Origin of the sequence: Mucilaginibacter sp. (assembly GCF_041660805.1) — a bacterium.
In the GTDB taxonomy this organism is placed as follows: domain Bacteria; phylum Bacteroidota; class Bacteroidia; order Sphingobacteriales; family Sphingobacteriaceae; genus Mucilaginibacter.
This window is the reverse complement of sequence record NZ_JBAZVP010000025.1, coordinates 1-57,671: the sequence shown is the minus strand read 5'-3', so window position 1 is coordinate 57,671 and position 57,671 is coordinate 1. Positions and strand designations below refer to the sequence as shown.

Here is a 57,671-nt window from a genome sequence, read left to right as displayed (position 1 = left end):
GCAGCCATAACCGGGATAAAGTTCCACTGCTTCAGTTGCTCTTCGAGGATCTCGCGGTTGGTTAAATTATCATCAACAACAAGTATGCGTTTATCTATAATTTCGGCCAGGTTAAGGTGTACATAGTTGCGCTGTGCTTTTACACCCTGTTTAGCAGTTATGGTAAACGAAAACGTGGTACCCTTGCCAATATCGCTTTTTACGGATATTTCGCCACCCATTAAGTTAACCAGTTTTTCGCTGATGGCCAAACCAAGGCCCGTGCCGCCATATTTACGCGTGGTGCTTGAATCTACCTGAGAAAATGCTTTAAACAACCTGTTTAACTTATTTGGCGGTATGCCAATGCCGGTGTCGCGTATTTCAAACAATAGTTCAAAAACTTTATTGCTGTTGCTTTTTAGCTTTACACAAATAAATATCTCGCCCTTGCTGGTAAACTTAACTGCATTGCCAACAAGGTTAATTAGTATTTGCTTTAACCTAAAGGCATCGGCAATGATCTGTGCAGGTACATTATGCTCTACCTGGTAAACCAGATCGAGGTTTGAGCGGGCAGCCCGCTCTGCAAAAACATCCAAAACGGTTTCAATGCAATCGCGCAGGTTAAAATCCTGTTCTTCTAACTCCATATTGCCCGATTCTATTTTGGAAAAATCCAATATATCGTTAATTACGTTCAGCAATGTATCGCCGCAGCTTTTTATGGTTTCGGTATACTCTTTTTGCTCATCATTTAGCGGTGTACTGGCTAACAAGGTGGCCATACCCATTACACCGTTCATGGGGGTACGGATCTCGTGGCTCATTGTAGCCAGGAATATGCTTTTGGCCTTATTGGCTTTCTCGGCATCTTCGCGGGCTTTTTCGGCATCTTCACGGGCCTTTTCAGCATCTTTGCGCAGCATGCGCTCATCTTTGGTCATTTCGGCAAGGCGCAGGGTGCGGTCTTCTACCTGTCTCTCTAATATGCTTTTTTGTGCTTTTATTGATTTTACACGAACCTTGAATATAAAATATACACATACTATAATAAACACCAAAGCGGCTAATCTAAACCACCATGTTAACCAAAAAGGCGGCTTGATAATAATTTGTAACCCGCTGGTTACCGGCGACCAAAGCCCGGCCGAGTTTTGATATTTTACCCTGAACACATAGGTACCCGCCGGTAAATTGGTATAAGTTGCCGAATGCCTGGAACCAATGTAGTTCCATTCCTTATCAAAGCCTTCCAGAATGTAGGCATATTTCTTTTTATCTGCCAGTGTATAATCAAGCACAGCAAATTCCAGCGAAACAACCGTTTGCTTATAATTCAATGTGATACTTTTAGCATCAGAAATATCTTCCTTTAACGGTGATGGGTCACTGGAATCTTTTGCAGGGGATATTGTTTTATTGAATATCTGCAAAGCGGTTATTGCCAATGGCGAAAAGCCCTGTGGTTTCAAGATCTGCCCCGGCGAAAATGCATTAAAGCCGTTTACACCGCCAAAATACAACTTGCCCGAGTTGCCCTTAAATGCCGAGTGCGATTTAAACTCATCTTCTTGCAGGCCATCCTCAACAGTATAGTTTTTAAACACCTTTTTAACCGGGTCAAATGATGACAGGCCACTGTTACTGCTTACCCATATTTTACCGTCATCATCTTCACGCGCGGCATAAATAATATCGCTGGGCAAACCATCTTTTTTGGTATAAACGGTAAAATGTTTGGTAACCGGGTTAAACAGGTTGAGGCCCGTAAAGGTGCTTATCCAAATGTTACCTTTTTTATCCTCATAAATATCGGGCACATTATCATTACTCAGGCTGTTTTTATGATTATTATGCCGAAAATGGATAAATGTATTGGTTTTCTTGTCAAGCAGGTTTATGCCGCCATCAAATGTGCCTATCCATAAATTTCCTTTACTATCTTCCAGCAAGGCGTAAACCCTGTCGCTGCTTATGCTTTTAGGGTCATTTTCGTTGTGCCTATAGGTTGTAAACTTATTTGTTTTTCTATCGTAATGATTTAAACCATCATTGTAGGTACCTATCCACGCGGTACCATCTTTTGAATGCGTAAGCGCGTAAATGTTGTTGCCGCTTAAGCTGTTTGGGTTCGCCGGGTCATTTTTAAAATTAGTGAACACTTTTGTACTGGGGTTATAAATGCTTAACCCATCGCCCCAGGTACCAAACCAAAAGTTGCCTTCTTTATCCCGGTTAATGGTAAGCACGTAATTACCCGTAATGCTGTTTTTGCCCACTTGCCGTGTGTAGTGGGTAACATCACCCCTCTTGTAATTAAATTCATTAACGCCACCACCGTCTGTGCCTACCCACACATTCTTGTCACTATCCTCATAAACCGACAGCACAAAATCATTAGAAAGGCTATTACTTAATGAAGTGTGCCTATAGTGAGTAAAACTTTCGGTACTCCTTTTAAACAAACTAATGCCACCGCTAAAAGCCCCCAGCCACATATTGCCATGGTAATCTTTTAAAATACTGTAAATAGAATTGCCGGTGATGCTATTTTTGTCAACATCATCATGCAGGTATGTATAAAAATTACCTGTTTCGGGGTTTAAAATGTTTAAGCCGCCGTTTTCGCTACCTATCCACAGGTTGCCGTTATCATCCATACCAAGGCTATAAATAGTACTGCCCGCTATGGTGTTCGCCGCATTTTTATTGTGCTTAAAGTTGGTGAATGTGCCTTTATTAACATCTAATAAATTGAGCCCGTTTTGTGTGCCAATCCACATGCGGTGCTGTTTATCCTCAAAAATACAGCTGATGTTATTACCTGAGATACTTTTAGGATCTTTAGGGTCAAATTTGAATTGTTTGAATGTACGGGTCTTTTTATCAAGCAAGTTTAAGCCCCCGCCGGTAGTTCCTACCCATATATTATGCTTGGTATCCTGATACACATAGCTAATGCTATTACTGCTAATACTGTTAGGATCGTTATCATTATGCCTGTAATGGGTAAAGGTATTTGTTTTAGGGTTCAGGTAGTCGAGCCCATCCTGACCCGATATCCATAGGTTCCCCTTGTCATCAAAAATTATTTTACTCAGTACATTATCTGACAGGCTGTTTGGATTTTTATCATCATGAAAATATTGGATGAACCGCCCCTTACTGCGTTCAAGCTTATTGAGGCCAATGATAGTTGCTACCCAAATATTGCCTTCTTTATCCTCGGCAATATCTGTCACCATACTACTGCTAAGCGATGTTGCATCCTGAGGGTCATGCTTGTAGTAGGTAAAGTTATAGCCGTCATACCGGTTTAATCCGTCGCGGGTACCTACCCATATAAAGCCCTTGCTATCCTGAATGATACAAGCTACATTTATTTGAGATAACCCTTCCTTTTTGCCGAAATGCTCAAACTTTAAGCTTGGATTTTGGGCAAAGCCAGTCAAAACAGAAAGCATTATTATAAAACATATTAAATGTTTATACATTAACATCAGGTGGGTTAAAAGTAAGTAAGCAGTTATATTAGGTATATAATTATCTTATACGGTATACCCGAATAAGAAGTTCTTAAAATACAAAAAAGATAATGATTACTCAACTGGAATTTGTAAAACAAAAAAGCCTACCAAAAGGCAGGCTTTTCATTCAATAAAGAATTTTAATATTATAATTCCCTAACCCAAATGTTACGGAAACTCAGCGGTTCGCTTTTATCGCCATGTGCCTGTAGTTTAATAGGTGCCGGGCCATGCGCCGCCCTATAGGCCGGTGTACCAATGTATTGTGTAGGGCCAAGCAATTCAACATTGTTCTCAACCAGTACGCCATTAAATAAAACGGTAACACGGGCAGGTGTTTTAACCTTATCGCCATCAAAAGTTGGAGCTGTCCAGATAACATCATAAACATTCCATGTGCCCGGTGGCTTAGTTGGGTTAGCTAACGGGATAAGCTGTTTGTAAATACTGCCAGCCATACCATTAACATAGGTTTTGTTGTTGTATGAATCTAAAACCTGTAACTCGTAACCCGCATCGCCTTTACCAAGTGATGCCAGGAATACACCGCTGTTACCACGACCCTGGCCTGTACCTGTAATATTTGCAGGCACTTTCCACTCAATGTGTAACTGGTAGTTTCCAAAAGATTTTTTTGTTTGAATATTACCTGTGGATTTATTCACGGTTAATACATCACCTTTAACATCCCATTTTGCAGCGTTGCCAGATGCTACGTCAACCCATTGGTCAAGTCCGCTTTTGCCATCAAACAATATTACAGCATCAGACGGTGCATCGCTGGGTACTTTACCTGCGGTAACTACTTTAGGAACGGGTTCCCATTTTTCGGTATCTTCCGGTTTGCCGTTTTGCTGCGCGTTTGCCATAAAAAAACTCCCTGATAGCAAAGCGGTTAAAATAAGTTTATGTTTCATATTTATAATTTAATTGGTGCTGTATTATAAGTACAGCTTGTTTTTAAGATATGCGCTGCTTTGGGCAATGCTTTTGTATGGATCAATATTGGTGAAATTTTCCTGCTCAACAATAAAATGTTTAATGCCGGCCAGTTTAGCCTGCCCTAATATGGTTTTAAAGTCAATTGTGCCGGTGCCAATCTCGGTATTTAGTTCGTTATTGGTTTTGTCCATATCTTTTACATGCACAAATGTAAAGCGGCCCGGATGCTTTTTAAATATATCAACCGGGTTTTTGCCTGCACGTACTACCCAATAAATGTCCATTTCCATATTTACCAGTTTAGGGTCTGTATGGTTTAGGATGGTATCATAGAAAGTAGTTCCTTCAGTTTCTTTCCACTCAAAATTATGGTTATGGTAACCCAACTTTAGGCCATGTGTTTTCAAAACCTCGGCTGCTTTATTTAACTTATCTGCAATGGTTTTAAAATCTGCGGCTGTTTTAATAAGGTTGTGGTTTAATGATGGTACTATAATATAAGTTTGCCCTGTTGCCAAAGCCGACTCAATATAGCTATCAAACTGATCCATTTTGCCGGTTCCAAAAAACTCATCTAAACCGTAATGGCCGCTTGGTGTTTTTAAGCCATGCGATTTTAACAGGCCGCTAAATTCTTTGGCGCTTAACCCCCAAAAACCACCTTGCTTTGAGTATCCAAAGGTTTCTACTTCTTTATACCCTGCCAGTGCTACTTTGGCAATAACGCCTTTAGGATCTTTTGGTAGCTGATCGCGTAAGCTGTATAGTTGAAGCCCAACTCCATTTGGGCTTTTTGCCGAAAGTAAATTTGGTGCAAGCACCATGCCGGCAGCCGCTAAGCCTGCCTGCGTTAAAAACGTTCTTCTGGTTGTCATGTAGTATATTGGTTTATATCAATGGTTGGATGCATTAATCATCCAATGGTTTAAACATCACATATTTGAACCGCCTTGCGTAACGATGCTAATTTATCTTTTTGCTTGGGAATAAACTCCTGTGCTACAAAACCTTTATGCCCAACTTCAATTATGGCGCGCATTATTGCAGGGTAAAACAGTTCCTGTGATTCATCTATCTCGTTACGGCCGGGTACGCCACCTGTATGGTAATGCGCAATGTATTGGTGATACTGTCTTATATTACGGATAACATCGCCCTCATCTATCTGCATGTGATAAATATCATAAAGCAACTTAAAGTTTTCTGACCCAAGCCTTTTAGCCAGTTCTGCACCCCATGAGGTACGGTCTGCCTGGTAATCTTTATGGTCAATTTTACTGTTAAGCAGTTCCATTACCAAAACAACGTTGTGTTTTTCGGCCAGTTTTACTAATGGCTTTAAACCTTCAACGCAATTGTCCCAGCCTTCTTCGTTTGTTTTCCCCCGGCGGCTGCCGCTAAAGCAAATAAGGTTTTTATAACCTGCCTTTGCAACCAGCGGTATCATTTCGGTATAGTTCTTTTGCAGCTTTTCATGAAACTGTTTATCGCCAAAACCATCTGTAAGGTTAATTTCGGCACCATTACACATTGACGAATAGAGGCCGTACTTTTTCAGCGTAGGCCAATCAGCAGGGCCAACCAGGTCAATACCTTTAATACCTATGTCTTTAGCTGCCGCACATAATACATCAACGGAAATATCATTGTAACACCAGCGGCATACCGCATGGTTTATGTTACCCTTTAGCTTTTCAACCATCGCTTCCTTTTCTTCTGCTTTAAAAGATGACAACATGCCAGATGCACCTAGTGCCGCGGTACCGGCCAGTAAGTTCTTTATAACCGATCTTCTGTTTTCGTTTGTAGCCATAATTATACTTCTAAGCGTCCTTGTGGTTCTTCAATATCTAAACCGGGTTTAGTTTGTATCTGATTCTTATCTGTAAAGAATATCACAAACACTAAAAATACAAATGCCGCTATACCTGCGGGTATTAACCAAATGGTTGTCCAGTTGTGACTGGTTTCAGACACCTTGAATTTATCAACAATAGGGCCTGATATGTATGACCCAATAAGCATACCCACACCGTAAGTTGCCAGTGTAATAAAGCCTTGCGCAGCACTTTTGAATTTCTCGCCTGCAAGGTTATCAGTATAGATCTGACCGGTTACAAAGAAGAAATCATAACAGATACCATGCATTACTATACCTGCAATAAGCATCCAGTAATTAGCACCTGTATCGCCATAGGCAAAGAATATATAACGTAATACCCAGGCTATCATACCTACAGCCAACATCTTTTTAACACCAAGGCGTACAAAGAACAAAGGCATTAACGCCATAAAGGCAAGTTCTGAAGCTTGTCCTAAAATTTGTTTCCCAGCAGCAGCCTTCATACCAATTTCATTTAAAAAAGGATTGGTAAAATTGTAATAAAACGCCAGGGGTATGCAAATAGCTACTGAAGACAAAAAGAATATTAAATATGATCTGTTTTTTAATAAGCCTATCGAGTCTAAGCCCATTATATCACTCAATGAAGTTTTTTGACCCTTTTTAGCCGGAGGCGTTGAAGGTAATGTAAAACTCATTAAACCTAATATTAACGAGGCTATAGCTGCCATTTTAAAAGTTAAGATCAAAGAGTTACTTTGCTCCCATCCTAACCAGCCTATAAGAAAACCTGCAACTATCCATCCCGCGGTACCAAATACCCTAATTGGCGGAAATTCCTTGCTTGGATTGGTCATTTGCTTAAATGATACCGAGTTTACCAGCGCCAGTGTTGGCATGTAAACGATCATGTAAGCTAAAATGATAGGAAAAAAACCGTCGAAGTTTGGAATAGTGGTTATATAATATAACAACGCCGCACCTGTTAAGTGCAAAATACCTAATACCTTTTGGGCTGAGAAAAATCTATCGGCTATCAATCCAATTATAAAAGGTGCGATAATGGCACCCCATGATTGGGTTGCATAAGCGTTACCGTTTTGTACGCCGGTTGCGCCTAAAGTTTTACCTAAATACGTTCCCATAGTTACAAACCATGATCCCCAGATAAAAAACTCCAGGAACATCATGGTTGATAACTTGACGCGTGTTGTTACAGTCATAATTAGTTTTTGGTTTAAATTTTAGGTTGTTTTAAAATTATTTAACTGATAAAATGTAGCTTACCATAGTTTTTGCATCATCTAAAGACAGCTGTGGGTGAGCTGTCATTGGTACAGTGCCCCAGTTGCCACTGCCACCTGCTATAACTTTTTTAGCCAGCATTTCTTCATCAGACGGTTTGTATTTTTTAGCGATATCAACCAATGCTGGCCCAATAACCTTGCTTTTTTCATTATGGCAGGTATTGCAATCGCTGTTAGCCATTAGTTCAGCGCCTTTTTCAGATGGTGTACCCGCTGCTTTGGTTGTGCCTATGTTGCTTACTGCTGTATCCTGTGCCGCATCAGACTGACGGTTTGCCGCGGTTTGTTTTGCCGCACTTGCGCTATCAGCTTCGCTGCCGCCATCTGCTTCTCCTGGTTTACTGCCGCCACATGCTGCAATTGTTAAGCTGATACCTAAAATGATGAATATCTTTCTCATGGTGTTCTTATTTTTATATTCCTAATAGTGATTTGTTAAATGAATCGTCTGATCCTGACGCTGCAAAATCATCAAAGGCACGCTCTGTAACCCTAATGATATGATCTTTTATAAATTGTGCCCCCTCGCGTGCGCCATCTTCCGGGTGCTTAAGCGCGCATTCCCATTCTAATACTGCCCAGCCTTTGTAATCGTATTGGGTAAGCTTGCTAAAAATGCCTTTAAAGTCAACCTGTCCATCGCCTAATGAGCGGAAACGGCCTGCACGGTCAATCCAGTCGGAGTAACCGCCGTAAACGCCTTGCCTGCCCGTAGGGTTAAACTCCGCATCTTTTACGTGGAACATTTTAATGCGTTCGTGGTAAATATCAATATACTCCAGGTAATCTAATGCCTGCAGTACAAAGTGTGAAGGATCATATAATAAACATGCCCTTTTATGATTGTTTACTTTGTCTAAAAACCTTTCGTAAGTAACGCCGTCATGCAGGTCCTCTCCCGGGTGTATCTCATAGCAAAGGTCAATACCATGCTCATCAAATACATTCAGGATAGGTTCCCAGCGTTTGCCAAGCTCGGTAAACGCGGCATCAACCAAGCCTGCGGGGCGCTGCGGCCATGGGTAAACCATATGCCATATTAAGGCGCCGCTAAAAGTAACGTGCGCGTTAAGCCCTAAGTTTTGAGATGCTTTAGCCGCATAATGTAACTGCTGTATAGCCCACTCTGTTCTTGCAGCCGGGTTACCGCGCAATTTCTCTGGTGCGAAGGCATCAAACAGCGTATCATAAGCCGGGTTAACGGCTACTAACTGCCCCTGTAAGTGTGTTGAAAGCTCGGTAATTTCTAAACCGGTTTCGTTCACAATACCTTTTATTTCGTCGGCATAGGTTTTACTTTCAGCAGCTTTTTGCAGGTCGATAAAACGTGCGTCATTAGTTGGCATCTGCACACCTTTATAACCCAAACCTGCTGCCCATTGGCAGATAGATTTAAGATCGTTAAAAGGCGCCTGATCGCCAATAAATTGAGCTAAAAATATTGCCGGTCCTTTAATGGTAGTCATTTGTTAGATGGTATAAGTGGTCCACTTTTCGTTGCTTTGATTGGATGCAACAACATTATTAATAAATGCCATGCCCCTTATCCCGTCATCAATGCCGGGGAAATCAAGCCATTCTTCTTTAGGTTCTACACCTTCAATTTTAGCGCTAAGCGTTAAAGCAAAGTTGCGGTACAGGTTGCCAAAAGCTTCCAGGTAACCCTCGGGGTGCCCGCCCGGTGTACGGCAGTTATGAGTAGCATAGCTTGATAACCTGTCGGTATATCCGCTGCCTGCCCTTAATATCTCTGCCGGTTTATCCAGCCATTTTACAATGAGTGTATTGGGCTCCATTTGTGCCCACTCCAGGCTTCCGTTCTCTCCGTAAACTCGTATTTTCAACGCGTTCTCTTCGCCGGCTGCAACTTGCGATGCTATTAAGGTACCGGTTGCGCCCTCTTCAAAACGAAGCAATACCGCGCCGTCATCATCAAGCATGCGGCCGTCAACAACAATATTTAATGATGCGTTAAGTTCTGTTATTTTTAAGCCGCTAATGTATTCTGCTAAATGAGCGGCATGTGTACCAATATCGCCCATGCAACCGCTTTTACCAGATTTTGTTGGGTCTGTACGCCATGATGCCTGCGCATTGCCTTCCCGTTCTGATAAGCGGCTTAACCAGCCTTGTATATACTCAACATATATTTTTCTTACCTTACCTAAAGCACCGCTTTTAACTATTTGCTTAGCCTCTTTTACCATAGGGTAACCCGCGTAAGTGTGGGTAAGCAGCAACATCAGCCCGGTTTCGTCAACCTTTTGTTTTAGCTGCTGTGCTTCTTCAAGGGTAAAGGTAACGGGTTTTTCAACCACTACGTTAAAGCCATTCTCCAATGCCTGCATTGCCGGGGCAAAGTGGGCAAAATTTGGTGTAACAATGGTTACAAAATCCATGCGTTCATCAGCCGGTTTTTGCGATTCGGCCTTAAACATTTCATCGTAAGTGTTGTAAATTCTGTCTTCGGGCAAAAAAAGGATCCTGCCGCTTTCCTGTGCAATATCGGCATGCATGCTTAAGGCACCGCAAACCAGCTCAATCTGGCCGTCCATATTAGCAGCAATACGGTGAATAGCCCCTATAAAGGCATCTTTACCGCCGCCAATCATGCCCATGCGCAATTTTCGTTTACTCATATTTTAAATAGATAAATGCTTTTAAAGCCCAGCCATTGGTTGGCAGGGAGACTTTAAAAGTATAAAAATTAGATTAAAAACTAAAGCCTTTCTGCCATTAGCAGAAAGGCTTGTTATTTTCTTATGAAAGCGCCCAGGCCCTGTCACCTTTTTTGTAAGGATAGTTCCCATCATATTTACCGGGTACCGGTAAGTAGCGTAATGCCTTGGTAGCACCAACCTCTGATGTAAAGTATCCTAAAATGGTTAACTGCTTCATCATTGTGAAGTAGTGGTTGGCATCTTCAGGCTTTTTGGTTTTTGAGTATTCTTTTTGCTCTTTATCAAGCTCGGTTAACAATTCGGTACGTTGTTTGGCATCAGCCTCCATGAACTTTTTGTTGAACTTTTTATTGCTTGCTTCGTCCAGGTCAGAAATACCTTTCTTAAATATCTTTTGATCTGCAGGAGCGTAACAATCTTTCACCATTATCGCCATAAAACCGCCAACATTAGCTGCCTTAGCACCCGGTGTTGATGTTTCAGGAAGAATGGTTTCGCCTACCTCATTTAAAAAAGCGGTAGTTTCCGGAGATGCCAGATCCTCAGTATTAACCGGGCTGTTAGATTTACAGCCTGATATAAAGAGTTCCGCACCAATTATGGTACCTCCAAGTAACAAACCTACTCTGCTTATCGCGTCTCTTCTATTCATTTTATCAATTATTGAATTAGTGATTTTGTGAATTAGTGATCATTGAATTCTCAGTCACTAATTAATTATGCTTTTAGCTCAAACCCAGTACGGTATTCGCGTTTTATGTATTGGTTAACATCTTCAAAGTTGGTAACTTTCATCGCCTGGTTATCCCAGTTCAATTTAATAGTACCACCTTTTAATTCGTGACCGCGTACTGCAAGGTTTGCCATCAGCAATGCTTCGGTAAGCGGACCAGCTTTATCAAATGACGAGCTCAGCTCTGTTTTACCGTAACCTGCCAAACAACCTTCCACCCATTGTGCATAGTGGCCATTAGCGCCGCCGGGTACACGTTTGTACTTTTGAGGGGCGTTAGCATTTGCTGTGCGTTCTTTTGGCAATAATGTGGCTGCATCAGAATATGTGCTGGCATACATTTTACCTTTTGTACCGATAAATAATGTACCGTTTCCTTCTTCGCCACCCCATTTTTCATTTGCGCCAAGTTCAAGTGGCCTTTCGGGCTGTATACCACCATCCATCCAGTGAAGGGTAACGTCGCCTTTGGTTTTATTTGTTTTAGGGAAAGTTAATGTAATATGGCTTGATGGAGGGCAGCTTTCAGGGAAAACGCCTTTTTTAAACTCATCAACATATACACTACCTACGCTTGCCTGTACATCTTTAGCATACTGGATACCCAATACCCTGAAAGGTGCTTCTACCAGGTGGCAGCCCATATCGCCTAAAGCGCCGGTTCCGTAATCCCACCATCCGCGCCAGTTAAACGGCACTAATTTATCTACGTAATCTTTTTTAGGAGCAGTACCTAACCAAAGGTCCCAATCTAATTCCTTAGGAATATTAGGCTGAGGATCAGGCCATTTAATCCCTTGCGGCCATACCGGACGGTTTGTCCAGCAGTAAACAGTATGCACGTCACCAACCAGATTAGCATCGTACCACTCAGATAATAACCGGGTACCATCGTTTGATGCTCCCTGGTTACCCATTTGTGTAACTACTTTATATTTTTTGGCAGCCTCGGTTAATAAACGCGCTTCCCAAATATCATGTGTCAATGGTTTTTGCACGTATACGTGCTTACCCAATTGCATTGCATGATAGGTTATAATGGCGTGGTTATGATCAGGAGTTGAAACTGATACAGCATCAAAGTTCTTATGTTCCTTATCATACATTTCGCGCCAGTCTTTATAATATTTTGCCTTAGGGAATGCAGCTCTTGAATTAGCAGCTCTGCGGTCATCAACATCACATAAAAAGGCAATATTAGCTTTACCGCTTTTTGCAAAGTTGGCAATATCGCTTTGGCCTTTACCGCCGGCACCAACACCTGCTACATTCAGCATATCGCTTGGTGCTATAAAACCTTTACCGCCCAATACAAAGCGGGGAACGATCATAAAACCGGCTGCAGCAAGTGAGCTGGTTTTGATAAAGTCCCGTCTTGACGGGCTTGTGCCTAAAGAATCTTTCTTGTCAGTCATTGTGGTAGTTATATGTACTTGTATTAAATGTTTCCTTTTTTCAATTCTGAAACCGCATGGTCTGCTGCGCGGGCAGTAAGCGCCATGTAAGTAAGTGACGGGTTCTGGCAGGCAGCCGAGGTCATGGCAGCACCATCCGTAACAAATACGTTCTTAGCATCCCAAACCTGGTTCCACTCGTTCAGTACTGATGTTTTAGGATCGCGACCCATACGTGCTGTACCCATTTCATGGATACCACGGCCCAGTACCGGCTCTGTAGTGTATGTTTTTACATCTTTAACACCTGCGGCTTCCAGCATTTCTTTAGCATCGTTCATCATATCGATACGCATTTTACGCTCGTTATCTTTACACTCAACATCAAATGCCAGGATTGGAAGGCCCCATTTATCTTTCTTGGTTTTATCAAGTGTGATCTTATTTTCATGATATGGCAATGTTTCGCCAAAGCCGCCCATACCCATTGTCCATGATCCCGGTTCTGATAAAGCATCTTTAAAGCCGGCGCCAATGTTCATTTCGGCAATATCACGGCTCCAGCCCGAGCGGCTTGCACCACCCTGGTAACCAAAACCACGAATGTAATCGCGTTTTTCGCCGTTTAAGTTACGGTAACGAGGTATGTATATACCATTAGCCCTGCGGCCAAAGTAGTATTTATCTTCATAGCCTTCAACACGGCCGCCTGCGCCAACACCTAAGTGGTGGTCCATAACGTTATGGCCAAGCTCGCCGCTACTGCTACCCAAACCACCTTCCCACACATCAGTAGCTGAATTCATTAACACCCAGGCACTGTTCATGGCCGATGCGTTAACGAAAACTATTTTAGCATAGAATTCATAGGTTTTGTTGGTTTCGGCATCAATTATCTCAACACCCTTAGCTTTCTTGGTGTTTTTATCATAAAGGATACGGGTTACAATTGAGAACGGGCGAACGGTTAAGTTGCCTGTTGCTACCGCAGCCGGTAAAGTAGCTGACTGCGTACTGAAGTACGCGCCAAACGGACAGCCTAACCAGCATTTGTTACGATACTGGCAATTTGTACGGTTGTTATGCGGTACAGTGATATTAGCTGTACGGCCAATTATCATGTGGCGTGCTTCTTTGTAATATTCTTTAACACGTTTAGCAACGTCTTTTTCAACAACGTTCATATCCATTGGCGGCATAAAATCGCCATCAGGAAGGATTGGAACGCCATCGCGGTTACCAGATATACCTGCAAATCTTTCTGCATAGCCATACCATTTTTCAAGGTCTTTATAACGGATAGGCCAGTCAACAGCTATACCGTCTTTTAAGTTTGCCTCAAAATCGGTCTCATGCCAGCGGTATGATTGCCTGCCCCACATTAACGAACGGCCGCCCATATGATAACCCCTGAACCAGTCGAAGCGTTTTACTTCGGTGTAAGGGCTTTCTTTTTCATTGGTCCAGTAGTCAAGATTGGTTTCGTTTAAAGGATAATCACGCTTTAAAACCGGATAATCCTCAATCATTTGCTGCGTACGACCACCCCTGTGCGGAAATTCCCACGGCGCTTTATTCGCGTTCACATAACCCTTAATGTGCTCGATATCTCTACCGCGCTCTAACATAATGGTTTTTAAGCCCTTTTCGGTCAGTTCTTTTGCAGCCCAGCCACCTGAGATCCCTGAACCAATGACAATGGCGTCATAAGTGTTTGTAGACATATTAGTATAGCGTTATAATTTTTTAGTAATTGGTTACCTCGCTAAATGTAGGAATAAAAATTATTTTACAAATATTATTTCATTGTGTTTTTTACACACATCCACCCCCCATCCCCCTGAAGGGGGAGTAAAGAACTATTTTGTTCCCCCTTCAGGGGGTTAGGGGGTTACACGTTTCCTTTTTTCATTTCACCTACGGCATGGTCAACCGCGCGGGCGGTTAAGGCCATATAAGTAAGCGATGGATTTTGGCACGAAGTGGATGTCATACAAGCGCCATCAGTAACATAAACGTTTTTACAGGCGTGCAGGCGGTTCCATTTATCAAGCACCGATGTTTTAGGATCGTTACCCATACGCGCACCACCCATTTCATGAATATCAAGCCCCGGATTGCGCGGATCTTCCTGCGTTTTAATGTTTTTAAAACCGGCTGTGGTGAACATCTCTGTCATTTGCTCAAAGTAATCTTTACGCATTTTCTCGTCGTTATTGTCATATGCAACAGAGATCTTTAACTGCGGGATGCCCCACTGGTCTTTCAGTGTTTTATCAAGCGCAACATAATTACTTTCTTTAGGGATGGTTTCGCCCATCATGTGCGATCCTACATGCCAGCCGCTCAACTCCCTTTTTACCAGATTGTCTTTCAGATCCTGACCAATACCGTCAGAACTGTTCTGCTCCCAGCGGTAAGCGCTAAAACCTGCCGCGTAGCCGCGTAAGAAATCTGTTTCCTGTTTGTATACATTCCTGAAACGCGGAATATAACCACCACCCGCAGGGTTACGGCCATCAGTTTTCCATTCTGTAAAACCATCACACTCGGCACTTATCCGTGCAGAATAGTTGTGGAACGCCACATATTTACCTAATACGCCGCTATCATTACCCAAACCATTAGGGAAACGGTTTGAGGTTGAATTTAGCAGTACCAGGTTGGTATTTAAAGCTGATGCGTTAACAAAAATAACATCGGCAAAGTAATCAATAGCTTCTTTTGTATTACTGTCAATAACCCTTACACCGGTTGCTTTGCCCAATTTTTCGTCATAGATGATAGATTCTACAACAGAGAACGGCCTTAATGTACAGTGGCCTGATTTTAAAGCCCAGGGTATGGTTGATGAGTTAGCGCTAAAGTAGCCGCCAAACGGGCAACCGCGCTGGCACAGGGTACGCTCCTGGCACTGGCCCCTGCCCTGGTCAAGATGAATTTGATTTGGTTTTGATAAGTGCGCGCAACGGGCGCTTATAACGTGCCTGTTCTTATATTTACCTTTAACATGCTTGCTAAAATAGCTTTCGACCGCGTTAAGCGGGAAAGCCGGTAAAAACTCACCATCGGGCAGTTCAGGGATGCCGTCCCTGTTACCGGAGATACCTGCAAATTTCTCTACATGACTGTACCACGGCGCAATATCTTTATAACGAATTGGCCAGTCTACCGCGAAACCATCACGTGCCGGGCCTTCATAATCAAAGTCGCTCCAGCGCTGGGTTTGCCTTGCCCAAAGCAGTGATTTACCACCTGTTTGATACCCGCGTATCCAATCGAACGGTTTTTCCTGCACATAAGGGTGTTCCTTATCTTTCACAAAAAAATGCGCTGAATCTTCGCCGAAAGCATAACAGCGGTTCAATATAGGGTTTGCTTCCTGTACAGCAGCAGGCACAACACCATGATGAGGAAATTCCCAGGGATATAAATTTGTTGTAGGATAATCTTTTAAATGTTTTACATCGCGGCCACGCTCCAGTACCAGGGTTTTTAAGCCTTTATCTGAAAACTCTTTTGCAGCCCATCCACCACTCATACCCGAGCCAATAACTATGGCATCAAAAGTACGTTCCTTAATACTATCTATATTTAAATAAGCCATGATTATACCGCTGCTGTTTTTTTAACCGGGAACATAGCATTGTACCTGCCCGGTACAAGCTCATACACAATTTGCTTTGTCATAAAATATTGGGATGTTGTATACCCAAATACAGTTTGCCCTTTTACTATGCGATAAAAAGTAAGGAGCTTAGGAGCCTCCTTGCCTTTATCGTCGTTATTTTTGGCCTTGTTGGCTTTGGCATCTTTACCTTGCTTTTCAAGCGTATTAACAAATGCTGTACGTTCCTGTACAGAACACTCATTAAAAGAATGGCCGTATTGTTTATTAACAGCATCGTCAAACTCTTTTAAACCCGCCATAAAAGTTTCCTGCTGCTCTTTATTAGCGCAATCATCTATCATTTTAAAAATAAACAAATTTATCCCCAGGTCTTTTGCACCCGGGGTTTTTGTTTTGGGTAAAATGGTTTCTGCCAGGTTAGTTACCAGGTTTTCCTGGTCGGCATCAATTTTAAGGGTTTTTAATTCAACAACAGGTTTGCCCTTTTTATCATTAAGGCATGACGGCAATACAGCCACGCTCCCTAATATCAGGGCCATGTTCCTTATCGCGATGCGCCTGTTCATATTTAAATTCAATTTCAGAGGAATTTAAAGGTTTATAAAATACTGCCGTTAATAGATGATCAAGTAAAAACCCGGCAGTTATTATCGAAAATGAAAGATAGGTTTAAACTATTAATATCCCCATTTTTTCATGGTTTGTAAATCAATTTTTACACAGTCTAAGGGATCAATACCCTGGTAAGACTCCTGCTCTATTATCAGATGGACTGTTCCGCCGGTTTTTTTGGCTTCTTTTAATACATCTTTAACCGGCAATACCCCTTTGCCCAGTATGGTACTTTCGTAACCTGTACCTTCGGTTTTACCGGCGCTTTTTATTTCGTCTTTAACATGCAACAGCTCAAAACGGCCCGGATACTTCTTTATAAGTGAGATAGCTGAGTTTTCGCGGCCGTACATATTACCAATATCCAGTTGCTGTGCAACCAATGTAGGATCTGTGTTTTGCAGTATATAATCAAAAAGCCTTATGCCATCAACCATGGTAGTAAATTCAAAATCGTGATTATGATAACCGAATTTCATACCCGATTTTTTACAAAGCTCACCACTCTTATTAAACTGTTCCATGGCACGTTTTAGTGCATCCTTGTCTGTACGTACTTTTTCATCCAGCCAGGGGCTTATAACATATTTTTGACCCATAAACGCGGCGTCTTCTACTGTATATTTCCAGGCATCGGTAAAATCATTTGTGGCGGTATCCCAGTGCTGCGCGGTCATTACGGTATGGCCGCTTGGCATTACCAGGCCTAGATCATTCAATAGTTTTTTGAATTCGGCAGGGGTATATCCATAAAACTTACGGTTTATATAATTGGCATGCTCCACATATATGTAACCCATATCTGCAAGTTTTTTTAATGTACCTGCCGGATCTATTTTCATTGCATCACGTACCGAATAAAGCTGCAAGCCTACTCTTTGTATTTTTGCCGCGGCAAATAAATTTTCGGGCATCAGGGCTGCCGCTGAGACCGCGACTGCGCTGTTAATAAGGAAATTTCTGCGAGATGAATTCATTTTTTATTGAGATTTAGTTTTTTGCTATTGGAAATATTGGGAATAATAGATCTGAATTGCTTACAAAAGCAATGTGCTTACTATCCGGCGACCATGACGGTGTGTTGATAGTACCCTGGCCGCCATATAAATAGGCTACCACTTTTGAAGGGCCGCCACCAGCCGGCATCACCCTTATATATACATGCTTATAGAACGGATGATCACCGGGAGCAACCTCGCTTTTCAGAAAGGTGATGTAAACTATCCATTTACCATCAGGCGATACATGCGGGAACCAGTTATTATAATCATCATTGGTTATCTGCGTTTGTTCGCTGCCATCGGCTTTCATGCGCCAAACCTGCATCAGGCCAGACCGCACCGAATTAAAGTAAATGTATTTACCATCCGGCGTATATTCCGGGCCGTCATCCAAACCGGGCGTGTTGGTCAGCCTTTCTTCTGCACCACCGGCGGCAGGGATGCGGTAAACGTCATACTCATTATTGCGTTCGCCGCAAAAAACCAGGTATTTACCATCAGGAGACCAGCCATGCATGTACGATGCACCTACTCCTTTTTTTGTAACCATACGTGCCTCGCCACCTGTAACAGGCACAACATAGCCAATTGAAGGGCCGCCATCGCCACTGCTAATGGTGAGCATTTTGCCATCAAATGACAGCACATGGTCGTTATTATTATTTTTAGCCGGGGCTGTGTTTAAAACAACCGGCGTACTTGTAGCAATGTTGAATTTATATAATAAACCTTCGCTGTTGTAAATTAACGATTTGCCATCAACCATCCAGTTAGGCGCCTGTAATGATTTTGGCGACTGGTAAACTATCCTGCTGTTGTGGGTTTGCATATCAAGTAGCTCAATACTGCTGCCTAAATATTGTTTATAAGGCACTAAGGTGGCAGGCGCAGGTTTTACAATACGCACATTATTAAACACTGCTTTTTGGGTAAGATCGGCGTTATGGGCGCAAACATAAATACCCACATACACATCATCGCCCAAATCAAGGTCTATCTTTTCTTCGGGTGCAAATACATCACCTTTACGCGCTACAGATATATAATAAGTATTGCCTTTTCTTTCTAACTGTAAAACACCGGCCGATATAACAGGCGTTTGTTGATGTACTGTTTCGCCGCCGCTTACCTTACGATACTGCACAGCAGTTATTCCATTACCATGTACCATAATGTTTACATGTGCCGAGTTTGTTTTAAGGTTACTCCTAACCATTAAACCATATTTGCGGTTAGGTTCGCCGTTGTTGCCTATAAAAGCAGCATTGGTACGAAGCAGGAAGTCGCCTTTCATTTTTTTCCAAACGAAATGAAATTCGTCATGATCATTCCACATATCAGCACCTGAGCCTATTGCTTCATATTGCTGCAATTTGGCATCATACACAACACTCCCTTTATGTTTTATTACACCTATATCAGTATTCCCTTCAAAAATCCCTAACGGATTACTTTGAGCATAGCCGCTATTTATGAACGCAAGAGACGTTAGCACGACAATAAAAACACAGGTCAGTTTCTTAAACATCAGTTCTTTTGGTTAATAATTGGTGATACAATTTAGGTTACTTATCAGGCTACTTAAGTAATTGGTGTACTAAGTTAATTATTCATTTTTAAAAAGTGCCCCTAAAAATTGCTTTTTAGATAAAAAGTATGCTTGTTGTATTAATGATGTAGGCCTTTTTACTATGTTGGGGCTCGCCGTTATACCTGCATCTTAAAAATAGCTTTAAATAAAAAGGGACACTTTCGCGTCCCTTTTTATTTAGCCGCCTGCTTTTGGCAGGCAATATCATGTTAGTTAATTTTACTCGGTAGCAAAGATCTGCTTACCTGTAACCGGGCAAAAAACTTTTTCAATTTTTAACGCGGGTTTAACATATTCTTTTAAAAACTGCGCTTTTGAATCTTTATAGTGGCTAACCGCGCCAATCATGCTCATAAACTTAATATAGTACCATGCCGTATCAACCTGGTAAGCTTTAAAGCCCGAACGCGCGCTTTTAGGGAACAAGTGGTGATTATTGTGCCATTCGCCGGCCACAATACCCGGCCAAAGCTGGTTTATTGACATATCCTTACGGTTATAATCAACACCGTCCTGGCGTTTATCTTCGCCTTTACCGTGGCCTTCATAATTAAAGGTACGCACACCTACAGCCCAAACAGCCGCCGAACCAAAGATAGCGCAGGCCAGGCCAATACCGCCCAGTAAGTAAAACGCGCCAAACCAAAAACTCCAGTTTAACACTACACCAAGTATGGTGCGAAACGGGTTTGCCACCGAACCATATTTTTGATACTGAGCATAAGTATTTGCGGTAACGCCGGTATGTTTCATTAAAGTAACGCAGCGGTTATACCCCTTCTCGTTCATATTGCGGTTTATTGGCTGATGATTAGCATCGGCCAAAAAGCAGTATAAAAAGCCGCCCTGGGCGTTGTAAGGATCGCCGGGGGTATCAGACAATGCATGGTGCACATGGTGCGAAATAGCATAGATCTCTTCGGGAATAATTTTAAGGGTAAGGTTTTGGGTAAAGAAGCGCCAAAAGTTATTGCTGAACTTGTATGCACCATGGGTACAATACCTGTGGTACCAAACAGTACCATGACTGCCCATAACCACCATACTGTAAAGGAAAGCGATGATCAATCCGGTTATGGTAAAATATTTAAAAATAAACAGCATCAGGAAAGGTGCCAGGCATAAAACCATTAGCCAGCTTGTAAAAGACAGCCAATTTTTTTTGCTTTTAAATACGTTTATCCGGGAAAGAAATTCGTTTATTATCTGGCCCTGTGTGGGCTTTGAGAGGTTACCATTCTCATCCTTCCATCCATAAGAAGGTTCCTCAAGCACATTGTGTATAAATGCCATTAGTATCGGGAGATTAATTAATCAATTAGGTTTAATTAGTTCATGGGGACGGAATAAAGGTAGTCAAATGTTTCCCAGAAACGTTAAGAAATTTAATAAATAATTAAATTGTCATTGTAATGTCTTATGCATCAGGAGCAAACAATTTTAAATCTTTTTATTAAACAAAGCACTAAATCAACTTTTTAGTGTGAATAGGCTTTTGATTGGCAATGTTGTGAAAAAGAATACCCATGTATTCCGATAAGGATGCATGGGCATAATATTAACTACTAAGAAATTTATTTAATTCCTTTAAAACTGTATTGATTGGAACAGAAAAGTATGCCGTTTTATTTACTTATGGCTAAGAAATCACTTACCGGCCAACTACCTTACCTATTGCAACAACTATATTTTAATTAAACTTCCCCGCCTGGCGCTGGCTGGAGCGTAGCTGGGATATTACTTAATTTCAGTTCGCTGATATTTCTTATATTCCGATTTTGCAATTGAATCTAAATCTCTGCTGTTATAATAATGTAAGGCATTAGCCATATAGTAATTCATTCCAGCAGTACAGCCATCACACATTGCTGGGGGGGGCATTTTTTTCACAAGGTCTTTCCCCAACTGTTTAGCTTTTTGTAATGCTTCTAAACTTAACCCATCATATGGGTTAAGAGCATCTTTTCTTTCAATCAGGCTAAAAATTGTGTCGTTTTTATAGCTTTCACGTAAAGAAGCAAAAAACACCTGATCTTTAAAAGCATTCACCCACGGATTAGGTCCATTATTGTAATCAAACTTTGGATAAGCTGTAGGTGAACAGCCTAAAATAACTGTTAAAGCGATTAACATTAAAATTTTGTTCTTCATAAAATTTATTCTAACTCCCAAATATCAATATAAAGAATAGGACCATCAAAGTGACATGCGTTTCCGCAAGTTGCGTCGGTGTTAAGCATATCAGCATGACCGGAAGCCCATGTAAAATTGCTTGAGTAAAGTGAGTATATTCCTTTTTTTCCTGTAAGTAGTCCTGGTAGATTTATGCCTTTAGCACCTGCTTGATTTGCGGTATAATGATGATGCTTTGCATTAAAAGGTGTCTTAGGATCTCCATCGTTTGTTCCGAATGTTAACCTCATCCATTTATTTATCTGATAAGCTGCTTTGAAATAATATTTCCCGTCAGTGCCAGGGAACGTTTGACCAGGTATATTTGGTATTATAACCCCAGAGTAATTCAATGCTTTTGACATCCTTACTGCACAAGTATTAGTATTAGGGCCGACATAAATAGTTGCTACTACGCCTCCAATCGAATTATACATTTTTTGAGGCGTATCATATAAAGGGTCACTATTTAAAGGAAATGCAGCTTTAAAATTAGACCAAGTGGGTAATGCCTGTTGCGGAAAACTCAAATTGGGATTATCCCAGTAAGATGCATCATAGTCACCATCAGGCCCTTCAACAGCCGTTAAAAATTGATTTGTAAAGACATCAATAGTGGTCTCCGGATTAGAATACAGATAATTTACCGACCAATTAATTAAGTCTTTACTTTCTTGAGTGTAACCACTGTTAAGCAAATATTTGATAAACTCAGCAACTATCGCATTGTTATTTTGCAAAAACACCTGTTTAGCAGCGTCCGTTATTTGTAAATATTGAATCAGATAACTTGTCGCAACACTACTACTACTGCCGCTTCCAGATTCAGGTGGCCCATAAATGAAAGCCCCTGTTACTGGTGTGCCAAAATTAAAATCTCCGTAGTTGTAAAAATTATTATTAGGGTTGCTGTCACCTGCCGGTCCCCCGGTGCCCAAGTTATATACAAAATTTGTGCTAAAAGGCCCGTTGTTATTGGCAGGAGCAAAATAGCAGGACACTATATTGCCACCTGCATCTCTTATTTCTGTTATTTGGCCAGGATAAGTATTACCATAATTATCAGTAGCGTAGCTGCTGTATGCAGTATATACCGTTAGCCCAATGCTTTCAGCATACGATTTTAGTGCGCTAAATTTATCAAACGGAACTACTGCATTTGAATTATTAAGACCAAATATACCAGGTCTATCGGTCGCACAAGATGGCTTTACCGTTAAAAATACCTTCCCATTACGGATGGACTGCGATGTTTGCGGCGGGCACGGGCCATCATCGGATGATCCGCCATCACTATTACAAAAAAGTTTAACAGTCATAACGCCTTTTGTATCGCGTATAGCGGTAGTTTGATGTCCATCACCACAATCACAAGTTCTTCCCAAATATTCAACCGTTTGAGTGCCATCGGTATAGTCTGTTATCCAATACCAATCAATACAGGTAATTGAAGCAACCTTCTTATCCGTTGTTTGGATAACTTTTGAAGGTCTCGCATTTGTTTTATATAGTTTACGATACTGCTTTAAAATGCCATTCTCGTAGTTGTTTGATTCATCTAATACTCCGTTGAGCGTAAATTTGGTCAAATTGCCGGTAAACCCAAAGTTTAGCTTTTTACTGGCAAAACCGGCAATCAGTTCATTTTCGTTTTTGACCAGGTCATCGGGGTTGCCAAACGTTTCATAAATGTAACCGCCTGTAACAGCACCTTGCTGCCGCTGTAATACCAAATAGCGTTGTATCTTTTTATCAGCCTCAAACTTAATCGTGTTAATGATGCTTAACGGCACTAACTGGTAAACGCTGCTATCGGCGCCAATGCTGCGGGCTTTATTCCATTGTGCGGAAATAATAATGTTTTTAACAGCAACGCTGTCACCTTTTTGAACAGAAAGCCATTCGCGTATTTCAACCGCGGTATTGTCTGTTGCTATAATACTACTTTCAATCAGCTGGTTATCTTTTTTGCAACTGTGGATACAGCATGCAATCACCACTATAAGAAAAACGGCAAAAAGCCGCATAATCGGGTAAGGTTGTTTCATATTGTGACAGGTTTAGATGATATACGATAATAATATTATTATGTTACATAATATATGTTCAAATATATAACTATTTGAATATCAGAGGAACATATTGCATATTTAACTCACCCGGTCTTTGCTCCGCCCGACCACCTTCTCTGCTGCGCAAAGAGGGTTTTAACTGCACTGGTCGCCCCTCTCTCCGCAAGCGGAGAGAGGGGCGACCAGTGCAGCGTAGTCGGTGAGTAAAATCGCAAATTACTACCCCTATTGCAACAATTATATGACATACATATTTTAATTAAACTTCCTCCTACATTCATCGTCATTAGCTGAAACCACAATTGGCATGACAAAACCCTTATTCCTTACACTCTTAAGTTTTTTGCTCTTGCAGCAGGTATTTGCCCAGCAGCCGCGCGCCGTTAGCGGAACCGTAACCGATAGCCTGGGCGCTTTGCCGGGCATTAACGTTAAACTAATATCAGATAAAGACAGTGTTATTGTGGCTACAGATACAAAAGGGGTGTTCCAGTTCCCGGCGGTGCAATCCAAAAATTTTAAACTTACCGCAACCGGTTTGGGTTACCAGGCAGTAACCAAGCGTTACACAATGGATAACGACACTAAACCCATAAAGCTTGATCCCATTAAACTTAAAATACAGATCAACTTACTCAACCTGGTACACATTACAGCTATTAACCCCATCACCATAAAAGAAGATACGGTTGAATATAAAGCGGCCGCTTACAAGGTGCGCGAAGGTTCGCCGGTTGAAGACCTGCTTAAAAAGCTGCCGGGGGTTTCTGTTGATAAGGATGGTAACGTTACCGCCCACGGCAAGCAGGTAACCAAAGTACGGGTTAACGGCAAAAATTATTTTACAGGCGATGTGCAAACAGCCACACAAAACCTGCCTGCAGATATTGTAGAGAACATACAGGTAATTGATGATTATGGCGACCAGGCCAATCTTACCGGCATTAAAACCGGCGACCCCGAAAAGATCCTGAATATTACCATACAAAAAGGGAAACGCACTGGCAAATTTGGACAGGGAACCATTGGCGCCGGTAATGATGACCGGTATATTGCGCGGATATCTGCAAATGCATTTAAGGAAGACCGGCAAATTGGTGTTATTGGCACCATTAACAATACCAACTCCAACTCGTTTAACCTCGCTACGGGTGGCGGCGGCGGAGGGCGCGGGGGTCGTGGTGGCGGCGGCAACACATCCGGCACGGGTATAAGCACGGCAAACGGCATTACTACCAATCGTTCCATAGGGTTTAACTATCGGGATGAATGGGGTAAAAAAATCACTGCCTATGGCAGCTACAGCTTTGCCGACAGGGACAGATACAGTACCAGCACATCTACTGAGCAAAACCTGTTTCAGTCGGGTACGCTCATCAACAACGATAACAGCACCGATAGGACCCACAACTTAAACCACCGGTTTGATTTTAATATTGAGTACCGCATTGATACCGCCAATTATTTGAAGATAAACCCCAATTTTTCATACAATTCGTCAAACGATAATAACACCGATATTTTTAGCAACTCGCGTAACGGCACCTTTATAACAGGTAATGAACTGGCCTTAACAAATTCCAGCGCGCCAAGCGGAGGGGTAAGCTTTTTGTACAATCATAAGTTTCATAAAAAGGGCCGTAACCTAAGCATTAATACCAGTATAAATTATTCCAAAAGCACCCAGGATTTAAACGATCAGTATACAACCAACCAGGATACGGTAACAACCAAGCTTTTCCAGCAGGTTAACACCAATAATAACGCTACAAGGGCCAATGTTTCTGTATCTTATACCGAGCCCATTGGCAAAAGCACTTACCTGGAAGCCAACTATGCCCACAATTATTCTAATACCGACAACGAACGCGATAACTACCGGATAGACCCGGTTACAGGCATACAAAACTTTGTAGACTCATTAAGTACGGTATATAACTATCAGTTCATTACAGATAAGTTTGGGTTAAACCTGCGTGGTATTAAAACCAAGTATAATTATACCGTGGGCCTTGCGGTACAGCCAGTGCAACTGAACGGCCAATCGCGCAATAATTTCAGTATATCAACTCATACGTTCAATTATATCCCAACGGCACGGTTTGTTTATAATTTTGCTAAAAACCATTCGCTTAATATCAATTACACCGGCACCAATAATCAGCCCGGTTTTATGCAGCTGCAGATCCAGCCCGATTTCTCTAACCCTCAAAACCGTGTTTATGGTAACCCCGATCTGAAACCCGAATTCAGCAACAACGTTAGCCTGCGATACAACCAGTTTGATATAGCCAGCGGCAATTCGTTATTCACAAACCTGTCGTTCACTTCCACATCAAATAAAATTGTAAGCAACAGCAAACCCATAACAGACAATACAAGCGTCGCATCTGGCAAAAATAATACCGTGCAGGAAACAAGGTATTTAAACACCGACGGCTTTTATTCGGCCAATGGTAATTACGCTTTCTCCAAACCGTTTGCCAACCGCAAATACACAGTAACTTTTAATGGTGGTGCAAACTTTAACAACAACGTTTCTTTTATTGAGGATGAACGTAACATTGGCAAGAACTGGGTTTTTAACCAGGGGGCTAAGTTGCGGGTTGATATTGACAGCCTTATGGATACTGAAATAAGTGGCAACTACAGCTATAACACAACCAGTTACAGCCTGCCATCGTCCATAAATACCGATGCCAAAACCTGGACGTTGGGTTTAGACGGCAGGAATTACTTTTTTAACAACCTTATACTTGGGTACACACTTACCCAAACCATTAACAAGGGTTTCAGTAGTACGGTTAAGGCTAACCCTACCCTGCTTACCTCCTATGTAGAATATCAGTTCCTGCCAAAAAATATTGCATCATTGCGTTTCCAGGCCTTTGATATTTTTAACCAGAATACCGGTGTTAGCCGTACCGTTGCCGGCAACCAGATAATTGACACCCGCACCAACAGGCTGGGCAGGTATTTTATGCTGAGCTTTACCTTAAGGCTGCAAAAATTCGCAGGCCGGCAAGGCGGAAGGCCCGGCGGGGGTGGCGGGGGTGGCCGAAGAGGTGGCGGTGGCGGTGGTCGAAGAGGCTAAAATTTTATAGATTTACAGCATGGATAACGCGGTGCATATCTACAAGTCAAAAAAGGGTTTTGTAATTTACATTCCCCTCATTATACTATTGGCTATTGAAATAGTTTATATAGCTACAGGCCAGTACATTCCGGGTTTATTGTGCCTGGCAATAACAGGTGTTATTTTTTTCCCGATATTTTTTAATACTTATTATGCCATCGCCAATAACAATGGTACGCTTAAAGTAAAAAGCGGGTTAATTATTAATACATCTATTGAGATTGAAACTATTAAAAAAATTAAAAAGACCCGTACCATAATGAGTTCGCCGGCTTTATCTTTAGACAGGATTGAAATATTTTACAACAAATTCGATTCGGTAATTGTCTCACCTGAAAATAAAGCGGAATTTGTAGCCGAATTAAAAAGCATCAACCCGGCAATTGAATATTTTGATCAACCTGAGTAATAATATAATGTTAAAACGTTTCTTTTTCTTTTTTACAGCGATAATATTAACCGCCAGCTGCTTTGCCCAGGAAACTGTCGACAAAAAAAACAGACTGACCGACAATGTTTCGGAAATATACAAGGTACTGGCGAGTAACAAGTACACTAAACAGGGCTTGTATCAGGCTGTGTTTAAAAAGAAACTCGTGGTAGCTACAGGCATGTTCGAAAACGATAAAAAGACAGGTGTTTGGCGCTTTTACGACCAACAGGGGCAGGCAATGCAAATATATGATTATACCAAAAAGCAGTTGCTGTTTGAGGCAAAGGAAGATACCTCATCAAGCTTAAGATATTTTGTTGATAAACAACTGGACAGTACCAGCAAAGTAACCAAACCGGTAAAAGTAGGCGGGCGGTATTATGGGTACCTGCCCTATTTAAATTTGTTTACCGTTCCTAAAGATCTTAGGGATATTAATTACGATCTGTTCTCGGCAGTGGTTGAATTATTGATAAGCCCCTATGGCCGCCTTGCCGATTATAAGGTGCACCTAAACGCGGTAAATTTTAAGAGAACCATTAACATGAATATAAATTTACCAAACGAGGAAGACATGGTATTTATCCCTGCCACATTAAACGGCGAACCAATTTCATCCCGGGTGGTAATTCAATGTTATGTGACCAATTCCGGCCATTTGGATTTTGATTAACCGCTTGAAAACACACTGCGATATTGCTTGCTTTTAACGGCTATAAACAGCAAAAAAGCGCAGAAATCTGCGCTTTTTTGTGTTATTCTGTGATTTTTTAGTGAGCATGGTGGCCATCCGGGCCATGTGCGTGGCCATGTGAAAGCTCTTCAGGAGTGGCCGGGCGAACGTTCAGTATCTCACCCTTAAAGTGCAATTCCTGGCCTGCCATTGGGTGGTTCAAATCAACAATCACCGAATCTTCGGTAACTGATACTACCTGGCCCTGAAAACGGTTGCCGTTGTTATCCTGCAAAGGTAATACTTCGCCAATTTGCGGTGTATCAGCCCCTTTAAACATTTCTAAAGGCAAATTAGCTACAGCTTCTTCATCAAATTCGCCATAACCTTCTTGTGCCGATATAACAAAATCATAGGTATCTCCTGTTGAAAGGGTACTTAAGTTCTCTTCAAATTTTGGTATCATTTGGCCTGCACCAAATAAAAAAGTTAACGGTTGCTCTTGTGTTGCGCTTTCTGCCAGGCCTTCGGTTCCGTCCTCCTGCTTAACATACAGATCGTATGTTAATGATACTACATGTTGTGGTTCAATTTTCATTTAATTTTTGTTTTTAAGATCATGAAATTACATCCAATAGTATTCGCGGACGCGGTTCAATACTCGTTTTTAATATATAAGGAATCAGTTATTTATTTGTTTTAATGCGTCTGTGATATTGTAAGCCGGTAATCCGCAGGTTTTATCCCTGCAAACAAATATCCGGGTATCGTTATCAAATTTTTCAGCCAGCAAAGGTAAACTTCCATCTTTACCACCCAAGATAATTTTATTAGGAATGTAAATTTGTTCCATTTCTTTGCGGAATGTTTCAGCATTGTTACCGGTAACGGCCACCTCATAGGTGCCAAATACCTCATTAAGCAGCAGCATTGTCCAGTTAGAATAGGCTGTGCTGTACTTAGCCAGGTGCGGAACTATGTTACGCAGCAACTGCGCTGATATCTCCGTATAACCCTCATTATCAAAGAATAGCCCAAGCTTTTTAAGGTTATTCGCCATCACCGAATTTGATGAAGGGATCACTCCATCCATAATTTCAGATTTGCGGGCAATGAGCTGCTCATCATTATCTGCTGTATAAAAGAATACGCCGCCTGCCTGGTCATAATAATGAGCCAAAGCATAATCAGCCAGTTTTTGAGCTTGTATGATCCATACTTCATCAAAAGTAACTTCATATAAGGCAATAAAACCATCAATTACATTTGCGTAATCATCTAAAAAAGTAGCCTCACCCCAACCCTCTCCAAAGGAGAGGGAGTTTTTATAAACGCGCCTTACTTTAGCACCTGACAATAAATTATCCGTAATAAACCCAGCGTTTTTCAAAGCCAGTTCCAAATACTCCGCTTTGTTAAAAGCACGGTAAGCCTCACATAACCCCTTAAGCATTAAACCGTTCCATGATGCCAGTATTTTGTTATCCAGTCCTGGTCTTACGCGTTTGCTTCGGGCCTCTAAAACCTTTTGGCGGAATGCATTTACCCTGCTTATCAATTCATCTGCAGATAGGCCAAGCTTATCCGCCAATTCCTTATCGCTCTCCCTACGGAAGAAAACGTTAGATTGTTCCTCCTCCCAGTTACCATCTTCAGTTACATGGTAATAAATATTAAACAGGTCGGCATCCTCGCCTAAAATGTCCTCTATCCCGGCTTTGGTGAAGATGTAAAACTTGCCCTCCTTACCCTCGCTATCGGCATCCAATGCAGAATAAAAGCCATTTTCCGGCGATGTTAATTCCCTGTTGATAAAAGTTATTATCTCGTCTGTAACGGTTTTATAAAGCGGATCAGGGTTCCATGTGTACGCTTCGGAATACAGGCTAACCAGCTGGGCATTGTCATACAACATCTTTTCAAAATGCGGTACGTGCCAAACACCATCAACCGCATAGCGGGCAAAGCCACCGCCAATATGGTCATAGATGCCGCCAAAAGCCATTTTCTTGAGGGTAAGCTTTACATTGTCTGCAATACCTGCATCCTTCATTAAAAAAGCATAACGCATTAAAAACAATGTGTTAGTGGGCATCGGGAATTTTGGTGCTCCTCCAAAACCACCTTCAATAGGGTCAATATACTTGCGCCAGGTATTCATTATCACCTCCAGGTCGGCTTTGGTATATTCGGGCTGCTCTTTTACAAAAGCTACAGATTCATATTGTTTAATGCCATCAGTTAAGCGCACGGCATAATCTTCGGCTTCTTCGGGCTTGGTTTTATAAAAATCGGCCAGGTTAAACAGCAGCGATGTCCAATCGTTTTTACGAAAGTAAGTACCGCCATAAATAGGCCGCTGGTCTGGCAGGCAAATACAATTCAGCGGCCAGCCTCCTCTGCCACTCATTAACTGCACGGCGCTCATATAGATCTGGTCAACATCGGGGCGTTCTTCCCGGTCTACTTTTATGCAAACAAAATACTCGTTCATTACTGCCGCCACGGCCTCATCCTCAAAGCTTTCATGCTCCATTACGTGGCACCAGTGGCATGCCGAATAACCAATGCTCACCAATATCAACTTGTTCTCGGCTTTAGCTTTTGCCAACGCTTCCGGCCCCCAGGGGTACCAGTTAACCGGGTTACCGGCATGCTGTAATAAATAGGGCGAAGTGGAATTAGCGAGCTGGTTCATACAAGTTATTTTGTACTTAGATAATTGGCTAAATTGTTAATTGTTTTAATGATGTGCAAATCATTTCCCTTTATTAAATGCATTATCGCTTCGTGTTTCGTGCTAAAAAATTTAATTTCGCAGTACAAGAAAAGAGGAACAGGATTTGGATTATTTAGAGGGGTTAAATCCCGAGCAAAAGGCCGCTGTATTGCAAATAAAGGGTCCGGTAATGATTATTGCCGGTGCGGGTTCAGGTAAAACACGTGTTATTACTTACAGGGTTGCGCACCTTATTCGCAGCGGTGTAGACTCATTTAATATACTGGTACTTACATTTACCAACAAGGCCGCCCGCGAAATGCGTGAGCGTATCAATCATATTTGCGGCCCCGAAGCCAAAAACATATGGATGGGTACCTTCCACTCGGTTTTTGCCAAGTTACTAAGAGTTGAGGCTACCCGTATTGGTTACCAAAGCAACTTCACAATATACGATACAGATGATAGTAAAAGTGTATTGCGCGCCATTTTAAAAGAAATGCAGCTTGATGATAAGTTGTACAGCGTAAACTTTGTACTCAACCGAATTTCGGCAGCAAAAAGTAGCTTACTTACTCCGGCTGAATATCAAAACAATGCACAGATACAGGCCGACGACGATTCAGGGAAACGCCCATTGATTGGAAAAATATATGAAACTTATGCACAACGCTGTTACCGTGCCGGTGCTATGGACTTTGATGATTTGCTCTTTAAAACCAATCAGTTATTAAGAGATCACCCGGATGTACTGAATAAATATCAGCACAAATTTAAGTATGTTATGGTTGATGAGTACCAGGATACAAATTACTCACAATACATGATCGTAAAACGGTTGGCCGCTGTGTATGAGAACCTTTGCGTTGTTGGAGATGACGCACAAAGCATCTACGCTTTCCGTGGCGCCACAATCCAAAACATTCTCAATTTTGAGAAGGATTATCCCGACCTGAAGATATTTAAGCTGGAACAGAACTATCGTTCCACTCAAAATATTGTAAATGTTGCCAACAGTGTTATAGCCAACAATAAAGAACAGCTTAAAAAGAATGTTTTTTCTGAAAAGGAAACCGGCGACAAAATAAAAATAATGCGCGCCTTTAGCGATAATGAAGAAGGTAAGCTGGTGGCCGATGCCATTATGCAGCAGCGCAGTACAAATGGCCTAAAATGGCATGATTTTGCTATCCTTTACCGTACCAATGCGCAGTCGCGTTCAATGGAGGAGGCTTTGCGTAAAAACGGGATCCCTTATAAAATATACGGGGGCCTGTCTTTTTATCAGCGTAAAGAAATAAAGGACCTGATCGCTTATTTCAGGCTTACGTTTAACCCTAATGATGAAGAGGCACTTAAACGTGTGATCAATTACCCCAAACGTGGGATTGGTGATACAACGGTTGACAGGATTATTGTAGCCGCGGATAAAAATTCAATTACACCTTTTGAGGTGATAATAGAAGCGAACAGATATATAGAGAAAGCGCCGGCATCGTTAAACGCTTTCGCGGCTATGATCCAGAGCTTTCAGGTACTCACCAAAACTTTAACTGCCTATGAAGCCGCATTACATATCGCGCAACATTCTGGTTTGCTTAAGGATTTATATGAGGACAAATCTGTTGAAGGACTTAACCGTTACGAAAATATACAAGAGTTACTTAACGGCATAAAAGAGTTCTCTGAAAGAGAAGATATTGAAGAAAAAGGCCTGGACGTATTTATGCAGGATGTGGCCCTTTTAACCAACGATGATAAGGATAAAGACAAGGATGCTGACACAGTATCATTGATGACCATTCACTCTTCAAAAGGACTTGAATTTCCGCAAGTGCACATTGTAGGGCTGGAAGAAAACCTGTTCCCATCGCAAATGTCGCTTAACTCCCGCAGCGACCTGGAAGAAGAACGCCGGTTGTTTTATGTGGCCATAACCCGTGCAGAATATAAGCTAACCATCAGCTATGCTACTTCGCGTTTTAAATTTGGCACGCTGATAAGTTGTGAGCCGAGCCGCTTCTTGGATGAGATTGACGCAAAGTACCTTGAGCTTGATTTTACAGCTAAACCAGCACCCGGAACCAGTTCATTTGATGATGAACGTGGTGCATGGAGCCGCAAGGCGGATACGTTTTCAAAACCTAAAGCGGCCACTGCCCCGCCTGTTAAAACAACATCTATACTGGCTAAGGCGCATGTACCTTCAGCCGGTTTTAAACCATCAGATACATCAAACCTGCAGGTAGGTATGCAGGTAGAACATGAGCGTTTTGGTTTTGGTAAAGTGCTAAACCTTGAAGGCAATAAACCGGACGTTAAAGCAACTATTTTCTTTAAAGAAATTGGCCAGAAACAGCTACTGTTAAAATTTGCTAAACTGAGCATAATTACCGGGATTGAATAAAATATTTTCCCCTTCTTGTAGAAGAAATTCCACAATTTCCCCCTCCCCAAACTTTAACTATATGTTAATTCGGCTTAATTAAGCCGAATTAACATGATGGCACTTAATTTGGCTAATAGTTAATGCCCCATTTCCCTTTAATTAATTTATTATGTACATGATGACCGAAGTAATTAAGAAAAAAACCAACAAATCTGCCGGAAAAAACATCCGCACATTACGCCACGAGCACAACTGGAGCCAGGAAGATGTAGCCAATCGCCTTGGTATTTCTATCCCCGCTTTTTCAAAAATTGAAACAGGTGTTACCGACATTAATTTATCACGCCTTGAGCAGATAGCCAATATCTTTGAGGTTAGTGTAGTAAACCTTCTTTCGTTAGAATATGTTGAAGAACCAAGCTCACAAAACGCCAACCTTACCATCATTCAGAAAAAGCTGATTGACAGAGAAACCGAGATCACCAACCTGCAACGTAAAGTGATATTACTTTATGAAGAATTGCTAAGCAAAAACCACGTAGCGCTTTAGTTTATAGCCTTACTGTTCATTAATTGCAACAGGTGACTTTTTTTGCAGAACCGCCAAATTTACCCTCATTTAATATTTTTAAATGAAATGAAAATTTAATGCTTGTTTCTTTGTTGATTATCTAAAATTGATATAAATCGCACAGATTAAGTTTTTGGATTTATAATTGTAATGCCATCAGTACAAAAATATTGTACTATGTCAAACTACATGATATCAATTTCAAATGCCGATGTGCTGCGCGATGGAACCATTCATGATCCGGGCAGTAAATTGAAAGTTAAGGCGTATGATCTGCTAAAGTCAAGGTTTAAGCCATCAAGAGGTGAGGTAAGGTTTTTTGTTACCTCCGGTAATGAGACCCTTGCTTTTGAAACCGAAGGATATAAAAGGCACAGGCAACTGCTTATTTTGCAAATGATATCAAGATACTGTGTTTATTTAGGCTTGTTTGAAGCGCAGATACACAGTACATTCCCAAACTAGCCAGCAAAATTGTTAGAATACCGTTTTGCTGGTATCATTAAGCATTTCGCTCATTTCAATTATTTTCTGATCAATATCAGATACGCATTTATCCATCATATTAATACATTCCTTTTCATCAACCAAACCTTCTTTTTCAAGGTTCATTAATCCGCGTAAGGTGGCAATTGGCCCCCGAATTTGATGTGACAGGTATGATGAATACTCTGAGAGCTTTTTATTCTTTATCTGCAGATCTTTGGTACGCTCATCTATAATTTCTTCCAGGTGATGATTAATACGGTCAAGGTTATCCTTCTGTCGGGATACTTCTGCATTCAGCTCGGTAAGTTGTGTATTAGTTATGGTTTTACGTTTTACATTGTTCACCAATAGGGCTATCACTACCAGTAATAAGCCGGCCACCACGGTTACCGCCCAAAACTTTATCCTGTCGTTTTGCTGGCGTTGGAAAATTAAATCATTTTCCCTCTGTTTAGCTTCCTGTTTAAACTGTTCCTGTATAATGTTTATCTGAGTTGACTCATTTGAGATATGGATAGTACTATCCTGCCTGAAGATCAATTGCAGGTAGTGTAAAGCACGCTCATAATTTTTCCGCTTTAGCTCTAACTGATAAATGGTGTAGTTGTAATCAGATTCCAGCTTCTCGTCTTTTACCGCTTTTGAATAAGCCTGCCCTTCCTGCACTATTCTTTCTGCATCCTCAAAGCGGTTTTGGGCAATGTATAATGATGCCAGTGTAAGGTTTGTGCTGGCTACAGGTTTGTTAAGGTCACGTTCTTTGGCCGCTTTGTTGGCAGCTAATAAAAGTTTTTCTGCAATATCAAACTGGTTGATGTTAAAGTAAATAACACCACGGTTTTGCAGGGCCTGGATCAGGTTAACCGAATCTTTTATGGCAATAAAAATTGCGTTACCCTTATCATAATATGACAACGCCTGGTAAAAGCTTTTTTTACGATAATAAACGTTACCAATATTAAGGTATGACGAGCCTATAAGTTGCTGATCTGATAATCGCTGGGCAATTTTTAATGATGAATTTAAGTACTCTAAGGCCTTACCATAATCGCTATCAAGGTACAGGTTACCAATGTTGTTATTGACCTTGGCCTCGCTACGCAGGTCTTTTATTTCTCTGAACACATTTAACGCTTTCAAATAATCGTCAATGGCGTCTCTGGATTGGTTTAAATAATAGTTACCAATGCCTTTTATCCGGTAAGATTCGCCTATGAATTTTTTATATGGCAGCTTTTCTGCAATGGCCAATGCTGCTGTTGCATCTGCCACTGTTTGCTGCGGATTGGTTAAGCGGTTATCGTAAGCACGGGTATTTAGCTTTTTTACTTCATTTGTATCAGCGGCAACAACCTCATATCCCTTGGCGTATACAGATTGCAGAACAAGCAATAAAAATAAAAAAGTATACAATTTTTTCATTAGAACTCTATACGTTGAATTAAGGGGAAAGTTATGAAATAAATAGTAAGTATGAACGTTTGGAAAAATTTTGTAAAAAAGGTCATTAAAGTTTATTTAAAAATATTCCCCGAAAATTGAAAAACATATTTATATTTGTGGCGTTAAATAATTGATTGTTAATAAGTTATAACTATTAACTTAGCATTATTGTTTAACTAAAATAATATAATCTGCCAAATGAAATTATAAACCAAAGGTTACAACTTGTATCCAAAGTTGTTCGCTCAAATGTATACTTCCCATTTGCTGAAACATTAATTTTATCGGAAACTTAATCGGAAACTTAATTCATAACTATTATGAAAAAAATCTTTTTTGCCTCACTTTTTGTATTCGCAGGCATATTAACATCATGCATGAAACAAACCCGTGTTAAAACTACCATTGATGTTATCTTACAAAGCACGATAGGTATTCGTAAAGATATTGGCACCGCAGACTAACCCTACATAAACAGATATTAAAATAACCAAATTAATCATGAAAAAGATAACCATAGTAGCAGCATTATTAATTCTTAGCACCGGCATTTTACCATCATGCACCAAACAAGCCACTGTTAAAACAACTGCAACCCTTGAGCGCAGTACAATATCAACTAAAAAAGACATTGGCACTGCCGATTAATTCATTTATAAACATTAACCATTTCACAATAAAATATTCAAAATCATGAAAAAGATAACCATAGTAGCAGCATTATTAATTCTTAGCACAGGCATTTTACCATCATGCACTAAACAAAGCACTGTTAAAAACACTGCAACGCTTGAGCGCAGTACTATATCAACTAAAAAAGACGTAGGCACTGCCGATTAATTATATCAACACACTAAAAAATTCATATTAACCATCCCCAAAACATTTTTAAAAATAAGATCATGAAAAAATCAATCATTGCAATCGCGCTTATACTAAGCACAGGCGTTTTATCAGCATCAACTACAATCATTGCAAAACGCGATACCAGCCCAAGTAAATCATTTACTAAAAAAGATGTAGGTACTGCCGATACCAAAAAAGATGTAGGCACTGCTGACCTGAAAAAGAACACTGCATCAACCGGCACTAAAAAAGACGTAGGCACTGCCGACTAATTAACATCAACAAACTAAAAAAATTCATATTAACCATCCCCAAAACATCTTTAAAAATAAGATCATGAAAAAATCAATCATTGCAATCGTGCTTATACTAAGCACAGGCGTTTTATCAGCATCAACTACAATCATTGCAAAACGCGATACCAGCCCAAGTAAATCATTTACTAAAAAAGATGTAGGTACTGCCGATACCAAAAAAGATGTAGGCACTGCTGACCTGAAAAAGAACACTGCATCAACCGGCACTAAAAAAGACGTAGGCACTGCCGACTAATTATATCAACAAACTAAAAAATTCACATTAATCATCCCCAAAACACATTAAATAACAATCATGAAAAAATCAATCATCGCCATAGCACTTATACTAAGCACAGGAGTTTTATCAGCATCAACTACAATCACTGCAAAACGTGATACCACTCCAAGAAAATCATCAACCACTAAAAAAGATGTAGGCACTGCCGATACCAAGAAAGACGTAGGCACCGCCGATACCAAAAAAGATGTAGGTACTGCTGACACCAAAAAAGACGTAGGCACAGCCGACTAATTAAATCAACACCCAACAAATCAGTCAACATATATATAACCCATATTTTAAATAACAATCATGAAAAAATCAATCATCGCTATAGCACTAATATTAAGCACAGGAATTTTATCAATCAATGTAAATGCTGCTGCAACTGCTCCTAAAAAAGCTTCGACCACTAAAAAAGATGTAGGTACTGCCGATACCAAGAAAGACGTAGGTACCGCTGATACCAAAAAAGATGTAGGTACTGCCGACACTAAAAAAGACGTAGGTACTGCCGACTAATTAAATCAACACACAACAAATCAATCAACATATATAACCCATATTTTAAATAACAATCATGAAAAAATCAATCATCGCCATAGCACTAATATTGAGCACAGGAATTTTATCAATCAATGTAAATGCTGCTGCACCTGCTCCTAAAAAAGCTTCAACCACTAAAAAAGACGTAGGTACTGCCGACACTAAAAAAGACGTAGGCACCGCCGATACCAAAAAAGACGTAGGTACTGCAGACACTAAAAAAGACGTAGGTACTGCAGACTAATTAATATCTGAAACATACACAACAACATCATAATTCATAATTAAAAATATTTAAAAACAACATCATGAAAAAGTTCATCATCGCAGCAGCATTAATTTTAGTATCAGCCGTTACAGCATTTTCTTTAACCCGTAACAACAGCAAAGCCGAAGAAAAAATAAAATCAGACAATTCAACTTTCGCCGTTAAAGATTCTTCAAGGCCAAAATCTGACATTGCAACCGCCGATTAATTAGTAAACAAGGCAGTATCAATTATTACCAATAAGCATTGGTATTATTTACTGCAATAAAATATACGCTGCTGAATATTAAGAGTTAATATTCAGCATGGTCCTGCAGTAAAACAGCGGGGCATTATTTATTAGATTTAAACTTTTCGCAATTATCCAGTTTATAAATAACTGAGTAATCTGCGTTGGTATTTACCTGTTCGCGGCCTGTAGCTACATTCAGGTTCATGGGCTTTTGGGCAAGCTCCTGTGCCGATAATTTAAATTCAACAGCAAGGGTATCTTTCATACCTTCCTGCATGAAGCTCCAAACCGCTTTTATTTTATCACCATTAAGCATACCTGCTAATGTACCTTTACGCCTGTCTTTTTCTTTAGGCAACCAGCTCATATCGCCGCTTACCTTATTGGCATTAATTACTAGGTGAACAGCCGTTGTATCCTGCCCGTTTATGCCATCGGTATGTATAAAACAATATTCCATATTTTGGGCCGGTGTGTTCAAAGCAGTCGCTTTCGATGTATCTTCGCCGGCATTCCCTCCCGCTAAGGTATCACCACTATTCTTTGTTCCATTACCTGCACATGAGGCTAATGCTAACGCACATATTAATATGTATGGTTTCATGCTTTTTAATTTATTGTTTACTGGTATCACTACAATTATTAACACAAAAAGTTCGGTTTGTAATTATTACGGTTGATAGCCTTGTTTTATAGAAGCAAACGTTAATCCGGACAACCGGGCATCAATAAAGCTGTTAGAGAAAAACGGCTTTGCGCGCGAGGGTTACTATAAAGAGAACTATTTTTTTGACGGAAAATTCCTTGATTCGGCTATATATTCATTAATTACTTCAAAAAATATAGAACAATCTATAAAATTTGTTAGTTAAGTATAAATACATATATTGCCAGCATTATTGAAACAATTACCTGCAATAATTAAAGAAATAATAAAGCCGGTAGTAAAACAATTATTATCAATTATAGTTTAAACTTAAAAACACTAAAAAAAACTTATCATGGCAGCAGCTTCAAATGGTGGAATCACCGCCTACTCAGTGAAAACAAAAACTAAAAATGTTCCAATGCTCGACCCTATTATCGACATTAAATCAGGCCGTTACATTGCTACTGGTAAAGACGCAGAAGGTAATAAAATGGCTGCTATAATGGGCAAAGCTACCGCCGAAGAGCATATCAAAAATGGTAATGCTAAAAAAGGTTCTGGCTGGTAAATAAAACCAACATACATAAAAAAGCCTGTTTACATAAACAGGCTTTTTTATGCCCAATTCTTAAAAGGATTAACAGAAAGGCATGCGTTTAAGTAGCGATGATCGTCGCTTACTTCATTTTTTACCCATTCGGGCTTCTCAAATTCCTGGTTTTCGTGTTTCAATTCTATCTCGGCAACTATTAAACCCTGGTTATCGCCCGTAAATACATCTACCTCCCAAACATTACCGGCATAATCAATATTATAGCGCATTTTCTCTATAAACGAGGTTGCCATATTTTTCAATATCTCCTCCCCTTCGTTAACCGGTATGGTATATTCAAACTCGCTGCGGCTAATACCTGTTGTGCTGCCTTTTAAAGTAATATAAGCTACATCATCAGCAACACGAACCCTTACAGTGCGTTTTTCATCGTTCAATAAATAGCCTTGCTTGTAAGCCTTACCCTGTGGTTTTATAAGCTGTTGCCATTTTTCATGATCAACCAAAAATTTCCGTTCTATTTCAATACCCATATAATAATTGTAACATGTTGATGTTAAATAAAGTTAAAAGGCTAACCATTCAACACGCTGTAAAGCTAAATGTTTATATTAGCCGATGCTACTTTTTAACCAAATGAACGTCAAAAAAACCGCATTACTTTTATTGCTGATCACTATTTCACTTACTTCGGCATTTGCACAAAGAGATACTGTAAGCTTAAATACTATTTTAACAAAAACGGCTAAATACTCGGCCAGCTTCCCTATTGAAAAGGTATACCTTCATTTAGATAAGCCATACTATGCCGCTACAGATACCATCTGGTTTAAGGCATATGTAACTATGGATAAGCACCTGCCATCGGGCTTAAGCAACATTGTTTATGTAGATATTGCCAACAGTCAGGATTCTATTGTACAGGAACTTAAATTACCCGTAGTTAATGGCTTTGCTAATGGCAACATCATACTTTCTGCCGCTGCCTATAAAGCAGGCAATTATCATTTAAGGGCCTATACCGCCTGGATGCGCAATTCAGATCCGGATTATTTCTTCAATAAAAACATTGTTATTGGCAACCCGGTAGATAATGCGGTGAGTACCAATATCTCTTTCAACACAACCATGGTTGATAAGCGCATAAAGATCAATGCCGGCATTACTTATTCAGAAGCCGGCGAGATTGCTCTGGCAAACAAAAAAGTTACCTGGACCGCAAACGCTGTCAATGGCGATGAAATTGGCAAAGGCAAAGGCACCACAGACGTAAATGGCGCATTTAATTTAGAATTTACCGGTGATAATGTTTCCGTATTACAATCAGGCACGCTTACCACTGTAATTGATACGGGCAGCCGCAAACCTGTAACTAAAATATTCCCGTTAAAAACAGCAGCAGGCATAAAGGATGTTCAGTTTTTTCCTGAAGGGGGCGATCTGATAACAGGGGTACGCTCAAAAGTGGCATTCAAAGCTATTGGAACCAACGGGCTTGGGCTTGATATTAAAGGCGCCGTAACCGATAATACCGGCGCTGAAGTAGCCATAATTACATCGCAGCATTTAGGTATGGGCGCATTTGCATTACTGCCCGAGGAAGGAAAAACCTACAAAGCAAATATAACGTTCCCTGACGGTACAAAAGCAACCTACGATATGCCAAGGATACGCCCTGCCGGCATTAGTATGGCATTGTTTAATACTGATCCAGCCAATCTTACGCTTAAAATATCAGCCAACACACCATATTTTACAAACAACCAAAACAAGCTTTATTACGTCATAGCCCAAACAGGTGGTATAGTGTATTTTGCAGCACAAACTACTCTTGAAAGCCAGGTATACAGCGCAAACATACCAAAAAGCAAATTCCCTACCGGGATAATCCAATTCACCTTGTTTACAGGTACAGGCGTTCCGGTAAGCGAACGTATCTTATTCATACAGAATAATGATATGCTTAACCTCTCCCTAACAGCCGATAAAAAAATATACAACACCCGCCAAAGCGTTAAAATTGCGGTGTCTGCTAAAAATAAGACTTTGCCTGTTGTTGGCAATTTTTCTGTATCAGTTATAGATGAAAGCAAGGTACCGGTAAATGAAAATTCAGAGACAACCATCCTATCCAATCTGTTACTTACATCAGATCTGAAAGGATACATTGAGAAACCAAATTATTACTTCCTGGCTAAAAACGTAAAAGCTGCCGAAGACCTGGATGTATTAATGCTTACCCAGGGCTATCGCCGTATATCCTACCCTAACATTATGGCAGGCAAATACCCGCAAATATATTCAATGCCCGAGCAGCAAGGCCTTGAAATAAGCGGTATACTCAGAAACAACACCGGGATGCCTATATCCAAGGGCAACTTACTTTTACAGATGCCCGGCAAAGCAACGGTAGAAACCCTTACAGATATGGTGGGTAACTTTAAATTCAGCAAGCTTTCATTTAAAGATTCAAGCCAGGTTACAATTACCGCCCGTAACAATCCTCTCAGTAAAAATATGGCCATTACCGTTAATGGCGAAACCTATCAGCCAGCCACAAAAAACAATTATGTGTATGACGAGATAGCAAATATAGACAGCACCTTTAAACCATATTTGGCTGTCAGCAAAAAAGTATATGAAAGTCAGCATATTTTAAAAGAGGTTGTGATCAAATCAACCGTATATAAAAAGCCATTACACAGGGATTGGCCCGGCCTAACCGGTTTACCAATGCAGGCCGATCAAACTATTGGTGCCGAAGTTTTAAAGGGCTGCCCGTCGTTACTTAGCTGCCTGCCATCAATGGTACTGGGCATTACTGCCGATAACAACATCTTCTACCTTATGCGCAACTATAACAGCGGCAATAAAACGCCTATGCAAATTTACCTGGATGGCAAACCGGTAGATGCCAGTGCCTTGAGTACTATAAGTGGCAATGATGTGGAAAGTGTAGAGCTTTTTAAAACCGATGGCGTAAGTGGTATAAATAAAATGTTTGGCACAGCAGGTATCCTATTGGTGAACATGAGAAAGATCAACAAAACCAAAATTTCCTTCGCGCAAATGCAGGATATGATACCTAAGCCGTATGAAGTAACCTTTGCTGCAAACGGGTATAGCGTTTCCCGCGAATTTTATTCGCCTAAATATACTGTAGGTAAACCTGCAGGTGGCCCTGATTTGCGCACAACAATATACTGGAACCCCAAAATTGTTACCGATAAAACAGGCGCGGCATCATTTGATTTTTTTAATGCCGATGGCCGTGGCAATTACCGCGCTACCATTGAAGGTATTGATGCCGATGGAAACCTTGGCAGATATGTATTGCGGTACACCGTAAAATAAGCCTTAAGCGACTTTTAAACAATGTGTTATAAAAGTTGGATAACTCATTTATAAATCCATACATTTAGGTAAAATAAACCTAAAAACATGGATTTTTCATTAATTAACTGGCTGGCTGTGGTTGTAGCAGGCTTGTCGGCTTTTATGGTTGGCGGTATTTGGTACTCTTCCTTATTATTTGGCGATGACTGGCTTGCCGATAGTAAACTCACCAATGAGGATGTTAAGCAAGGCAACAAAGCAAAAATATTTGGTTTCACAGCTGTATTCGCATTAGTTATGGCGGCAAACCTTGGTATATTTCTGGCTGATGCTAAAACCGATATTGTATGGGGCGCAACAGCCGGCTTCCTGGCCGGTATCTGGACATTTGGGGCAATTGCAACACATAGCTTGTTTGAGCTTAAGAGCTGGCGGTATATATTTATAAATGGCGGTTACAGCGTAGTATCATTAACTTTAATGGGGGCTATAATTGGCTTGTGGCGATAGTGTGCCCATGTAACAATTAGTGATGCGGGAGTTAAACAATACACTAATTGTGGCGTTAATATTTTTGAGGATATTAACAACATTATCATGAGTAACGAAACTGCATCATCACAAAAAACATTTAGCATAGGTGGCGAACTTACTGTTAACAGGATAGGTTACGGTGCCATGCGCATTACGGGTAAAGGAATATGGGGACCGCCAAAAGATAAAGATGAAGCCATAAGGGTGCTAAAACGCGCTGTTGAATTAGGCGTAAACTTTATTGATACTGCTGATAGCTATGGCCCGCATGTTTCTGAAGAGCTTATTGCCGAAGCCCTTTACCCTTATCCATCAGACCTGGTTATTGGAACTAAAGGCGGTTTGCTGCGCACCGGGCCTGATCAATGGCCCGTAAACTCCAGCCCTGAACATTTGAAAGAAGCTTTAGATGGCAGCTTAAAAAGATTAAAGCTGGATCAGATAGACTTGTATCAACTACATCGCATTGACCCAAATGTACCTGCCGAAAAAAGCTTTGAGTTTTTAAAACAGGCCCAGCTTGATGGTAAAATAAAGCATATTGGCCTATCAGAGGTTGATATTGAGGATATTAAAAAAGCGCATGATTTTTTTGACGTGGTTTCTGTACAGAATATGTACAGCGTGGATAACCGCAAATGGGAAGGCGTGTTAGAATATTGCGAGGATCACAACATTGCATTTATACCATGGTTCCCGTTAAATGCCGGTAATATTACTGCTCAGGAAAAACTGCAGGCAGTTGCAGAAAAATATGATGCCACAGTTCATCAGGTAGCATTAAGCTGGTTACTGAACCACTCTCCTAATATTTTGCTTATCCCGGGCACTTCAAGTGTTGAACACCTTGAAGAAAATATGAAAACAGCCAGCGTAGTACTAAATGACGACGATATTGATGAACTGGATGGTATATCGCCGCCGGTAAGTTAATTCAGCTATAGCAAAACAAAAAAGGATACTAAATAAACAGTATCCTTTTTTGTTAATGTGTATTTTTGCGCAAATGAAAAGTAAAGAAGAGATCCTGAACAGTTACTATTCGCAAGGTGCTGACGGCATGCCAGAAATATCTGCCGACGGCTTGTTAAAAGCAATGGATGAATACAGGAACCAGGCCGAGGAGCAAGCATTTAATGCAGCACGTGAGTTAAATGACACCGATCATACCTATCCTACCTTTGCTATTTATAAAGCCAGCCTCGAAAAAGCAATCGAACCCAAAGATAATTTAGCCGATGGCATCCGCCTGATAGCTGACAGTATCCTGCCACAATTTTTACCAAATGACCCTAACGCTCAAAAGCTGTCATTCAATTTAAAAACAAACGGAATTACTTATACAGCCTACTACTCAAAAAACATTCAGGGCTACTGGGAGTTTCAAGATTACACAGGTTAATTTTACTTAACATAATCACCTTTAACTTTTAACCCTCTCTATCACACATTCGCAACCTTAAATGGTTTTACATCAACGGTTTCCCATATACCCTGTGTAATATAAGGTTCGTTTTGTTTCCAGGCATTAAGCGCTTCCTCGTTTTCAAATTGCACTACCATAACGGAGCCCATCATGTTACCATTCTCATTCAAAATTGCTCCGCCTAAAACATAATTGCCGTTTTCTTTCAAAGTTTTTGCTTCATCAAGGTGATGGGGACGAACATTCATGCGGCGTTGCAGGGCGCCTTCATCCGTATAGTCATAAGCTGTTACAAGGTATTGATTCATGTGTGTAGTTTTATATTTATAAATAATTAACAAGTATAGTCCAGTTTCTGTTTAAATTGAAAATAAATTCAATAAACCGGCTACATAAGCACTGTAATAACTCTAAGTTTTACAATATTTGTTTTTCAATCTTTAAATACAATATGAAAGAGCATTTGCAGCAGGAATTCAGTAAAACATATAATAAACCCGCTACCAGCACCTACTTTTCGCCGGGGAGGGTAAATCTTATAGGCGAGCATATTGATTATAACGGCGGGCTTGTAATGCCCTGTGCCATTACTTTTGGAACTTACCTGCTCGTTGCTCCCAACAATGATAATGTGTTCCGTTTCAAGAGCGTAAACTTTACAGATACAGCAGAAATTCCATTGCAACCCAACTATACCAAACAAGGCACAGAATGGTATAACTACCCCATTGGTGTAATTGCATACTTTATGCAGCATGATAAAGAATTACAGGGCCTGGATATGCTTTATTATGGCGATATCCCCATTGGTTCAGGCTTATCATCATCAGCCTCTATTGAGATTGTTACTGCGTTTGCTTTAAATGACCTGTTTAATTGCGGTTTTAGTAAACTGGAGCTGGTAAAACTATCCAAGTGGGTTGAAAATAGTTTTATTGGCCTCAATAGCGGCATTATGGATCAGTTCTCCGTTGCGTTTGGCGAAAAAAATAAAGCACTGATGTTAAACTGCGACACACTGGAATATGAAGCGGTTAACAGCAACCTAAACGGTTACGTACTGGCCATCATTAACACTAATAAACCCCGCAAACTGGCCGAATCAAAATACAACGAGCGTGTTCAGGAATGCAGCACCGCCCTTACATCTTTAAAACAAGAACTGGATATCAATTACCTATGCGATATTGACACCCAAACTTTTAATAAATACAGCCACCTTATTACAGACGAGGTTGTACTAAAGCGCGCAACGCATGTAATACAAGAGAACGACCGCGTAAAATTAGCAGCCAGGGCATTAAGCAGCAATGATCTGCAAGAGTTTGGCCGCTTAATGTATGCTTCACATGATTCCCTGCGTGATAAGTACGAGGTAAGCGGCGTAGAACTGGATGCGGTTGTTGAATATGCTAAAACCGATACATCAGTTGCAGGTGCACGTATGACGGGAGCGGGCTTCGGCGGTTGCGCCATTGCGCTGGTTAAGGGAGATCAATTTGATAACTTTAGCGAGGCCGTTACTGCTTATTATACCCATAAAATAGGTTATGCGCCATCAGTTTATAAGTCATTAATAGGCGATGGTGTAAGGGAATTAAGTCCGCTGGTAAAACTGTAGTTTTGCAGCTTATATTTTTCTGATACAGATATGCGCAAACTAAAGCTTGATGAACTGAACCGTGCCACAGTGGATGAATTTAAAGCGCAGGATAAATTACCGGTAGCAGTTGTGCTTGATAACGTGCGCAGTATGCACAACATAGGTTCTATATTCCGTACCTCTGATGGTTTTGCGGTTAATAAGGTATGCTTATGCGGTATAACCGCCCAACCGCCACATCGCGAAATAGAGAAAACCGCTTTGGGGGCTACCCAATCTGTAAACTGGGAATATTTTGAAACACCTTTGCAGGCTGTAGAAGCTTTGCGTAAAGAAGGTTACCAGATCATTGCCATAGAGCAGGCGGAGAACAGCACTATGCTGAATACATTTACTCCTTCACAAACTGAAAAGTATGCTTTAATATTTGGCAACGAGGTAAACGGCGTAAGTGACGAAGTGATGGAAGTGATTGACACCTGTATAGAGATCCCTCAATTTGGCACTAAACACTCTTTTAATATTGTGGTATCCGCAGGTATTGTTTTGTGGGATTTCTTTGCTAAATTGAATTTGAAATAAACATATGAACCCTCTCGCGAAAAAACTGCTTGTAAAACCCGGTCAAACATGGTTGGTTTTAAACGCCCCCGAATCATATTTGGCAACGTTTGATCCACTGCCTGATGGTGTGAAACTGGTGTTTGATGCTGCCATACCTGCAGATGGGATACAGTTATTTGTAAAGAATAACCATGAACTGGCCAAAAACCTGATCCAGCTTAAAGCCACTCTAAAACCCGAGACTGTTATATGGATCATGTATCCAAAAAAGAATTCGGGGATTGATACCGATCTGGAGATGATGGGCAGTTGGGATGTTTTAAAGCAATACGATCTTCGCCCTGTAGCATCTGCTGCTATCAATGATATCTGGACAAGCCTCCGCCTCCGCCCTGAACATTTGGTTAAACAATCTGATTTCAGCAAGGCGTCTATTCAAAAAAACGACTATTCGGCTTATATCGATACGGAGAAAAAACAGATTACCCTTCCCCTTGATGTAGAAAGTATTTTAAGAACCAACCCGGCAGCTTTAACTGTATATGAAAGCCTTGCCTGGTCGCACAGAAAAGAATATATGGTTTGGATACTCAGCGCCAAACAGGAACAAACCCGCGTTAACAGAATAACAAAAATGGTTGAAATGCTATTGGCAGGCAAAAAGAACCCATCAGATAAATAAACTGTTCCTGTTGTTCCGTTCCGCAAAAAGCGGAACAACGAACACACAATCACAGTCAACGGCCGGTAATCAGGACCATAGCCATAAACAAATAAAGCGCCATTAAGGCGCTTTATTTGTTTATAAGATTTTATTATCTCTTAATAAAACACCTGGTCAAACTGGTTCACAGCATCTTTGCTTTCAAGGTTAGAATGACCCATTAAAAATTCATCTACTTTACGTGCAGCCTCGCGGCCTTCTGATATGGCCCATACAACCAATGATTGCCCGCGGCGCATATCACCGGCAGCAAATACTTTGCTTACGTTGGTACGGTAGTTACCCTCTTTGGCTTTTACGTTCTTGCGGTCATCCAATGCTACATTTAGTTGTTGTAAAGCACCCTCAAACTGCGGGTTTACAAAGCCCATTGCCAGGAACACACGCTGGCAAGGTATCTCACGTTCTGATCCCTCTACTTCGGTAAACTTAATTGGCCTGCCCATTACATCTATCTCCCAGCTCACATCAGATACCTTTATGGCCCTTAGTTCGCCGTTTTCATCGCCCAAAAATTCTTTGGTATTAATACCCCAAAAGCGATCAACCCCTTCCTCATGCGAGCTGGTTGTTTTTAATACCATTGGGTAAGTTGGCCATGGCATGTGCGCTGTACGCTTTTCGGGCGGCTGCATCATTACCTCAAATTGTTTTACTGAAACGGCCCCCTGGCGGTTTGATGTACCTACGCAATCGCTGCCGGTATCACCACCACCAATTACAATTACATCTTTACCATTTGCCAATATCTCTTCCGCATCGAAAGCGGTACTGCTAACACGCTTGTTTTGCTGCTTTAAAAAGTCCATTGCAAAATGGATGCCTTTAAACTGCCTGCCCGGGATAGGCAAGTCGCGCGGAATGGTTGAGCCACCTGCTAAAACTACAGCATCATGGGTACGTACCAATTCATCAGCAGGCAGGGTTTTACCAACCTCTACATTGTATTTAAATACGATGCCATCCTCTTCCATCACCTGGATACGGCGGTCAATTACCCATTTTTCTAACTTAAAATCGGGGATGCCATAACGTAATAGGCCACCTGCGCGGTCATCACGTTCAAATACGGTTACAGCGTGGCCTGCTTTGCTCAGTTGCGCGGCAGCAGCTAAACCAGCGGGGCCAGAACCTACTACAGCCACCTTTTTGCCTGTTTTAATTAACGGGGCAACGGGCTTAACCATATTTTTTGAATAGGCAATCTCTATGATATGTTTTTCAATTTCCTCAATAGCAACCGCTGGCTTATTAATGCCTAACACACATGCAGATTCGCATGGCGCAGGGCAAATCCTGCCGGTAAACTCCGGGAAATTATTTGTCGACGATAATATCTGGTACGCTTCGTCCCAGTTTTTACGATACACGGCATCATTAAATTCGGGTATAACATTACCAAGCGGGCAACCCGAGTGGCAAAATGGTATGCCGCAATTCATGCAACGTGCAGATTGTTGGTTTAACTTCTCATCAGAATACAAACCAACAAACTCATTATAGTTTTTTACCCTTTCGGCAACAGGTGTTTTTTGGGGGAGTTCCCTGTCAAATTCCTGAAATCCTGTAATTTTTCCCATAATATTTCTTAGCTGATAGTTTGATATTCTAATTTCTCCAACACCTTTTTGTATTCTTTAGGATAAACCTTAACAAATTGTGTTGATGCTTTATTCCAGTTTTTAAGGATGCTTTGCGCAACCTTGCTGCCTGTTAAATTAATGTGTTTTTTAAGCAGGGCGGTTATCTGTTCCTCATCCTTAAGTGATAGCGGGTCAAGATCAACCATTTCGGTATTGCAATTCTCCGCGAAGGTGTTGTTTGGATTGTAGATCCATGCTAAACCACCACTCATACCTGCCGCAAAATTTCTTCCGGTTTCACCCAGGATAAGCGCACGGCCACCTGTCATGTACTCACAACCATGGTCGCCAATACCTTCAACAACGGTGGTAGCACCCGAGTTACGCACGGCAAAACGTTCGCCTGCCATCCCCCTGATAAATACCTCGCCTGATGTAGCGCCGTATAAGGCCACGTTACCAATAATAATGTTATCCTCTGGCTTAAAGGTGGCGTTTGCTGCCGGATAGATGGCTAACTGTGCACCTGACAAGCCTTTACCTACGTAATCGTTGGCTTCGCCTTCCAGCTCAAAAGAGATACCTTTTGTTGTGAACGCGCCAAAGCTTTGCCCGGCCGATCCTTTAAATTTATAATTGATGGTATTATCAGGCAAGCCCGCAGAACCATATAGTTTTGAGATCTCGTTTGATAAAAGCGTACCTATTGTACGGTCAACGTTCTTCACATCAAAGGTCGCGAATACCGGCGTTTTATCTTCTAAAGCTACTTTTGCATTACGCAGCAGCTCCCAATCCAATATGGCATCCATACCATGATCTTGCTTTTCGCTGTTATAAAGGGTCATACCTTTAGTAATAGTTACCGGATGTAAAATACCGCTCAGGTCAACTTTTTTGGCTTTCCAATTTTGAATTCCCTCTTTAACTTTCAGGAATTGTACACGGCCAACCATTTCATTTACTGTACGGAAACCAAGCTCGGCCATGATCTCGCGTAACTCCTCTGCCATAAAGCGGAACAAGTTCACAACATGATCCGGGCTGCCACTAAATAATTTCCTTAATTCAGGATCTTGTGTGGCAACACCAACCGGGCAGGTGTTTAAATGGCATTTACGCATCATGATACAGCCACCTGCAACAAGGGCCGCAGTTGCAACACCCCATTCTTCGGCACCCATCAGTGTAGCAATAGCCAAATCACGACCGGTTTTTAGCTGACCATCTGTTTGTAACACCACGCGGCTGCGCAGTTTGTTACGCACCAGCGTTTGGTGTGCTTCGGCAAGGCCAAGCTCCCATGGTAAACCCGCGTGCTTAACAGAACTTATTGGCGATGCGCCTGTACCGCCATCGTATCCGGCAATCAGTATAACATCGGCATGTGCTTTTGCAACACCTGCAGCTATAGTGCCTACCCCTGCTTTTGATACCAGCTTAACGTTGATACGGGCATTACGGTTGGCATTCTTTAAATCGAATATTAATTGCGCCAGATCTTCAATTGAGTAAATATCATGGTGCGGCGGCGGAGAGATCAAACCAACTCCCGGTGTGGAGTGACGGGTTTTTGCGATCCAGTCATCAACCTTATGGCCGGGCAATTGTCCACCCTCGCCGGGTTTAGCACCTTGTGCCATTTTTATCTGCAATTCGTCGGCATTAGTTAAATAGTTGGAAGTTACCCCAAAACGTGCCGATGCAACCTGTTTAATAGCCGAGCGCATTGAATCGCCGTTGGCCAGTTTCTCGTAGCGCATTTCATCCTCGCCACCTTCGCCGGTATTACTTTTGCCGCCAATGCGGTTCATGGCAATAGCCATTGTACTGTGCGCTTCGTGCGAGATAGAGCCAAAAGACATGGCACCCGTAGCGAAACGCTTCATGATGCTCTCTATAGGCTCAACCTCGTCAATGTTTATGGCTTCGCGATGGTGGGCAAAATCAAGCAGGCCACGAATGGTGAAATGCTTTTCTGTTTGCTCGTTTATCGCGGCAGCATAGTTCTTATATACATGGTAACTGTTCGAGCGTGTTGCATGTTGCAGCAAGTGAACAGTTGTAGGGTTAAACAAATGCGCCTCACCCCTCCGTTTCCATTGGTAAATACCACCTTCGGGTAGTAAATGGCTTTCCGTTTTTGGGCTGTTGAAACCAATTTTATGTTTGCAAAGCGATTCGCGGGCAATCTCATCCAGTCCTAAACCGCCAATGCGGGTAACTGCGCCCGAGAAATAACGGTCAACTACTTCCTGGTTAATACCCAATATCTCAAAAACCTGTGAGCCGTGGTATGATTGCAATGTAGATATCCCCATTTTTGAGAAGATCTTCAGCAAGCCGTCATTAACCGACTTTACATAGTTTTTATACAGGTATTTAACATCCAGATTAGTCTCTAAGCTGCCGTTGTTCTTTAACGTTTCAATTGTTGAAAGCGCCAGGTAAGGGTTAATAGCAGTAGCGCCAAATGCCAGCAAAGTAGCAAAATGATGTACTTCCCAAACGTCGCCAGTCTCGGCAACCAAACCTACCGCTCCACGGCGGCCCTTTTTAATAAGGTGATGATGCACGGCAGATACAGCCAGCAACATTGGTATTGGCGCATGCTCAGAGTCGATAGCACGGTCGCTTAATATTAATACCTCAAAGCCATCATCAACCGCATCTTCGGCATAACGGCAAAGCCTTGCAATACCTTTTTCTAACGAACCAGGCATACCGTCCGCGTTAAAATAAGTTTGCAGTGTTTTGGCGTGGAACAAGCCGGTATCAATACTTCTTAATTTTTCTAACTGATGGTTTTTTAGAATCGGATGGTTCAGCACTACGCAATGGCAGTGCATTTTATCTTCATCCAATAAATTGCCGTTGTTACCTATAAAGGTAGCCAGGCTCATTACCAAGCGCTCGCGGATAGGATCTATAGGCGGGTTGGTAACCTGTGCAAAAAATTGCTTAAAGTAGCTGGACAGATGCTGTGGCTTATCTGACAGGATTGCCAAAGGCACATCAGTACCCATTGAACCGATAGGCTCTTTACCATCTAATGCCATTGGCTTTATAATGGTATCAATATCTTCGCGGCTGTAGCCAAATACCTGCTGATAACGAAAAACAGAATCTGCAGACAGGCTTGCAAATGCCAAACGCGGCTCAGACAATTCGCCTAAACGGATCTTATAATTTTCCAGCCAGGTGCCGTATGGCTGCTGGTTGGTTACTTGTTTCTTTATTTCTTCGTCAGTGATGATCCTTCCCTTTTCGGTATCTATCAACAACATTTTGCCGGGTTGCAAACGGCCTTTTCTCAGAACAGTGCTTTCGTCAATATTTAAAGTACCCGCTTCTGATGCTGCAATTACGCGGCCATCATTAGTGATAACATAACGCAGCGGGCGCAGTCCATTACGGTCAAGCAGGGCACCTACCAGTTTACCATCGGTAAAGGTGATGGCGGCAGGGCCATCCCATGGCTCCATTAGGGTAGCATGGTATTCATAGAACGCCTTTTTAATTGGGTCCATTTGCTCGTTGCCATCCCAGGCCTCTGGTATCAGCATCATCATTACGTGGGGTAACGAGCGGCCGCTATGCAGCAATATTTCAATGATGTTATCTAAACATGCCGAATCTGACTGGTTATTATCAATAACCGGCAGCAGCATTTCCATTTCTTCGGCAGTGAAGTAGGTAGAAACGTATGATTTTAAGCCGGAATAAAACCAGTTTAAGTTACCTGTAAGGGTGTTGATCTCGCCGTTATGCGCAATTAAGCGGAACGGTTGTGCCAGTTTCCACGACGGGAAAGTATTGGTTGAGAACCTGGAGTGGATCATGGCAAAGCCTGATGCCATGCGTGGATCAGCCAGGTCGGTAAAATACTTACGTAATTGGTAAGTAGTTACCTGCCCTTTATAAATAATGGTGCGGCAGCTTAACGAAGTAAAGTAAAAATGCTCTGCAGCTGCCGGGATGGTTTCGGTAACAGTTTTATTAATATAACGACGTAAAACATATAGTTTACGTTCAAAATCGTCGGTATTGGTAATGTTATTTGGCCTTGGTATAAAAAGCTGCTCACAATCAGGCTCGGCCTGGCGTGCGGTCTCGCCAATGGCAGATGAATTAACCGTTAGTTTACGGTAACCCAGGTTATGCAGGCCTAATTTTTCAATCGCGTTAGCAATAATTTTACGTGATGCTTTCTTTAATGTAGGGTCTTTAGGAAAAAATATCATCCCTACACCATACTCGCCGGGTTCGGGCAGGCTTATTTCCAAATTAGAGCATTCTTCCATTAAAAACTCATGGGGCAGCTGAATCAGAATACCTGCGCCATCACCGGTTTCGGGGTCACAGCCGCAAGCGCCGCGGTGTTCCATATTCTCCAGCATGGTTAACGCATCATCAATAATATGGTTAGATTTATGGCCGTTTATGTTGGTTATAAATCCTGTTCCGCAGGAATCGTGTTCAAATTCCGGCCTGTAAAGGCCTTGCTGGTTTCCATCTGTTTGATCCATTTCTTTATCCGTTTTTTTAAGACACGGGTAATAACGAAAGTAACGAATTTCCATATTTTTATAAAATCCATATTAATTTTTAAAATATTATTAAAACAATCCTCTTTTTTTACAACTTAATTATTAAGTCGACAAAAATCATATACTTAATATATGAAAATCACAATTTTAATATGTTAATTGGTATGCACACATAGTAAATTAACTTATTAAAGTAATTTTGCACAAATTGTACTATATACTATAAATATGCCCGAAAAAAATAAAGCAGTTTTTTTAGATCGTGATGGTGTTTTGAACCAGGAAATGGGCGACTACGTATGTCGCCTGGAAGATTTTCATGTACTGGATAATTTTGATGCGCTAAAAACCCTGCAAGACAGGGGCTATATACTTTTAGTTGCAACCAACCAGGGTGGCCTTGCCAAAGGCTGGTATGATGTTGCCGAACTCACCAAAATGCACGATCATTTAAAACAGGTTTATCATGAACGGGGTGTTGAACTAACCGACTTTTTTTATTGCCCCCACCACCCCAACTTTACCGGCGACTGCGATTGCCGCAAACCAAAACCGGGATTGTTATTGCAGGGCATTGAAAAATATAACATTGACCCAAGCAAATCATATTTTATTGGCGACCGCGAACGCGATGTGGAAGCAGGGACAGCTGCGGGTGTAAAAGGTATTTTAATAAACAGTGACCAACCTATAAGTACTGTGCTGGATTTGATTGATTAGATTTGTACATTTATCTTATGAAAAGGCTATTTGCGTTATTTTTAGTTTTAATGACAGTTAATTGTTATGCACAAAAAAACTCATTTATAGTTGTAAATAAAGACGCCTTGAAAAAACTTTCAAACTTTAAGTTGAAAAATAAGTTTATGATTGAGAGCGCCATTTATCAAGGACTTTCAGTCCCTGGTATACAGCCAAAAATGAATGAGTTGTTAAATAAAACGGCGGATGATTTTATTGCCACAGTGAAAGAAGGTGCAACTGAGAAAAAATTTCAGGAGGATATAAAAACAGGCCTTAAAAGATTTGATCCTTTTTATCTAAATCTTGATACCGAAGATAGGAAAAAAACCTGCACTTATTTTGAAGAGCTAATGGACTGTGTTGGTTTAGCAAGTTCCGGCGGCCAACTGAATATGTGGATGTATGGCTTTGATCCAACTAAGAAAACTAATGTACATTAATGGGATTTTTCCGCAACATAAAAAATTACGATACTTTATTAGCCTGCGCAGTAGCATTTTATTTAATATGCCTGTTCACCAGTTATAGCGGTATTGGCATATCGCCCGATTCGATCATGTATACCAGCGCCGCCCGTAGCTTTTATTCAAATGGCACGCTGCAAACTTTTAACCATATCCCTATTGTTGATTTCCCGGTATTTTACCCGCTTTTTTTGGGGAGTATTATGGCTATCACCCATATAGATCCGGTTGTTTTTGGAGCAATATTGAACAGCATTTTGTTTGCCTCGCTTTTATTTACCAGCGGGTGGATCATGAACCGCTTTGTGCCGTCATCACAACTATACAAATGGCTAATGCTGATAGCTATTGTGCTGAGCCCTGCCCTGTTGCAGATCTACACCTATCTGTGGTCAGAGACTTTATTTATCCTCGAGATACTATTCTTTATCATCGCTTTCCGCGAATATCTTTTAAAACATACGGTTAAAACACTCATTATTGCTGCCGCTATTGCAGCTATTAGCTGTGTTACCCGTTATGCCGCGGTAACCATAATAGGCACAGGCGGCTTACTTTTATTATTGGACAGGACGCTGCTGCTTAAAAAGAAGATCATACATATATTAATATATGGCTTCGTATCCATATCGCTCCTGGTGGCCAATTTGGTTTTTAACGCCCTGCATACAGGCACAGGCACCGGTCCGCGCGAGCCTTCTATTACCTCCTTCACAAAAAACCTTTATTACTTTGGTACCGTAATGTGCGATTGGATGGGTCTTAGCCCCGCTCAATATTTCCTGGCTATACCCATAGCAACCGTTATGCTGCTGGGCTTTATTGCGGCACTCAGTTACAATTATTACCGCCGGCATTTAAATAGTTACGAAAACCTGGCCATCACCTTTTCGCTGGTTTATGGGTTGTTTATTATTCTGTCGTCAACCTTTTCGCGGTACGAGCGCATTAATCAACGCTTACTATCACCATTATTTATCACATCCTTATGGGCGTATACCAGCTGGGGCTTGCTCTGGTTAAAGAGTATTAATGTTAAAAGAACCCGAATGATTGTGGGTACTATAATGACGGTACTAATGCTCGGGTTTTCTGCAAAGGAATTCCTGATAGATTATGACCGTTATCATGACCAGGTTGCTGATGATTATGGTAACCCCGGCTATACCGACAGCAGCTGGATGGAATCGGAATTTGCGGCGTACTTAAAAACGATGGATAAAAGTATGTTCGATCCAACGGTGATCATTTATACCGATGCGCATGAGGCTGTTTATTTCTTCTCGGGCCTGTCATCATACCTGGTGCCGCATAAGTTCTTTAAAAAGGATGTTAAACAATTCTATCAGACAAAACGCTTCTACCTTATCTGGTTCAACAATTTGGAAAACCCGGAACTGATCAATATAAAGGATATTGAAAAAGTGAAAAAGCTAAAGTTATTGAAGAAGTTTGATGAAGGGGCAATTTATGAATATGAGGGAGAGTAATTTTAAAATTTAGTTAAATGTTTTTCTTAGGCTCAATTCTATACTGCTCATAAGTTCAGGCAAAATTTGTCCAAAATCAAGCTCTTTTATTTCTTTCATCCGATTTCCTGAATTAGCTGAATTGGGGTCTTTAAAGGTTATATGAAATATATCTATATCTCGCTTTATTTGAAATAGTACCTTTTCAACTTTAATAACTTTCAAATACTCACTTTCGTTCAGAAAAAGTTTAATAATCATGCTTTGGTATTGAAACTCATGCAAAAGTGGAATCAATGCTATCGAAATTGATTTTGCGTTTTCCAAATCTTTCTTAGAAAACATTGTATAATTATGATAATCTTCTACCCCAAACTTAAGAGTTTGATAACTTTTATAGAAATTTTTAATTTCAAGGATTTTATTCTCGTGTGATTTATTCTTTTTATATGATAGCTTATTTAAATAATAGCCAATCATAGCACTTAATCCCCCCGTTATAAAAGAGCTACTTAATATTGCAACAAGATCAGTCTTATTAGGTAAGTCCATACTTAAATATCAAATATATTATTTTTATATAAACTTAGAGGTTTAGGGCGACTAAATTTATATAAGCACTTATACAAATTGCCAGTTTGCCAAAAAAACCACTAAAAAATTATATTTATTACAATCAAATTCACATTAAATTTTGATTTAATAAACAACTGTCTATATTTGCATCTCTTATCTATAGTATTACTATAATAAAAAATGGAAAAGTTTAAACTACATCATCTTCATCTGCATCACCACCTTGTGGTGAATAGATAATGTATGTTTCTACGCGAAATAACAACCCTCCGTTTCTTTTATTATAGTACCCTTAAACTCAACTTGTGAAAACATTAAAAATAGCGATCCAAAAATCGGGTCGGCTCAACGAAAAATCTGTTGAATTATTAAAAAATTGCGGCTTAAACTTCGAAAATTATAAAAGCTCGCTTATTTCCCCTGTATCAAATTTCCCATTAGAGATACTTTTTTTGCGTGATGATGATATTCCCGAATATGTTCAGGATGGCATTGCCGATTTAGGTATAGTTGGCGAAAACGTGATTGAAGAAACCGAAGTTAAAGTAAGTTACTTGCAACGCCTTGGCTTTGGCAAATGCTCTTTAAAAATTGCAGTACCTAATAACAATAGCATTGAAACCATTGCCCAACTGCATGGAAAATCAATAGCCACCACCTACCCTGTTATATTAGGCAAATACTTAAAAGCACAAGGCATTACGTCTGATATTCGTACCATATCCGGCTCGGTTGAAATTTCACCGGGCTTAGGTTTGAGCGATGCCATATGTGATCTGGTATCAACGGGCGGTACATTAAAAAGTAACGGATTAAAACCTTTTGCTGATGTAATGTCGTCTGAGGCAGTATTAATTGGCAGCAAAGGCAGCGAAAGCAACGATTTGGTGCAAGAATTGATACAGCGTATACAATCGGTATTGCGTGCAAAAGAAACCAAATACGTTGTATTGAATGTAGAACGCAAGAATTTAGATACAGTTATTGCATTATTACCGGGCGTAAAAAGCCCGTCGGTAGTGCCATTGGCAGAGGCCAATTGGGTGGCGATACATACTGTTATCCCTGAACGTGATTTCTGGGA

At 41.0% G+C, this 57,671-nt stretch carries 54 protein-coding genes (1 of these 54 running past the window's edge); 27 read left to right on the top strand and 27 right to left on the bottom strand.

Going from position 1 to position 57,671, the window contains the following annotated elements:
• The 18 genes from WC743_RS21990 to WC743_RS21905 form a co-directional block, all read right to left on the bottom strand.
• A protein-coding gene (locus WC743_RS21990; RefSeq protein ID WP_373015625.1) for a two-component regulator propeller domain-containing protein crosses the window boundary here: on the bottom strand, positions 1–3,446 show its 5' portion. 703 nt of this gene lie to the left of the window's left edge; only the first 3,446 of its 4,149 coding nucleotides appear in the window; it begins with the start codon at positions 3,444–3,446; the stop codon falls past the left edge of the window.
• Positions 3,447–3,655: 209 nt separating this feature from the next.
• Positions 3,656–4,426, bottom strand: coding sequence for a DUF1080 domain-containing protein (locus tag WC743_RS21985; RefSeq protein WP_373015623.1), 771 nt, complete (start codon positions 4,424–4,426; stop codon positions 3,656–3,658).
• Between the two features lie 24 nt (positions 4,427–4,450).
• Entirely contained in the window at positions 4,451–5,326 is an 876-nt protein-coding gene (locus tag WC743_RS21980) for a sugar phosphate isomerase/epimerase family protein (RefSeq protein ID WP_373015621.1), read from the bottom strand.
• 50 nt (positions 5,327–5,376) lie between these two features.
• The gene (locus tag WC743_RS21975) at positions 5,377–6,264 is read right to left on the bottom strand and encodes a hydroxypyruvate isomerase family protein (RefSeq protein WP_373015619.1); all 888 of its coding nucleotides are present in this window, start codon (positions 6,262–6,264) and stop codon (positions 5,377–5,379) included.
• A gap of 2 nt (positions 6,265–6,266) precedes the next feature.
• The gene (locus tag WC743_RS21970; protein ID WP_373015617.1) at positions 6,267–7,517 is read right to left on the bottom strand and encodes a nucleoside permease; all 1,251 of its coding nucleotides are present in this window, start codon (positions 7,515–7,517) and stop codon (positions 6,267–6,269) included.
• A 37-nt stretch (positions 7,518–7,554) separates the two neighbouring features.
• On the bottom strand, positions 7,555–8,001 hold the full coding sequence (locus WC743_RS21965) for a c-type cytochrome (protein ID WP_373015615.1): 447 nt from the start codon (positions 7,999–8,001) through the stop codon (positions 7,555–7,557).
• Between the two features lie 13 nt (positions 8,002–8,014).
• Entirely contained in the window at positions 8,015–9,067 is a 1,053-nt protein-coding gene (locus WC743_RS21960) for a sugar phosphate isomerase/epimerase family protein (RefSeq protein ID WP_373015613.1), read from the bottom strand.
• A gap of 3 nt (positions 9,068–9,070) precedes the next feature.
• Complete coding sequence (locus WC743_RS21955; RefSeq protein ID WP_373015612.1) at positions 9,071–10,240, bottom strand: Gfo/Idh/MocA family protein; 1,170 nt, start codon at positions 10,238–10,240, stop codon at positions 9,071–9,073.
• A 121-nt stretch (positions 10,241–10,361) separates the two neighbouring features.
• The gene (locus WC743_RS21950) at positions 10,362–10,934 is read right to left on the bottom strand and encodes a gluconate 2-dehydrogenase subunit 3 family protein (RefSeq protein WP_373015610.1); all 573 of its coding nucleotides are present in this window, start codon (positions 10,932–10,934) and stop codon (positions 10,362–10,364) included.
• Positions 10,935–10,999: 65 nt separating this feature from the next.
• On the bottom strand, positions 11,000–12,430 hold the full coding sequence (locus tag WC743_RS21945; protein ID WP_373015608.1) for a Gfo/Idh/MocA family protein: 1,431 nt from the start codon (positions 12,428–12,430) through the stop codon (positions 11,000–11,002).
• A gap of 23 nt (positions 12,431–12,453) precedes the next feature.
• On the bottom strand, positions 12,454–14,133 hold the full coding sequence (locus WC743_RS21940) for a GMC oxidoreductase (protein ID WP_373015606.1): 1,680 nt from the start codon (positions 14,131–14,133) through the stop codon (positions 12,454–12,456).
• Positions 14,134–14,300: 167 nt separating this feature from the next.
• Positions 14,301–16,016 carry a GMC oxidoreductase gene (locus WC743_RS21935; RefSeq protein WP_373015604.1) on the bottom strand — a complete coding sequence of 572 codons (1,716 nt, stop codon included), beginning with the start codon at positions 16,014–16,016 and terminating at the stop codon, positions 14,301–14,303.
• A 2-nt stretch (positions 16,017–16,018) separates the two neighbouring features.
• The gene (locus tag WC743_RS21930) at positions 16,019–16,606 is read right to left on the bottom strand and encodes a gluconate 2-dehydrogenase subunit 3 family protein (protein ID WP_373015602.1); all 588 of its coding nucleotides are present in this window, start codon (positions 16,604–16,606) and stop codon (positions 16,019–16,021) included.
• Between the two features lie 111 nt (positions 16,607–16,717).
• Positions 16,718–17,629 carry a sugar phosphate isomerase/epimerase family protein gene (locus tag WC743_RS21925; RefSeq protein ID WP_373015600.1) on the bottom strand — a complete coding sequence of 304 codons (912 nt, stop codon included), beginning with the start codon at positions 17,627–17,629 and terminating at the stop codon, positions 16,718–16,720.
• A gap of 13 nt (positions 17,630–17,642) precedes the next feature.
• The gene (locus WC743_RS21920; RefSeq protein ID WP_373015598.1) at positions 17,643–19,181 is read right to left on the bottom strand and encodes a TolB family protein; all 1,539 of its coding nucleotides are present in this window, start codon (positions 19,179–19,181) and stop codon (positions 17,643–17,645) included.
• A gap of 282 nt (positions 19,182–19,463) precedes the next feature.
• Complete coding sequence (locus tag WC743_RS21915) at positions 19,464–20,537, bottom strand: fatty acid desaturase (RefSeq protein WP_373015597.1); 1,074 nt, start codon at positions 20,535–20,537, stop codon at positions 19,464–19,466.
• Positions 20,538–20,981: 444 nt separating this feature from the next.
• Positions 20,982–21,395, bottom strand: a complete 414-nt coding sequence (locus WC743_RS21910) for a hypothetical protein (RefSeq protein WP_373015595.1) — start codon at positions 21,393–21,395, stop codon at positions 20,982–20,984.
• Positions 21,396–21,400: 5 nt separating this feature from the next.
• The gene (locus tag WC743_RS21905; RefSeq protein ID WP_373015593.1) at positions 21,401–23,209 is read right to left on the bottom strand and encodes a T6SS effector amidase Tae4 family protein; all 1,809 of its coding nucleotides are present in this window, start codon (positions 23,207–23,209) and stop codon (positions 21,401–21,403) included.
• A 586-nt stretch (positions 23,210–23,795) separates the two neighbouring features.
• Here WC743_RS21905 and WC743_RS21900 point away from each other — a divergent pair.
• The 3 genes from WC743_RS21900 to WC743_RS21890 are packed head-to-tail and all read left to right on the top strand — an operon-like array spanning position 23,796 to position 27,730.
• Positions 23,796–26,582: a TonB-dependent receptor domain-containing protein gene (locus WC743_RS21900; RefSeq protein ID WP_373015591.1), complete on the top strand. Its 2,787-nt coding sequence runs from the start codon at positions 23,796–23,798 to the stop codon at positions 26,580–26,582.
• 19 nt (positions 26,583–26,601) lie between these two features.
• Positions 26,602–27,033 (top strand): PH domain-containing protein, encoded by a 432-nt coding sequence (locus tag WC743_RS21895; protein ID WP_373015589.1) that lies wholly within the window; start codon positions 26,602–26,604, stop codon positions 27,031–27,033.
• Between the two features lie 7 nt (positions 27,034–27,040).
• Positions 27,041–27,730, top strand: a complete 690-nt coding sequence (locus tag WC743_RS21890; RefSeq protein ID WP_373015587.1) for a hypothetical protein — start codon at positions 27,041–27,043, stop codon at positions 27,728–27,730.
• A gap of 97 nt (positions 27,731–27,827) precedes the next feature.
• Here the strand turns inward: WC743_RS21890 and WC743_RS21885 are convergent, their stop codons facing one another.
• Both WC743_RS21885 and WC743_RS21880 read right to left on the bottom strand, forming a co-directional pair.
• Entirely contained in the window at positions 27,828–28,328 is a 501-nt protein-coding gene (locus WC743_RS21885; RefSeq protein ID WP_373015585.1) for a peptidylprolyl isomerase, read from the bottom strand.
• An 84-nt stretch (positions 28,329–28,412) separates the two neighbouring features.
• Positions 28,413–30,428 carry a thioredoxin domain-containing protein gene (locus WC743_RS21880; RefSeq protein ID WP_373015583.1) on the bottom strand — a complete coding sequence of 672 codons (2,016 nt, stop codon included), beginning with the start codon at positions 30,426–30,428 and terminating at the stop codon, positions 28,413–28,415.
• 145 nt (positions 30,429–30,573) lie between these two features.
• Between WC743_RS21880 and WC743_RS21875 the strand changes: the two genes are divergently transcribed.
• From WC743_RS21875 to WC743_RS21865, 3 genes are all read left to right on the top strand, one after another.
• Positions 30,574–32,856, top strand: a complete 2,283-nt coding sequence (locus WC743_RS21875; RefSeq protein WP_373015581.1) for an ATP-dependent helicase — start codon at positions 30,574–30,576, stop codon at positions 32,854–32,856.
• A 157-nt stretch (positions 32,857–33,013) separates the two neighbouring features.
• A complete protein-coding gene (locus WC743_RS21870) occupies positions 33,014–33,388 on the top strand; it encodes a helix-turn-helix domain-containing protein (RefSeq protein ID WP_373015579.1) in 375 nt (124 codons plus the stop codon).
• Positions 33,389–33,586: 198 nt separating this feature from the next.
• Complete coding sequence (locus WC743_RS21865; RefSeq protein ID WP_373015577.1) at positions 33,587–33,874, top strand: hypothetical protein; 288 nt, start codon at positions 33,587–33,589, stop codon at positions 33,872–33,874.
• Positions 33,875–33,886: 12 nt separating this feature from the next.
• Here WC743_RS21865 and WC743_RS21860 read toward each other — a convergent pair whose 3' ends face one another.
• On the bottom strand, positions 33,887–35,320 hold the full coding sequence (locus WC743_RS21860; protein ID WP_373015575.1) for a hypothetical protein: 1,434 nt from the start codon (positions 35,318–35,320) through the stop codon (positions 33,887–33,889).
• Positions 35,321–35,661: 341 nt separating this feature from the next.
• Between WC743_RS21860 and WC743_RS21855 the strand changes: the two genes are divergently transcribed.
• The 9 genes from WC743_RS21855 (at position 35,662) to WC743_RS21815 (ending at position 37,788) form a co-directional block, all read left to right on the top strand.
• Positions 35,662–35,805: a hypothetical protein gene (locus tag WC743_RS21855; RefSeq protein ID WP_373015573.1), complete on the top strand. Its 144-nt coding sequence runs from the start codon at positions 35,662–35,664 to the stop codon at positions 35,803–35,805.
• A gap of 37 nt (positions 35,806–35,842) precedes the next feature.
• Positions 35,843–35,989, top strand: coding sequence for a hypothetical protein (locus WC743_RS21850; RefSeq protein ID WP_373015571.1), 147 nt, complete (start codon positions 35,843–35,845; stop codon positions 35,987–35,989).
• A 45-nt stretch (positions 35,990–36,034) separates the two neighbouring features.
• Positions 36,035–36,181, top strand: a complete 147-nt coding sequence (locus WC743_RS21845) for a hypothetical protein (protein ID WP_373015569.1) — start codon at positions 36,035–36,037, stop codon at positions 36,179–36,181.
• A 62-nt stretch (positions 36,182–36,243) separates the two neighbouring features.
• Positions 36,244–36,459, top strand: coding sequence for a hypothetical protein (locus tag WC743_RS21840; protein WP_373015567.1), 216 nt, complete (start codon positions 36,244–36,246; stop codon positions 36,457–36,459).
• 64 nt (positions 36,460–36,523) lie between these two features.
• Positions 36,524–36,739, top strand: a complete 216-nt coding sequence (locus WC743_RS21835; RefSeq protein ID WP_373015565.1) for a hypothetical protein — start codon at positions 36,524–36,526, stop codon at positions 36,737–36,739.
• A 60-nt stretch (positions 36,740–36,799) separates the two neighbouring features.
• Positions 36,800–37,018, top strand: a complete 219-nt coding sequence (locus WC743_RS21830; protein ID WP_373015563.1) for a hypothetical protein — start codon at positions 36,800–36,802, stop codon at positions 37,016–37,018.
• Positions 37,019–37,078: 60 nt separating this feature from the next.
• A complete protein-coding gene (locus WC743_RS21825; RefSeq protein WP_373015562.1) occupies positions 37,079–37,288 on the top strand; it encodes a hypothetical protein in 210 nt (69 codons plus the stop codon).
• A 58-nt stretch (positions 37,289–37,346) separates the two neighbouring features.
• Positions 37,347–37,556 (top strand): hypothetical protein, encoded by a 210-nt coding sequence (locus tag WC743_RS21820; RefSeq protein WP_373015560.1) that lies wholly within the window; start codon positions 37,347–37,349, stop codon positions 37,554–37,556.
• 64 nt (positions 37,557–37,620) lie between these two features.
• A complete protein-coding gene (locus WC743_RS21815) occupies positions 37,621–37,788 on the top strand; it encodes a hypothetical protein (RefSeq protein WP_373015558.1) in 168 nt (55 codons plus the stop codon).
• Between the two features lie 124 nt (positions 37,789–37,912).
• Here the strand turns inward: WC743_RS21815 and WC743_RS21810 are convergent, their stop codons facing one another.
• Positions 37,913–38,416, bottom strand: coding sequence for a hypothetical protein (locus WC743_RS21810; RefSeq protein ID WP_373015556.1), 504 nt, complete (start codon positions 38,414–38,416; stop codon positions 37,913–37,915).
• A gap of 397 nt (positions 38,417–38,813) precedes the next feature.
• On the opposite strand from WC743_RS21810, the gene WC743_RS21805 reads away from it, so the two are divergent.
• Positions 38,814–39,029, top strand: coding sequence for a hypothetical protein (locus tag WC743_RS21805; protein ID WP_373015555.1), 216 nt, complete (start codon positions 38,814–38,816; stop codon positions 39,027–39,029).
• Between the two features lie 47 nt (positions 39,030–39,076).
• Here the strand turns inward: WC743_RS21805 and WC743_RS21800 are convergent, their stop codons facing one another.
• Positions 39,077–39,547: a CYTH domain-containing protein gene (locus tag WC743_RS21800; RefSeq protein WP_373015553.1), complete on the bottom strand. Its 471-nt coding sequence runs from the start codon at positions 39,545–39,547 to the stop codon at positions 39,077–39,079.
• A gap of 103 nt (positions 39,548–39,650) precedes the next feature.
• On the opposite strand from WC743_RS21800, the gene WC743_RS21795 reads away from it, so the two are divergent.
• From WC743_RS21795 to WC743_RS21780, 4 genes are all read left to right on the top strand, one after another.
• Positions 39,651–42,368, top strand: coding sequence for a carboxypeptidase regulatory-like domain-containing protein (locus WC743_RS21795; protein WP_373015551.1), 2,718 nt, complete (start codon positions 39,651–39,653; stop codon positions 42,366–42,368).
• A gap of 87 nt (positions 42,369–42,455) precedes the next feature.
• Positions 42,456–42,860: a DUF1761 domain-containing protein gene (locus WC743_RS21790; RefSeq protein WP_373015550.1), complete on the top strand. Its 405-nt coding sequence runs from the start codon at positions 42,456–42,458 to the stop codon at positions 42,858–42,860.
• A gap of 87 nt (positions 42,861–42,947) precedes the next feature.
• On the top strand, positions 42,948–43,817 hold the full coding sequence (locus WC743_RS21785; RefSeq protein WP_373015548.1) for an aldo/keto reductase: 870 nt from the start codon (positions 42,948–42,950) through the stop codon (positions 43,815–43,817).
• A gap of 73 nt (positions 43,818–43,890) precedes the next feature.
• Positions 43,891–44,286, top strand: a complete 396-nt coding sequence (locus WC743_RS21780) for a hypothetical protein (RefSeq protein WP_373015546.1) — start codon at positions 43,891–43,893, stop codon at positions 44,284–44,286.
• A gap of 41 nt (positions 44,287–44,327) precedes the next feature.
• On the opposite strand, the gene WC743_RS21775 is transcribed toward WC743_RS21780, so the two are convergent.
• Positions 44,328–44,618: a YciI family protein gene (locus WC743_RS21775; RefSeq protein WP_373015544.1), complete on the bottom strand. Its 291-nt coding sequence runs from the start codon at positions 44,616–44,618 to the stop codon at positions 44,328–44,330.
• Between the two features lie 143 nt (positions 44,619–44,761).
• Between WC743_RS21775 and WC743_RS21770 the strand changes: the two genes are divergently transcribed.
• The 3 genes from WC743_RS21770 to WC743_RS21760 are packed head-to-tail and all read left to right on the top strand — an operon-like array spanning position 44,762 to position 47,159.
• Complete coding sequence (locus tag WC743_RS21770; RefSeq protein ID WP_373015542.1) at positions 44,762–45,931, top strand: galactokinase; 1,170 nt, start codon at positions 44,762–44,764, stop codon at positions 45,929–45,931.
• A gap of 30 nt (positions 45,932–45,961) precedes the next feature.
• Complete coding sequence (locus WC743_RS21765) at positions 45,962–46,495, top strand: RNA methyltransferase (RefSeq protein ID WP_373015540.1); 534 nt, start codon at positions 45,962–45,964, stop codon at positions 46,493–46,495.
• Between the two features lie 4 nt (positions 46,496–46,499).
• On the top strand, positions 46,500–47,159 hold the full coding sequence (locus WC743_RS21760) for a YdeI family protein (protein WP_373015538.1): 660 nt from the start codon (positions 46,500–46,502) through the stop codon (positions 47,157–47,159).
• Between the two features lie 140 nt (positions 47,160–47,299).
• On the opposite strand, the gene WC743_RS21755 is transcribed toward WC743_RS21760, so the two are convergent.
• Positions 47,300–48,781, bottom strand: coding sequence for a glutamate synthase subunit beta (locus tag WC743_RS21755; RefSeq protein ID WP_373015536.1), 1,482 nt, complete (start codon positions 48,779–48,781; stop codon positions 47,300–47,302).
• An 8-nt stretch (positions 48,782–48,789) separates the two neighbouring features.
• Positions 48,790–53,313 carry a glutamate synthase large subunit gene (gene gltB / locus WC743_RS21750; RefSeq protein ID WP_373015534.1) on the bottom strand — a complete coding sequence of 1,508 codons (4,524 nt, stop codon included), beginning with the start codon at positions 53,311–53,313 and terminating at the stop codon, positions 48,790–48,792.
• Between the two features lie 249 nt (positions 53,314–53,562).
• On the opposite strand from gltB, the gene WC743_RS21745 reads away from it, so the two are divergent.
• From WC743_RS21745 to WC743_RS21735, 3 genes are read left to right on the top strand one after another with little or no spacing between them, the layout of a single operon-like run.
• A complete protein-coding gene (locus WC743_RS21745; protein WP_373015532.1) occupies positions 53,563–54,054 on the top strand; it encodes a D-glycero-alpha-D-manno-heptose-1,7-bisphosphate 7-phosphatase in 492 nt (163 codons plus the stop codon).
• 17 nt (positions 54,055–54,071) lie between these two features.
• Entirely contained in the window at positions 54,072–54,518 is a 447-nt protein-coding gene (locus WC743_RS21740; protein ID WP_373015530.1) for a DUF4844 domain-containing protein, read from the top strand.
• Positions 54,518–56,032 (top strand): hypothetical protein, encoded by a 1,515-nt coding sequence (locus WC743_RS21735; protein ID WP_373015528.1) that lies wholly within the window; start codon positions 54,518–54,520, stop codon positions 56,030–56,032. The genes WC743_RS21740 and WC743_RS21735 overlap by 1 nt, the downstream gene beginning before the upstream one ends.
• A gap of 9 nt (positions 56,033–56,041) precedes the next feature.
• Here the strand turns inward: WC743_RS21735 and WC743_RS21730 are convergent, their stop codons facing one another.
• The gene (locus tag WC743_RS21730) at positions 56,042–56,563 is read right to left on the bottom strand and encodes a hypothetical protein (RefSeq protein WP_373015526.1); all 522 of its coding nucleotides are present in this window, start codon (positions 56,561–56,563) and stop codon (positions 56,042–56,044) included.
• 329 nt (positions 56,564–56,892) lie between these two features.
• On the opposite strand from WC743_RS21730, the gene hisG reads away from it, so the two are divergent.
• On the top strand, positions 56,893–57,671 hold a 779-nt coding region (gene hisG, locus WC743_RS21725; protein ID WP_373015524.1), incomplete at its 3' end, for an ATP phosphoribosyltransferase.

Excerpts from the sequence above, each read along its gene's own strand:
- WC743_RS21975 (WP_373015619.1), bottom strand. The coding sequence starts at position 6,264 with ATGGCTACAAACGAAAACAGAAGATCGGTTATAAAGAACTTACTGGCC.
- WC743_RS21870 (WP_373015579.1), top strand. The coding sequence starts at position 33,014 with ATGATGACCGAAGTAATTAAGAAAAAAACCAACAAATCTGCCGGAAAA.
- WC743_RS21800 (WP_373015553.1), bottom strand. The coding sequence starts at position 39,547 with ATGGGTATTGAAATAGAACGGAAATTTTTGGTTGATCATGAAAAATGG.
- WC743_RS21935 (WP_373015604.1), bottom strand. The coding sequence starts at position 16,016 with ATGGCTTATTTAAATATAGATAGTATTAAGGAACGTACTTTTGATGCC.
- WC743_RS21955 (WP_373015612.1), bottom strand. The coding sequence starts at position 10,240 with ATGAGTAAACGAAAATTGCGCATGGGCATGATTGGCGGCGGTAAAGAT.
- WC743_RS21735 (WP_373015528.1), top strand. The coding sequence starts at position 54,518 with ATGGGATTTTTCCGCAACATAAAAAATTACGATACTTTATTAGCCTGC.
- WC743_RS21765 (WP_373015540.1), top strand. The coding sequence starts at position 45,962 with ATGCGCAAACTAAAGCTTGATGAACTGAACCGTGCCACAGTGGATGAA.
- WC743_RS21940 (WP_373015606.1), bottom strand. The coding sequence starts at position 14,133 with ATGTCTACAAACACTTATGACGCCATTGTCATTGGTTCAGGGATCTCA.
- WC743_RS21915 (WP_373015597.1), bottom strand. The coding sequence starts at position 20,537 with ATGGCATTTATACACAATGTGCTTGAGGAACCTTCTTATGGATGGAAG.
- WC743_RS21755 (WP_373015536.1), bottom strand. The coding sequence starts at position 48,781 with ATGGGAAAAATTACAGGATTTCAGGAATTTGACAGGGAACTCCCCCAA.
- WC743_RS21855 (WP_373015573.1), top strand. The coding sequence starts at position 35,662 with ATGAAAAAAATCTTTTTTGCCTCACTTTTTGTATTCGCAGGCATATTA.
- WC743_RS21760 (WP_373015538.1), top strand. The coding sequence starts at position 46,500 with ATGAACCCTCTCGCGAAAAAACTGCTTGTAAAACCCGGTCAAACATGG.
- WC743_RS21960 (WP_373015613.1), bottom strand. The coding sequence starts at position 9,067 with ATGACTACCATTAAAGGACCGGCAATATTTTTAGCTCAATTTATTGGC.
- WC743_RS21795 (WP_373015551.1), top strand. The coding sequence starts at position 39,651 with ATGAACGTCAAAAAAACCGCATTACTTTTATTGCTGATCACTATTTCA.
- WC743_RS21770 (WP_373015542.1), top strand. The coding sequence starts at position 44,762 with ATGAAAGAGCATTTGCAGCAGGAATTCAGTAAAACATATAATAAACCC.
- WC743_RS21785 (WP_373015548.1), top strand. The coding sequence starts at position 42,948 with ATGAGTAACGAAACTGCATCATCACAAAAAACATTTAGCATAGGTGGC.
- WC743_RS21775 (WP_373015544.1), bottom strand. The coding sequence starts at position 44,618 with ATGAATCAATACCTTGTAACAGCTTATGACTATACGGATGAAGGCGCC.
- WC743_RS21810 (WP_373015556.1), bottom strand. The coding sequence starts at position 38,416 with ATGAAACCATACATATTAATATGTGCGTTAGCATTAGCCTCATGTGCA.
- WC743_RS21820 (WP_373015560.1), top strand. The coding sequence starts at position 37,347 with ATGAAAAAATCAATCATCGCCATAGCACTAATATTGAGCACAGGAATT.
- WC743_RS21945 (WP_373015608.1), bottom strand. The coding sequence starts at position 12,430 with ATGACTGACAAGAAAGATTCTTTAGGCACAAGCCCGTCAAGACGGGAC.
- WC743_RS21970 (WP_373015617.1), bottom strand. The coding sequence starts at position 7,517 with ATGACTGTAACAACACGCGTCAAGTTATCAACCATGATGTTCCTGGAG.
- WC743_RS21840 (WP_373015567.1), top strand. The coding sequence starts at position 36,244 with ATGAAAAAATCAATCATTGCAATCGCGCTTATACTAAGCACAGGCGTT.
- WC743_RS21845 (WP_373015569.1), top strand. The coding sequence starts at position 36,035 with ATGAAAAAGATAACCATAGTAGCAGCATTATTAATTCTTAGCACAGGC.
- WC743_RS21985 (WP_373015623.1), bottom strand. The coding sequence starts at position 4,426 with ATGAAACATAAACTTATTTTAACCGCTTTGCTATCAGGGAGTTTTTTT.
- WC743_RS21865 (WP_373015577.1), top strand. The coding sequence starts at position 33,587 with ATGTCAAACTACATGATATCAATTTCAAATGCCGATGTGCTGCGCGAT.
- WC743_RS21950 (WP_373015610.1), bottom strand. The coding sequence starts at position 10,934 with ATGAATAGAAGAGACGCGATAAGCAGAGTAGGTTTGTTACTTGGAGGT.
- WC743_RS21860 (WP_373015575.1), bottom strand. The coding sequence starts at position 35,320 with ATGAAAAAATTGTATACTTTTTTATTTTTATTGCTTGTTCTGCAATCT.
- WC743_RS21835 (WP_373015565.1), top strand. The coding sequence starts at position 36,524 with ATGAAAAAATCAATCATTGCAATCGTGCTTATACTAAGCACAGGCGTT.
- WC743_RS21890 (WP_373015587.1), top strand. The coding sequence starts at position 27,041 with ATGTTAAAACGTTTCTTTTTCTTTTTTACAGCGATAATATTAACCGCC.
- WC743_RS21980 (WP_373015621.1), bottom strand. The coding sequence starts at position 5,326 with ATGACAACCAGAAGAACGTTTTTAACGCAGGCAGGCTTAGCGGCTGCC.
- WC743_RS21790 (WP_373015550.1), top strand. The coding sequence starts at position 42,456 with ATGGATTTTTCATTAATTAACTGGCTGGCTGTGGTTGTAGCAGGCTTG.
- WC743_RS21965 (WP_373015615.1), bottom strand. The coding sequence starts at position 8,001 with ATGAGAAAGATATTCATCATTTTAGGTATCAGCTTAACAATTGCAGCA.
- WC743_RS21930 (WP_373015602.1), bottom strand. The coding sequence starts at position 16,606 with ATGAACAGGCGCATCGCGATAAGGAACATGGCCCTGATATTAGGGAGC.
- WC743_RS21830 (WP_373015563.1), top strand. The coding sequence starts at position 36,800 with ATGAAAAAATCAATCATCGCCATAGCACTTATACTAAGCACAGGAGTT.
- WC743_RS21910 (WP_373015595.1), bottom strand. The coding sequence starts at position 21,395 with ATGAAGAACAAAATTTTAATGTTAATCGCTTTAACAGTTATTTTAGGC.
- WC743_RS21825 (WP_373015562.1), top strand. The coding sequence starts at position 37,079 with ATGAAAAAATCAATCATCGCTATAGCACTAATATTAAGCACAGGAATT.
- WC743_RS21740 (WP_373015530.1), top strand. The coding sequence starts at position 54,072 with ATGAAAAGGCTATTTGCGTTATTTTTAGTTTTAATGACAGTTAATTGT.
- WC743_RS21850 (WP_373015571.1), top strand. The coding sequence starts at position 35,843 with ATGAAAAAGATAACCATAGTAGCAGCATTATTAATTCTTAGCACCGGC.
- WC743_RS21780 (WP_373015546.1), top strand. The coding sequence starts at position 43,891 with ATGAAAAGTAAAGAAGAGATCCTGAACAGTTACTATTCGCAAGGTGCT.
- WC743_RS21900 (WP_373015591.1), top strand. The coding sequence starts at position 23,796 with ATGACAAAACCCTTATTCCTTACACTCTTAAGTTTTTTGCTCTTGCAG.
- gltB (WP_373015534.1), bottom strand. The coding sequence starts at position 53,313 with ATGGATCAAACAGATGGAAACCAGCAAGGCCTTTACAGGCCGGAATTT.
- WC743_RS21885 (WP_373015585.1), bottom strand. The coding sequence starts at position 28,328 with ATGAAAATTGAACCACAACATGTAGTATCATTAACATACGATCTGTAT.
- WC743_RS21920 (WP_373015598.1), bottom strand. The coding sequence starts at position 19,181 with ATGTTTAAGAAACTGACCTGTGTTTTTATTGTCGTGCTAACGTCTCTT.
- WC743_RS21730 (WP_373015526.1), bottom strand. The coding sequence starts at position 56,563 with ATGGACTTACCTAATAAGACTGATCTTGTTGCAATATTAAGTAGCTCT.
- WC743_RS21805 (WP_373015555.1), top strand. The coding sequence starts at position 38,814 with ATGGCAGCAGCTTCAAATGGTGGAATCACCGCCTACTCAGTGAAAACA.
- WC743_RS21880 (WP_373015583.1), bottom strand. The coding sequence starts at position 30,428 with ATGAACCAGCTCGCTAATTCCACTTCGCCCTATTTATTACAGCATGCC.
- WC743_RS21815 (WP_373015558.1), top strand. The coding sequence starts at position 37,621 with ATGAAAAAGTTCATCATCGCAGCAGCATTAATTTTAGTATCAGCCGTT.
- WC743_RS21895 (WP_373015589.1), top strand. The coding sequence starts at position 26,602 with ATGGATAACGCGGTGCATATCTACAAGTCAAAAAAGGGTTTTGTAATT.
- WC743_RS21745 (WP_373015532.1), top strand. The coding sequence starts at position 53,563 with ATGCCCGAAAAAAATAAAGCAGTTTTTTTAGATCGTGATGGTGTTTTG.
- WC743_RS21925 (WP_373015600.1), bottom strand. The coding sequence starts at position 17,629 with ATGAATTCATCTCGCAGAAATTTCCTTATTAACAGCGCAGTCGCGGTC.